The following is a 55,382-nucleotide window of genomic DNA, read 5'->3' on the forward strand; positions in this document are numbered from 1 at the left end:
CCATTCCGCCGCTCATTTCGGCGACTTTTTAATAATAACACCATTGACGGTGGACGTCAATATTTTTTTTAATCACCCTGTCGAAAAAGTGCTTTTCTCAAAGGCGCATTTAATAATTTATCATCAAACAATAAAACAGTCAAGGTTTTTTTGTAATTGTTTTCTCGAAGACATTACTGTTATCGCGGGCCTTTTTTTCATATTAGTTGGTAAAGGTGAATGTCTACTAAGTAAGGAAGTGCCCCTCTTATTGATGCTTTAGCATATTTCTGAATGAACCAGCTTCATCAGGAGCTGCTATTCGTCGGTAAAGGCCAAATACAATTCTATATTTTTCTTTTATTACTTTTCTGACTGTTTCTTCCTCTTTTTCTTCTTCCAAGTCGACTAGCATTTCCTCTAGTTCTTTCTTTAATGCATATTTAAGTTCTTGTGCTTCTTTTTCACTGATAAGTAAGCCAATCATGATAAAGATGCCTTCTTTCTATACTAGAGTTAACACTCATATCTTGTACTTGTCCGCATAAGTATATACTAAGGGATTCGGGGAGGAGGACGGATTGTGCCAAGAAAAGTATGGATCATACGCAGGAAAAGCAATATGTTTTATTTGTTTCTTATTCTCATAATTATTCTTACAGCAGGGGGAATTTCACTCAGTCAATCCTTAAAGCCTGTCTTTTCTACGAAAGAGGGGCCTGCAGCTTTTTACCGGGCGGACATTGATGAAAAGAAAATAGCGGTTACGTTTAATATAAGTTGGGGAGAGGAACGAGCTTTGCCGATACTGGAGACATTACGAGAAAAACAAATAAAGGCAGCCTTTTTTATTTCTGGGGCCTGGGCTGAGCGTCATCCGGATATTGTGGAAGAGATTATGAAAGATGGACATACGATTGGTAATCACGGTTTCCGTTACGAGCATTACCCGCGTTTGGAAGAAAAAGAAATTATTAGGGATTTGAATTTAAGTCATAAAAAAATTAAAGATGTTACACAAGAAGACGTCAAATATTTCCGTCCCCCTCATGGTGATTTTAATAAAGATGTCTTAGAATTAATTAGCCGTTTTGGTTATTCGGTCATCCATTGGAGTGCAGGGGGAAGTGATTTACAAAATCCCGGCGTGGATAACATTGTAAAAAATGTTACGAAAGAGGTAAAGCCTGGAGACGTTCTTCTCCTTCATGCCTCTGATTCGGCTAAACAGACCGGAGAAGCATTACCTGTCATTATTGATAAGCTTCAGGAAGACGGCTATGAATTTGTGGAATTAGAAGAGTTAATTTCACAAGCAGAAGGAAACGTAGAGGACATAGAATAGTTTCTTTAATGGAGACAGCAGCCAGTCCTTAGTGCTTGGCTGCTGTTTCTTTATTTTGCGGCGTGCCAGTCAAGCGGTGAAGCAGGAGCAGCTGCCATGTATTTGCTGCTAAAAGCGGAGCAAGATAAATCCAAAGCCATTTCGTTTCATTTACAGTCTCCACCGTCAACGCGGGGACCCACTCAATAACGGTAACGACAAACATGAAAAACAGCGCAGGAATAAAAGTTTGCCGATTCGTCTCTTTCCGTTTCCAATACGCAATGGCAAGCGAGTATATCAACAGCAAAACCGGCGTGATCATGTACCCCCATAACGTTTCCTCATCAGAAGCGAAAGCGATATATCGCAAGTAAATCAAATCAAATAATACAAACAGCACTAACACCACTTGAACCCCGTTCCACAACCGCACGGAGCGAAATAAACCGAGGGCCAACCGGTGTACAGTCAGATAGGCAAAATAACCCATTTGTGCAATTAAACTTATCGCTGCACAGATACCAAACATCCAGATAGTTCCAAACAGGAAATTGAGAAATCCACGGCTAAAATACGTCTCTGTGTCTAGTGATACGGCGATGATGGTGCCGCATACTGAACCTACTAACAATGTCGAGAAAAATAAATACACAAGCTTTCTAGCATTCAAAGCAAATCGCGCTCCTCACCAAACGTCATAAACCCTACCGTACCGATTTTACCAATCTACACTACAAAAAGCTACACATGCTCATCGTTGTGCATAATTTTTCACGATACCTGCACAATATAATTAAGTAGAAGACGAGACTGGAAAGGAGCTCATTTCCAATTATGCGTTATGTAAAGGTACTTTTCGCCGTTTTATTAAGTATGAGCTTTTTGTTCGGATGCGCTGCCCAAGCGGAGAAGGAAGGGGCATCTAAAGGGGATTACGAAGATACCAAGAAATTGCTGATAGATCTGCTGAAATCCGATGACGGTAAGCAGGCAATTCGGGACATTTTAAGTGATGAGTCAATGAAAGAAAAAATCATCATGGACCAAGCCGTCATAAAAAAAACAATCACCAATACCCTAACATCCGAGAAAGGAAAAAAATTTTGGCAGGAAGTAATGCAAGACCCCGAGTTTACAAAAGCATTTGCAGAGAGCATGCAGAAAGAAAATGAAAAAATGCTTAAGGGACTAATGAAAGATCCAGAATATCAAGCAATGCTCATGGATGTGATGAAAGATCCAGAAATGGAAAAAGCGACATTGGAGTTATTAAAAAGCAAAGAATACCGTCAGCAAGTCATAACCATTATGACAGAGGCTTTTGAGAGTCCACATTTCACAGCCAAAATAAGCAAAGTTTTAGAACAAGTGGCAGAAAAACAAATGAAAAAAGAGGACGACAAACAAAAGCAAGAAGAAGAGTCAAAATCTTAAAAAGGCACGGCAGTTGAACTGCCGTGCCTTATCTGCTTATTTCCCTGTCTTCTTAACAATATGTTCCGTAATACCTGCATATATTTCACCGATCGAATGGTCAGCAGCATATACAGATGGTGCAAAGTCTTCCTTATCGATCTCCGGTTGGCCAAGAGGAACTTGTCCGAGCAAATCTGTCTTCAATTCTTCCGCTAATCGTTCTCCGCCGCCTTCACCAAAAACATATTCTTTCTCACCGGTAATTTTGCTTTCAAAATACGACATATTTTCAACAACGCCTAATATCTCATGGTTTGTTTTAATTGCCATAGCTCCAGCCCGGGCTGCTACAAATGCTGCTGTGGCGTGTGGGGTTGTTACGATTACTTCTTTACATTCAGGGAGCGTGCTATGGATATCCAGCGCTACATCACCCGTCCCAGGAGGCAAGTCCAACAACAAATAGTCAAGTTCTCCCCACTCTACTTCCGAGAAGAAGTTGTTCAGCATTTTGCCGAGCATCGGTCCCCGCCATACAACAGGGGCATTATCTTCAACAAAAAAGCCCATCGAGATTACTTTCACACCAAATCGCTCAACAGGATAAATTTTTTCATCTTTGACGGTTGGGCGCGTTTCGATACCCATCATGTCCGGGATGCTGAATCCATAAATGTCTGCATCGATAATTCCGACTTTTTTACCCATTCTGGCAAGTGAAACAGCAACGTTCACTGTTACCGTTGATTTTCCGACCCCGCCTTTACCGCTTGCTATTGCTATAAATTCTGTATCATTTTCTTCGGAGAGAAGGGATGGCTGCTGTTTCGTTTTCGTGCCTCCGGCTTTTTCAATTTCTTCACTAGTTAATGTATCAAAACGGAGTCCGACAGACTCTGCCCCTGCTTCTTTCACTTCTTTAACTACTTGCTGTTGCAACTGCATTTGTTCCGCAGTACCAGTGCGGGCAAGCGCAATTTTAATGCTGACATTATCTCCGTCTATCTTGAGCTCACGAATACCGCCAGTTTCTACGATATTCTTTTGAAGATCTGGATCTTTTATTTTCTTTAATGTTTCAATCAATTTTTCTTCCGTTACCAATGTGTACACCGTCCTCACGCTACATAATTAATCTTAGTATAGCATACCTTGAAATGGTGTCTTTTTTCAAACGTGAGACCTTCTATTCTGTTTTTTCGTCTGCATAATAACGAAGCAGCCCACGGTATATCGAGAAGGAAATTTTATTTTGGTAATCGTCAGTCTCTAGTTGTGCAGCCTCGTTTGGGTTAGATAAGAACCCTATTTCAACAAGCACCCCGGGAATATCAGCTTGCTCTAAGATAAAAACATCCTTGATTGACTTCGCTTCACGCGTTGTATTTTCAAGGTTGTTACGTAACTCCTCTTGAATTAACTTTGCTGTGATTTCATTTACTGGAACGCGTGGATGGTAAAAAGTTTGTGCCCCGCTCCACTGGGTGGCAGCAATTGCATTAAGATGCAGGCTCACAAACATATCTCCGCCGCTTTCATTAATGATCTCTGCTCTTTTATGCAAATCTTTTGTTTTACGCCTGCTGTATCCTTTTACGTCATCATCCGACAAGTCATAATCCCCTTCTCTTGTCATAAAAACAAGTGCCCCTGCTTCTTGTAAATAATCTCGAAGCTGCAAGCTCACTTTAAGGGCTATATCTTTTTCTAAAATACCACTTTTACTTGTGGCTCCACCATCGACCCCGCCGTGACCTGGGTCCAAAATGATTACTTTTCCTGACAGCGGAACATCCCAGTTCCCCATGGAACCTTCCGTAACATACTTATATTGAATAATGAAGGCGATTACTGCTAATACTGTGAGAAGAATGGCAATTCCAAGCCATTTTTTCATACAGGTCCGCTCCTTTGCTCCCATGCTTGTTCTTCTATTTATATGAAGGAGCGGGCCGAATATTCTCTTATTGTAAGCCGAGTCGTTTTCGTCGGTACCCGGCCTCTAAGCCTTTTTTCCACCAAAAGGTTATATACTCTTCGACAGCACCTTTAATTTCTTCATCGCCTGCTTGTGGTCCTTCTACCCATCCGCTGATGAAGGTGTATAGTTCACTCGCAATACCGCCGATAATAACGACTGCGCGCAGCTTATACCGAAACGGCAAGGAGTTGTTTTCCACGAACTTACTGAACTTTCCTCCCGATAAAAATGCCTCTAAGGCAAGATCCATACAAGCTTCTTCTAAGAAGGAGTACGAAAAATGAAAAGTAGTAAAAACAGGTGTAAATATCTCCTTCGCTGTTAGCTGGATGTCATTTACACTAATCTCGCCGAGCAGTTTTTTTTCTTCTTCCCATTCCCTTTTAATGCGGTGTGGTTCTAAGGCAACAACAACCCCCATCTCTTTTCCCTCCTTCAGTTGTAGTATGTGTGTCTCGTTTCCTGCCATACAGTTGTTGTTTACCAAGTGCGTACAATTGCTTGTGTCATCGAAACTGGGAAAAATTTGAAAGATTCGTTTCTTTCATTTACGGGAAGGATGTAAAACAGAATCAAGATGAAAAGGAGTCGCTGATGAATGGATTGGAATTCTTCTATCCCCCAAGACAAATCATTGGATAACACGTTAAACGTATTACGGGAAGGGTATTATTTCATTCCCCACAGGTGTCGTCATTTACAGTCAGACATTTTTCAAACAAGACTGCTCGGCCAGAAGGTTTTTTGTATGAGTGGGAAGGATGCTGCCGCGTTTTTTTATGACAAAGCTTGGTTCACAAGGAAAAAAGCTGCTCCAAAACGAGTCCAAAAAACCTTATTCGGTGTTAACGGTATTCAAACGATGGATGGATCGGCTCATGAACATCGCAAGCTTCTTTTTATGTCCCTCATGACAGAGGATCGCCTTACGATGCTTGACAATCTTGTTTACGCTCATTGGCAAGCACGTGTTGGTGAGTGGAAGAACAAAAAGGATGTCATTCTTTTTAATGAAGCAGAGCAAGTTTTCTGTCAAGCTGCTTGCGATTGGGCGGGCGTTCCGATTCGAGAAGAAGAACTTCCAGAGCGGGCACGTGATTTCTCCAACATGATTGATGCATTTGGCGCTGTCGGCCCGCGCCACTGGCAAGGACGAATCGCGCGCCAGCGAGCAGAAGCTTGGATTAGAAATGTGATCAACGATATTCGCGACGGGCGATTAGGAACGACCGAAGACTCCGCTCTTTACAAAATGGCTTTTTATCGCGATACAGATGGACATTTCCTTTCTACCCAACAAGCAGCGGTTGAATTAATTAATGTATTAAGACCAATTACCGCGATTGCGACCTTTCTAACATTCAGTGCCTTAGCCCTACATGATCACCCTGAGAGCCGTGAGATGCTTAAAACTGATGACAATGAGGCGTATTACAGGTTTGCTCAAGAAGTGCGCCGCTTTTATCCATTCGGGCCTTTCTTGGGCGCACGCGTACGCAGCGGCTTTATTTGGAATAACCGCACTTTTAAAAAAGGAACATTAGTGCTTCTTGACCTGTACGGAACAAACCACGACCCGCGCCTGTGGGAGCGCCCTAATGAATTTCAGCCAGATCGGTTTAAGGATTGGAACGGCGGCTTATTTGATCTGATTCCACAAGGAGGCGGAGATTACTATACGAATCACCGCTGTCCCGGAGAATGGGCTACCGTAGAAGCAATGAAAGCGAGCCTGCGCTTTTTGGTAAACGACATCCGCTATGACGTTCCTGTTCAGGACCTCCGTTACAGCATGAGCCGAATGCCAACACTTCCGAAAAGCAAGTTTATCATGACGAATGTTCAACCGAAAACGGAATAACAAACCGCCAATTCCTTTCCTCTTGAAGAGCTTTAAAAGTTTTTTAAGTAACAAAAAAGGCTCCTCTTCGATAATCGAAAAGGAGCTTTTTTCACGCCTATTAACGTTTTGAGAACTGTGGTGCACGACGTGCAGATTTGAGTCCATATTTCTTCCGTTCCTTCATCCGTGAATCACGAGTGAGGAAACCAGCTTCTTTAAGCGGCTTACGGAAATCAGGATCCGCTTCTAACAGAGCACGTGCTACACCGTGACGAATGGCGCCTGCCTGTCCGGTAAATCCTCCGCCTTTTACTGTCACTTTCAAATCGTACTGGCTTTCTGTGCCAGTTTCATTTAAAGGTTGCTTGACAACAAGCTTTAATGTTTCCAAGTTAAAGTATTCATCGATATCACGATCGTTAATAGTAATTTTACCGTCGCCAGGTACAACGAAAACACGGGCGACAGAGTTTTTACGACGGCCGGTGCCGTAATATTGAACTTGTTCCAACTTAATTCCCTCCTTCTAAATTAGCCGCGAAGTTCGTACTTCTCAGGCTGTTGTGCTTGATGCTTATGCTCCGGTCCTGCGTATACGTGTAATTTCTTAGCTTGCTGGCGTCCAAGCGGGCCTTTAGGAAGCATCCCTTTAACAGCAAGTTCAATAACTTGCTCTGGCTTTTTCGCAAGCATTTCAGAAGCACGTGTTTCTTTCATACCGCCTGCATAACCGCTGTGACGATAATACATTTTGTCTTGAAGCTTGTTTCCAGTCAGTTTAATTTTCTCAGCATTTACGATAATAACGTTATCACCTGTGTCCAAGTGAGGTGTATATTGAGGCTTATGTTTGCCACGCAGAATAGCAGCTACTTCACTCGATAGACGGCCTAGTGTCTGACCCTCTGCATCGATTTCTAACCATTTACGCTCTATCTCGCTTGGCTTAGCCATGTAGGTTGTACGCATGAGTGTCCCTCCTAATTCATGTATCTTTCCATTGTATCTATCTTTTTCATTACATTCACAATTTACGTTCATCATTTCCGTTCCCGGGGCTAGTGGGACGTGAAATGCCAAGTAATATCATATAACAGCACGGGAAGGATGTCAATAAAAAGTACACTTCCGTATGTATCAAGTTTTTCTCTCAATGGTTATGAGGACAATACTTTCAACACTTTGCTTTTACACATCTACACGACTTCCAATCGCTCTGGGCGGACGCTGACAGTGCCCTCTGTCATTCATTATAGACAACTTCCCATAAGTAAAGTCCGTGTCCGGGTGCAGTTTTCCCGGCAGCTGCTCTTTTTCGTGCTCCGATAATTTCCGGGATCGCCTCTGCGCTTTTTACACCTTTCCCTACCTCCAGTAAAGTTCCTACCATAATCCGAACCATATTATATAAAAAGCCATCCCCGCGAAAGATAAAATGTATTTCATCCTCTATTTCAAGAATCTCCGCCTTGTAGACGGTCCGCACCATATCTTTCACATCTGTCCCCGCAGCGCAAAAGGAAGAAAAGTCATGCGTTCCGACAATAAAACGGACTGCTTTTTTCATCTCTTCTATCTGGAGAGGATAGGGGTAAAAAAAAGTATGCCTGCGGCGGAAGATATCCTTCTGCTTAGCATGCAGCACTCGGTAACGGTACTCTTTTTCAACCGCATCAAAACGGGCGTGAAAGTCTTCATCGACATAAGCGGCTGCAGTAATCTGTACATCTTCCGGTAAATGGCTGTTCAGTGCTTTTGGCCACTTTTCCTCAGGAATGGTTAACCCCGTATCAAAGTGGAAGACTTGAGCCAGAGCATGAACAGAGGAATCCGTTCGTCCCGATGCTGTTACAGACGAAGGGCCTCCTTTATGAACTTTTGTTAGCGCCTTCTCCACTTCATCCTGTACTGTCCGTTTACCAGGCTGCTTCTGCCATCCTGAAAAATCAGTACCGTCATAACTGACGATCGCTTTGACTCGATGCACTCTTACTCCCCCTATCCTTGAAAGATAACCATCGCGATCCCAAATATTACGATTACGATACACGCGGCGCTGTCCTTAGCCTGCCACGTTAATTGCCTGAATTTTGTGCGTCCCCTGCCCCCGTCATAACCCCGCGCCTCCATTGCAATAGCAAGATCCTCAGCTCGCTTAAAGGCTCGTACAAACAATGGAACCAATAAAGAAACGAAGGCCTGAGCCCTGGCTGTTAATGACCCTTTTCCAAAATCGGCACCACGTGCGGTTTGGGCCTTGATAATTTTCTCGGTCTCCTGAAGAAGCGTTGGAATAAAACGAATGGCAATCGACATCATCAGCGCGATTTCATGAGCGGGAACACCCAGCCGTTTTAAAGGAGTCAGGATTCGTTCCAACGCATCCGTCAAATCGACCGGGCTCGTTGTTAAAGTTAAAAGCGATGTCACAAACACTAGTAAGAGCAGCCTCAGTGAAATAAATACCCCTTTTTCAAGCCCGCCAGTGTAAATAGTTAAAACACCAACTGAGACAAGAATATCTCCTTCTTGAGTGAAAAACGCGTGCAGAAGAAAACTGAAGACAACAAATATCAAGATCGGATACATCCCTTTTCGGATGTAACGAAAAGGAACTCCTGCCAGGAAAAAAAGCCCGCATGCTCCTATGACTGCAAGCCCGTATCCTTTCCACGTATGAACTAGGAAAAGAACAATGATTAAGAGAAAAACAGCAGCAAGCTTGGCTCTGGCATCCATTCGGTGTAAAAACGACTGGCCTGGGAGATACTGGCCGATAATAATATGCTTAAACATCATGGCAGCCCTCTCTGCTTTGGCGTCGCTTCCAATTCATCGGCTGCTCTCTCTGCCGGCAAGAAACAATTCGTAAAGGTCACGGAAACAGCTGTGCTTAGGAATTTTAGTATCTTCACTCTGTCCGGCACATCCAGATTCAGCGCCGAAAGCTCCTTATCTCGTGTGAAAATGTCCTCGGTAATTCCTTCTAACACAATCTCCCCCGCTTCCATAACCCGTATATCATCCGCAAGTTCAGCAGCTTCTTCCATATTGTGCGTAATCAATATCATCGTTCTTTTTGTCTGCTGCTGCCAAACTTTTAATAATGTTACGATCTCTTTCTTACCCTGAGGATCAAGTCCTGCCGTTGGTTCATCCAAGATTAACACTTCCGGATCCATCGCAAGAATACCTGCAAGCGCCACTCTTCGCATTTGTCCACCGCTTAATTCAAACGGAGAACGGGAGAGAAACGTATCGTTAAGTCCCACGCGCTTGAGCAATTCGGGTAATTTTCTTTTTGTTTCTGCCTCCGGAAAACCAGCATTTCTTGGTCCAAATAATAAATCCTTTTCTACCGTTTCTTCAAATAGTTGATGTTCCGGGTATTGGAAGACCATCCCAACCTGTTGGCGAAGCTCTTTTAATGTTTTGCTTTTCGTTTTAGGAGTTATTTCGCGATTGCCTATTATTATCTTCCCCGCCGCAGGGCGGAGAAGACCATTAATGTGTTGGACAAGTGTGGATTTACCGGATCCTGTCTGTCCAATAACCGCGGTAACTTTACCCCCTTCAAAAACAGTGGATACCTTTTTTAAAGCCTGTTTCTCAAAAGGAGTTTTAGTCATATAGGAGTGACTGACACGCTCAAAAACTACTTTCATAGTGCGAGGCCCTTCCGTATGTATTTTTCCACAACAGTTGCATGCTTACTGTCTCTCGAACGAAGTATCTCGAGTAAGGCAAATTCATAAGGAAGTGGGACATCCTTTTCTTCCAGCCACGAAAGCTGGTGTAATAATTGATCTGCCGGAATATCTTGGATAAGCTTGCCTTTTTCCAGATACAAAATGCGGTCCGCTAAGAACGCTTCACGGAGATCATGAGTAATGGACACAATGGTAATTCCCTCTTCTCTGTTAAGCCCTTGAACAGTGGCGAGCACTTCTTTCCGTCCATTCGGATCCAGCATCGAGGTAGCTTCATCTAATAGGAGAAGCTTGGGTTGTAAAACGAGCGCCCCAGCAATAGCAGCGCGCTGCTTTTGTCCCCCTGACAGACGGTGAGGCTCCGCATCTAAAAAAGATTCTACTCCTGTTTGCCATGCCACCTGGTTGATTCGAGCGATCATTGTTTCCCGGTCTATCCCTGCATTTTCCATACCAAATGCGAGATCGTCTCTTACTGTAGGCGCTACAAATTGATGATCCGGATTTTGAAAAACCATCCCGGCACTTCTGCGGATAATCTGCCGCCCTTCCTCACTGCTAGTAATATTCCCGTCCACCCAGACAGTCCCTTTTTCCGGAAGAAGCAGACCATTTAACAAACGTGCTAATGTAGATTTCCCTGAACCATTTGGTCCGAGGACCGAAACCCATTCCGCCTGTTGAATAGCAACGTTTATTTCTTGGAGTATCCATTGGTCCATCTCATTATAACGAAAAGAGACATCCTCAAGTGAAACAATCCTCATTTTCTCACCTGCCTTCAGCAAAGCACGTTAAACGTTAACAACCCTATTATAGTGAGTTTACAAAAACAACACAACAAGAAAAAAAGGGCTCAGACGTCTGCCCTGTATCGGGTATAGTCCTGCCCTTTGGTGAGAATATAAGGTAAAGCCTCAACGTGCAACATAAAATAGAAGCACTGCAGGCTTACACGAATTCGATAATAGCCATTTCTGAAGCATCCCCGCGGCGCGGCCCCAACTTCAGAACTCGTGTGTAACCGCCTTGACGATCTTCATAGCGAGGTGCAATATCATCAAACAACTTTTGAACCGCGTCTTGACCGTTTTCTTCATCCGCTGTTTCTTTGCGGATAAACTGAGCAGCCTGGCGTCGGGCATGCAAATCACCGCGTTTTCCTAACGTGACCATTTTCTCCACGACGGAGCGCAGCTCTTTAGCTTTTGCTTCAGTCGTTTCGATGCGTTCATTGATGATAAGGTCTGTGGCAAGGTCACGAAACAACGCTTTACGTGCGGAGCTATCGCGTCCTAGCTTTGCATATGCAGACATGTATACTCCCCTCCTTCTTCACAAAACTACTAAAAGTTTATTCTTCTTTGCGGAGACCAAGATCAAGCTCAGCCAGTTTCTCTTGTACTTCTTCGAGCGACTTACGGCCCAAGTTCCGCACTTTCATCATATCTTCTTCTGATTTTTGAGTGAGCTCTTGCACCGTATTAATACCAGCACGTTTCAAGCAATTATACGAGCGCACGGAGAGATCCAGTTCTTCAATGGTCATCTCTAGAACTTTCTCTTTCTGGTCCTCTTCTTTTTCAACCATGATCTCTGCTTTTTGTGCCTGGTCAGTAAGCCCAACAAAAATATTCAGATGTTCGTTCATAATCTTAGCACCTAGTGACACAGCTTCCTCCGGCCGAATACTCCCATCTGTCCATACATCCAGTGTCAACCTGTCATAGTTGGTAATTTGGCCGACACGTGTGTTTTCGACTTGAAAGTTCACACGCGATACAGGTGTATAAATAGAATCAACAGGAAGCACTCCAATCGGCAGGTCATCACTGTTATTGCCCTCAGCAGGCACATAACCACGTCCACGCTTTGCTGTTAAGCGCATGTGGAGGTTAGCCCCTTTATTCAGAGTGGCAATGTGCAGATCCGGATTAAGGATATCCACGTCACTATCGTGCGTAATATCTTTAGCGGTAACTACACCTTCACCTTGTGCATCAATCTCAAGAACTTTCTCTTCATCGGAGTAAATCTTAAGGGCTAATTTTTTCAAGCTCAAAACGATGGTTGTCACATCTTCTACTACACCTTCAATAGTTGAGAATTCATGGAGTACACCATCGATTTGAACAGTCGTCACAGCTGCTCCTGGAAGGGAGGATAAAAGGATACGACGCAAGGAGTTGCCTAAAGTGGTTCCATATCCGCGTTCGAGCGGTTCTACGACAAACTTGCCGTACTTCACGTCCTCGCTTAACTCAACCGTTTCGATATTGGGCTTTTCGATTTCGATCATTCTACAGTATACCCTCCTTGAAAACGTCCAAATCCCGTGAGCGGAACTCTTTCCGCATAGCAGGAAATTTGCATTGGCAGTTCCCGACACATTACCAATCCTTACTCGTCAACAATGCGTAAGGGGGTTCCGTCCACATGCATAGCCTTACCCATTATTGACATTTCAGGAAAAACTATACACCTGCGGGTTAAACTCTGCGACGTTTTGGCGGACGGCAGCCGTTATGAGGCACCGGGGTCACATCGCGGATAACGCTGACTTCAAGTCCAGCAGCCTGCAAGGAACGTATAGCTGCTTCACGGCCGGCTCCTGGTCCTTTAACAGCAACTTCGACTGTTTTCAAACCATGCTCCATACCCGCTTTAGCGGCTGTTTCTGCTGCCATTTGTGCTGCAAAAGGTGTCGATTTACGGGAACCTTTAAAGCCCAGTCCACCTGCACTTGCCCAAGATAGAGCATTTCCTTGTGTGTCTGTAATGGTTACAATTGTGTTATTAAATGTGGAACGAATGTGTGCCACACCTGACTCTATATTCTTACGCTGACGGCGTTTACGAGTAGTTGTTTTGCCTTTAGTTTTAGCCATGGATCACTAACCTCCTTTACGATTATTTTTTCTTGTTCGCCACTGTCCGGCGCGGACCTTTTCGGGTACGAGAATTATTTTTCGTGTTTTGACCTCTTACTGGCAGACCACGACGGTGACGGATGCCACGGTAACTGCCGATCTCAATCAAACGCTTAATGTTTAAAGACTTTTCACGGCGAAGATCGCCTTCTACTGTATAATTGCCTACTACAGTACGGATTCTTCCAAGTTCCTCTTCAGTCAAATCACGAACACGAGTATTTTCATTGACATCTGCCTCCTGAAGAATCTCAAGAGCGCGAGATTTACCGATCCCGAAAATATAAGTTAGGGAAATCGCAATGCGCTTGTCACGAGGGACGTCCACTCCTGCTATACGTGCCATTTATCGAGCACCTCCTTCTATTTTATCCTTGTCTTTGCTTGTGTTTAGGGTTAGAACAAATAACCATTACCGCACCTTTGCGGCGAATGACCTTACATTTTTCACACATTGGTTTGACAGATGGTCTTACCTTCATGTCCATTTACCTCCTTAACTGCACGGAGTACATGCGAGAGTACGTAATACGGACTAATGACAAAATCTTAGACTCCAGTTTATTTATAGCGGTACGTAATACGCCCGCGTGATAAGTCATAAGGCGAAATTTCAACCGTCACTTTATCTCCTGGAAGGATTCGAATAAAGTGCATGCGAATCTTCCCAGAGACGTGAGCTAAAATCTTATGCCCATTTTCGAGTTCAACACGAAACATCGCATTGGGAAGTGGCTCAAGAACGGTGCCTTCCATTTCAATAACATCATCTTTGGCCATGGATTTACTCTCCTTCCATCAGTAATTCTGGCTGCTCTCGCGAAAAAGAGAGCAGAGCATGCCTGATTTTCGCATTGGTAACACGTCCGGTTTCTTCAATACTGCGCTTAACCTCATCTGAAACGCAAGAAAAAAGCACTGTATGGCTGACGTTCTTTTTTTTAGCGTTATCAAACTTGCGCCTTTCTCCATCGGCAAGCAGCACAAAACGCTGATCAATGATTCCAATGATCACCGCAAGATTACCGGCTTCCCGTCCGCGCTTCACAAGGACAATCTGGCCGATTTCCGGCGCCGATTCAGGATCAATCATCTTGTATCCCCTTTATTCAGACCACCGTTAATATTTCATAGCCTGTATTGGTTATTGCAATGGTATGCTCAAAGTGAGCGCAATTTTTACCGTCAGTCGTTACAACCGTCCATTTATCTGAGAGGGTATGAACGAAGCGCTCCCCATAGTTAACCATTGGCTCTATCGCCAATACCATCCCCGGCTTCAAGCGCGGACCTTTTCCTGGAGGACCGAAATGAGGGATTTGCGGGTCTTCATGTAATTCTTGACCGACACCGTGTCCTACATACTCACGAACAATAGAAAACCCGTGCGGTTCGACATACGTCTGAATAGCATGCGAAATATCGGATAAACGTCCTTTTGGCTTAGCCTCTTTCAATCCTTTGTACAAAGATTCTTCCGTGACATCCAACAGGCGTTGATCTTCCTTCGCAATGTTTCCGACAGGGTATGTCCATGCCGAATCACCGTGATACCCGTTGTAATAAGCACCGATATCTATGGAAATGATATCGCCCTCTTTTAACACACGGTCCCCCGGAATTCCATGTACCAATTCCTCATTTACTGACGCACAGACACTGCCAGTAAATCCATTATAGCCTTTAAATGATGGAGTTGCCCCGAATTGGCGAATCGTTTTATCTGCGATATCATTTAACATCATTGTTGTAACCCCTGGTTGGATATGAGGTTGCAGCGCTTGATGTGTTTTTGCCACAATTCTTCCTGCTTCCCGCATTATCTCGAGTTCGCGATCCGTTTTACAAATAATCATGCATGAAGTCCTTTCAGCAGTTCATCAATATCCTGGAACACAACATTTATGTCCTGATCCCCATTAATATTACGAAGATAACCTTTTTCTTCATAAAAATCAATAAGGGGTTGCTGTTGCGCAATATTTACGTCTAAGCGTTTTTTAACTGTCTCTGGCTTGTCGTCGTCTCGTTGAATGAGCTTGCTTCCGTCAACATCACAGATTCCTTCTTGTTTAGGAGGATTGTAAATGACATGGTAGGTTCTTCCTGTTACCGGGGAAACACGCCGGCCGGTAAGACGCTCCTCAAGTTTTTTTCGCGGAACATCAATATTGAGTACATAATCAAGCGTCTTGCCCAAAGTGGAAAGAATATTCTCCAATGCTTGAGCTTGCGCAACTGTTCGTGGAAACCCATCAAGAAGAAAACCTTGTTTACAATCATCCTTGGCTAGCCGTTCCTTTACGATACCTATCGTCACTTCATCGGGTACTAGTTCTCCTGCATCCATAAACGACTTTGCTTGTTTGCCAAGCTCTGTTTGCTCTTTGATGGCTGCACGGAACATGTCCCCGGTAGAAATGTGCGGAACATTGTATTTTTTTACAATCTCTGCAGCTTGTGTGCCTTTTCCGGCACCAGGAAGCCCCATTAATATCAAATTCATGATATCTCCTCCATCGCTCCGATTTCAGCTAAGAAGGGTAATGCTTTTGCCTGTCTTATGCAATACCTCATTTTATAAACCCTTTATAGCTTCGTTTAATTAACTGGCTTTCAATCTGCTTCATCGTATCCAGAGCAACGCCGACAACAATCAAGAGACCAGTTCCGCCAATCTGAATCGTCTGAGGCAGCCCCATCTGAGTGGTAAAGAACACTGGAATGATCGAAATAACAGTAAGAAACAATGCCCCAACAAACGTTAAACGATACAATATTCTCCGAATGTACGTCTCGGTATTTTTCCCTGGACGAATCCCCGGAATATAACCGCCTTGTTTCTTGAGATTATCTGCCATCTGTTCGGGGTTAACTTGGACGAACGTATAAAAATAAGTGAACCCAATGATCAAAGCAGCGTATACAATTACACCGACTGGCTGTGTGTAATCAAAGTTTTGGATAATCCAGCGCGCAACAGGCTGATCTTCTCCAATGAACCCGGCGACCGTTGGCGGGAATATAAACAATGATAAAGCGAAGATAACCGGGATAACCCCTGCAGAGTTAACTTTCAAAGGTAAGTGTGTTGATTGCCCTCCTACAGGACTTCGGCCTACAAGACGCTTTGCATACTGAATCGGAACTTTCCGAAGTGCTTGCTGGACAAAGATTACCCCTATAATAATAGCAAGTACTGCGACTGCAAGTAAAAGGATAGTCACAATCCCCATGAAAAGCTGATCCGCATCTTCAATTTGAGTAGCATATATTTGGTTAATACCGTTTGGAATTCCTGCTGCGATCCCGGCAAATATAAGAATCGAGATTCCGTTACCGACACCGTTGACTGTAATCTGTTCCCCAAGCCACATGAGAAAAGAAGTACCGGCTGTCAGTACGAGGGCGATAAATATATATTTTGGAATACTAGGATCAGGAATTAATCCTGGAAATAAATTATTAAAACCAATGGACATCCCTAATCCTTGAACAAAAGCAAGAATGACGGTGAAATAACGTGTGAACTGTGCCAGTTTACGACGCCCCGCCTCTCCTTGCTTAGCCCATTCTGTAAATTTAGGAACGACATCCATTCGCAGCAATTGTACAACGATCGAAGCTGTGATGTAAGGCATGACCCCCATCGCAAAAATGGAGTAGTTTGAAAGCGCTCCTCCTCCGAACGTGTTCAAAAATCCAAACGCGTTAGCCTGGTCCTGAAAATTCAGGACGTCCCGGTTAGAGCCGGGAATCGGAATAAAGCTTCCGATCCGAAACACAACTAACATCATGAGAGTGAAAAAGATCTTGTTTCTTAAGTCACTCACGCGAAAAATGTTGAGGATAGAGCGGAACATTAGATCACCTCTGTTTTTCCTCCAGCCGCTTCAATCGCTTGTACTGCGGAACGAGAGAACTTGTTCGCTTTCACGGTGAGTTCTTTATCAAGATTCCCATTGCCTAAAACTTTCACGCCGTCTTTACGTTTGCTGATGACGCCTTCTTTTAAAAGAAGTTCTGGAGTTACTTCCACGCCTGCGTCAAAACGATTCAACGTTTCCACGTTTACAATCGCAAACTCTTTGCGGTTAATATTAGTGAAGCCCCGTTTTGGCAATCTCTTGTATATAGGGTTTTGACCACCTTCAAAACCTGGTCGAACACCGCCGCCAGAACGAGATTTCTGCCCTTTTTGTCCACGACCGGATGTTTTACCGTTCCCAGAAGCAGGTCCGCGTCCGACACGGTTACGCTCCTTAACGGATCCTTTGGCAGGCTTTAATTCATGGAGTTTCATGGTGCCACCTCCTATCTTATAAATGTGTCATTATGCATCTAATTCTTTAACAGTTAACAAGTGTGATACTTTGTTGATCATGCCGCGAACAGCGGGTGTATCTTCTTGAACGACGCTGTGGTTTACTTTGCGAAGACCCAGTGTTCTCACAGTGACACGTTGATCTTCTGGACGGCCTATAAGACTACGTCTGAGGGTAATTTCAACTTTGTTTGCCATCTCGTATCCCTCCTTATCCTAACAATTCTTCAACGCTCTTACCGCGTAACTTAGCGACCTCTTCGGCGGTTTTCAGATCTGTAAGCCCTTGAAGAGTAGCGCGAATCATGTTAATTGGGTTGTTGGAACCGTGAGATTTAGAGAGAATATCATTAATTCCTGAAAGCTCGAGTACCGCACGAACAGGGCCGCCAGCGATAACTCCAGTACCCTCTGCAGCCGGCTTCAATAACACTCTTCCAGCTCCATAGCGACCAACAATTTCATGAGGAATTGATGTTCCGACTCTTGGTACTTCCACCATGTTTTTCTTCCCGTTCTCTACTGCTTTACGGATCGCTTCTGGAACTTCCAATGCCTTTCCAATACCGAGTCCGACATGGCCGTTATGATCCCCTACTACTACAATAGCTGCAAAGCGGAAGCGACGTCCGCCTTTTACTACTTTTGCCACACGATTGATAGCTACTACTCTTTCTTCTACATCAAGCTTGCTAGCATCGATTGGTTGCATTCTTTTCCCTCCTTACACTTAAAATTTCAGGCCGTTTTCACGTGCTGCGTCAGCTAACGCCTTTATTCTTCCGTGATACAAGAAACCTCCGCGGTCAAACACAACGGACTCATGGCCTTTTTCAGATGCACGCTTTGCCAGCAGTTCACCGACTTTTGCTGCCGCCTCTATGTTTCCGCCATGCTGAATGTCCATGTCTTTTTCCGTTGTAGAGGCAGATGCAATAGTTTCACCTTTTACGTCGTCAATTAATTGTGCGTATGTGTGCTTGTTTGAACGGAATACACACAAACGTGGACGCTCCGGCGTTCCTACTACACTTCGGCGAATACTTAAATGGCGTTTTTTACGTTTCGCATATTTAGTAGCCTTTGTGGTCATGAAACGCTCCTCCTTTCGTAACCGAACCTCTTGTTGCTTTATTTACCGGTCTTACCTACTTTGCGGCGCACATATTCATTTTCATAACGAATTCCTTTGCCTTTATACGGCTCAGGGGTGCGTACAGCGCGAATGTTGGATGCGAGTGCACCGACTAGTTCTTTGTTTATCCCTTTTACCACTACTTTGGTATTGGAAGGAACATCTATTTCAAGACCATTTTCCGGTTCAAACTCCACTGGATGAGAGTAACCGACGTTCAGTACCAATTTATTACCGGTCTTTGAAGCACGGTAACCTACACCGACTAGTTCAAGTGTCTTTTCAAAACCTTTTGTAACACCTTCCACCATGTTAAAAACAACACTTCTTGTTGTACCGTGAAGGGAACGGTGTTCTTTATGGTCAGATGGTCTTTCAAAAGTGATTTCACTTTCACCAATGTTTACCTTGATGGCTGGGTGAAGATCTCTTTGCAGCTCACCTTTAGGTCCTTTAACTGTAACAGTTGTACCGTCCATTGTTACAGTAACATCTTTTGGAATTTCAATAGGTTTTAAACCAATACGAGACATTTATTTGCACCTCCATTCTTGCACGTTTCTTACCAGATATAGGCGAGTACTTCGCCGCCAACTTGCTGTTTACGTGCTTCTTTATCTGTCATAACACCCTTTGATGTTGAGATAACAGCAATACCGAGTCCGCCTAGTACTCGTGGCAGTTCATCAGCTCGCGCGTAAACACGCAAACCTGGCTTGCTGATACGTTTCAAACCAGTAATGACACGTTCATTATCAACACCGTACTTAAGGAAAATACGGATAATGCCTTGTTTATTATCATCAATACTTTCTACGTCACGAATAAAGCCTTCTTTTTTAAGAATTTCTGCTAATTCTTTTTTAAGATTAGAAGCAGGAAGTTCTAGTTTCTCATGACGAACAGTATTTGCGTTCCGAATACGAGTCAGCATATCTGCAATTGGATCAGTCACGACCATGTTGATTTACCTCCTTCCCTAACTCAGGGTTACCAGCTGGCTTTTTTAACGCCTGGAATTTGTCCTTTATGTGCAAGTTCACGGAAACAAATCCGGCAAAGTTTAAATTTACGGATTACGGAATGAGGACGCCCGCAACGTTCACAACGAGTATACTCACGCACTTTAAATTTTTGAGGACGTTGCTGTTTGGCGATCATTGATTTTTTTGCCAAGGTCTGTATTCCCTCCTTGTAAATCTATTTGATTTATTTTTGAAACGGCATTCCCATTTGAGCAAGCATTTCACGGGCTTCTTCGTCATTATCTGCTGTAGTCACAATAACAATATCCATGCCGCGTACTTTATCAACTTTGTCATAATCGATTTCCGGAAAAATCAATTGTTCTTTTACACCCAGTGTATAATTTCCCCGGCCGTCGAAAGCTTTGTTCGATACTCCGCGAAAGTCACGGACACGCGGAAGAGAGACGTGAATTAATTTTTCCAGAAAATCGTACATGCGCTCTCCACGGAGGGTTACTTTCGCTCCGATCGGCATACCTTCTCTAAGTTTAAAGCCGGCAATCGATTTCTTCGCTTTTGTGATAAGCGGCTTCTGTCCGCTTATTGCAGCCAATTCTTCTACTGCTTTGTCCAGGGCTTTCGGGTTCTGAACGGCATCGCCCACGCCCATATTGATCACTACTTTTTCAAGCTTAGGTACCCCCATCACTGAGGAGTATCCAAATTTGCTGTGTAGATGAGGAACAATGTCGCTTTTATATTTCTCTTTCAATGCGTTCATTCTGTTTGCCTCCTTTCCTCATATGCCTTATTTATCAAGGGGTTCGCCAGACTTTTTAGCGATACGAACTTTTTTCCCGTTTTCTACTTTAAAACCTACACGAGTAGGCTCGCCGCTCTTCGGATCAAGAGGCATAACGTTAGAAACGTGAACCGGAGCCTCGATATTAAGAATACCGCCTTGTGGATTTTCTTGAGAAGGTTTGGCATGTTTCTTCACGATATTTACACCTTCCACCAACACACGTTGCTGGCTAGGATAGGCTCGCAAAATAACGCCTTCTTTCCCTTTATCTTTTCCGGTAATAACCTTTACTTTATCGCCCGTCTTTACATGAAGTTTAGGTTGAGACATAATGGCACCTCCTTACATTACCGTTTTGTTATTAAAGCACTTCTGGAGCAAGCGAAACGATTTTCATGTATTGGCCTTCACGCAGCTCTCTCGCTACTGGTCCGAAAATACGAGTGCCTCGTGGGCTTTTATCGTCTCGAATAATAACAGCAGCATTCTCGTCAAAACGGATGTAGGAACCGTCCGGGCGACGGGAGCCACTTTTAGAACGAACGATAACGGCTCTGACAACCTCACCCTTCTTAACAACGCCACCTGGTGTTGCCTCTTTCACAGAACAGACGATTGTATCGCCGATATTTGCAGACTTTTTGCCTGAGCCACCGAGAACTTTGATGCATTGTACTTCACGGGCACCGGAGTTATCTGCGACCTTCAGCCGGCTTTCTTGTTGGATCATAGTGATTGCGACCTCCCTTCCTCAGAAAAAGATAATTAGATGATTACCGCTTCTTCAATGATTTCTACGAGGCGGAATCGTTTATCTTTTGAAAGCGGGCGAGTTTCCATAATTTTTACGATATCGCCTTTTTTTGCTTTATTTTCTTCGTCATGTGCTTTAAATTTCTTGGAATATTTGACGCGTTTTCCGTAAAGAGTGTCTTTTTTATACGTTTCAACAACAACAGTGATCGTTTTATCCATCTTATCGGATACGACACGGCCATTGTAAACTTTGCGCTGGTTACGTTCAGCCATGGTTTATTAAACCTCCTCCCATTTTTATGCTTTATTAATGCCTAGTTCGCGTTCTCTGAGAACGGTTTTGGCACGGGCAATATCCTTACGGACGTTGCGAATGCGGGCAGGGTTTTCTAGTTGACCAGTTGCCAGTTGAAAGCGCAAGTTAAAGAGCTCTTCTTTAAGCGTTTTTGCTTGTTCTTCCACTTCTGCTGTGGTCAAGTTTCTGAATTCATTAGCTTTCATTTGCCTCACCACCCACTTCTTCACGTTTTACAAACTTCGTCTTGATAGGAAGCTTGTGAGACGCAAGTCTAAGTGCTTCCCGAGCTACCTCTTCGGAAACACCTGCTACTTCAAACAAGATTTTCCCAGGCTTCACTACAGCTACCCAGCCTTCAGGCGCACCTTTACCGGAACCCATACGAACTTCCAGAGGTTTTGCTGTATATGGTTTATTTGGAAAGATTTTAATCCATACTTTACCGCCACGTTTCATATAACGAGTCATCGCAATACGAGCGGCTTCAATTTGCCGGTTCGTAATCCAAGATGGTTCAAGAGCCTGTAGTCCGTACTCACCAAATGAAACTTCTGTACCGCCTTTTGCACGGCCTGTCATTCTACCGCGATGTTCACGGCGATACTTAACACGTTTTGGCATCAACATAATTACTTTCCTCCTTCCTCGTTATTCGATCCTTTCACAGGAAGGACTTCTCCACGATACACCCAAACTTTCACACCTAATTTTCCGTACGTTGTGTCAGCTTCTGCTGTGCCGTAATCAATGTCGGCACGCAAGGTATGAAGTGGAACAGTACCTTCGTTGTAACCTTCACTGCGAGCAATATCCGCACCACCAAGACGTCCGGACACTTCCGTTCTAATTCCTTTTGCACCAGAGCGCATTGTACGCTGAATAGATTGCTTCATTGCACGACGAAAAGAAACCCGGTTTTCGAGTTGGCGCGCAATATTTTCTGCAACTAGACGCGCATCAAGATCAGCTTGCTTTACTTCAGAAATGTTGATGTGTACTCTCTTGCCAGTTAGACCATTCAATGCTTTTCGCAGTGCTTCTACTTCCGAACCGCCTTTTCCAATAACCATTCCTGGCTTCGCCGTATGGATGGTAATGTTCACGCGTTTTGCTGCTCGTTCAATTTCGATTCTGGAAACAGAGGCATCTTTAAGTCTATTTTCAATGTATTCACGGATTTTCACATCTTCGTGAAGCAAATCTGCATAGTCCTTTTCAGCATACCACTTGGAATCCCAGTCACGAATCACACCTATTCTAAGTCCTAATGGATTAACTTTTTGACCCACGCATTATCCCTCCTTTTTTTCTGATACCACTACTGTGATGTGGCTTGTTCTTTTATTAATACGTGTTGCACGACCCATTGCACGCGGACGGAAACGTTTTAGCGTAATGCCTTCATCAACGAATGCTTCACTGATAAAAAGGTTTTGTGCTTCCATTTCATAGTTGTGCTCCGCATTTGCGACGGCAGAATGAATGACTTTCTCAATAATCGGTGAAGCTGCCTTTGGTGTGTTTTTCAAAATGGCGATAGCTTCTCCGATGTCTTTGCCCCGAACGAGGTCAATGACTAACCGTGCTTTGCGAGGGGCAATACGAATTTGTTTAGCTACTGCTTTAGCTTGCATGTAGAGAACCTCCCCTCTGTTTAGCGTTTCGTTTTCTTATCGTCACTTTTATGGCCTCTAAAAGATCTAGTAGGCGCAAATTCACCAAGCTTATGCCCTACCATATCCTCAGAAACGTATACTGGTACATGTTTTCTACCATCATAGACAGCGATAGTGTGTCCTACAAAGTCAGGAAAAATTGTCGAACGGCGTGACCATGTTTTGATTACTTTTTTATCGTTGTTCTCATTTAAGTTTTCTACTTTCTTCATCAAGTGATCATCCGCAAAAGGTCCTTTTTTCAAACTGCGGCCCATTAGAAAACCTCCTTTCAAATGCCATGCGGCTCATCCGAACCGACATGTGAACTTTTACTTCTTACGACGACGACGACGGACAATGTACTTGTCAGTATCTTTATTTTTCTTACGAGTTTTGTAACCGATAGTAGGCATACCCCAAGGAGATACTGGTGAAACGCGTCCGATAGGAGCACGTCCTTCCCCGCCCCCGTGTGGGTGATCGCTCGGGTTCATGGCAGAACCACGGACGACAGGGCGCTTACCAAGCCAGCGAGAACGTCCTGCTTTACCAACGTTAATCAGTTCATGTTCAACGTTTCCGACCTGCCCTACAGTAGCACGACATGTCGCCAGAATTAAACGAGTTTCCCCTGAACGGAGACGGACTAATACGTATTTGCCCTCTTTACCAAGCACTTGTGCTTCGGCTCCAGCTGAACGTACCAATTGAGCTCCGCGTCCTGGTTTCAACTCTACGTTGTGAATAATTGTACCAACCGGAATGTTAGTCAGCGGCAGTGCGTTTCCTGGCTTAATATCTGCGTCCGGACCGGAAACGACCGTCTGTCCTACCTTCATTCCTTTTGTAGCAAGAATATAACGTTTCTCCCCATCCGTATAATGAATGAGCGCAATGTTTGCGGAACGGTTCGGATCATACTCAATGGTAGCTACTTTACCCGGCACGTTATCTTTATCTCGCTTGAAATCTATTACACGATATTGCCGTTTGTGGCCTCCGCCTTGATGACGAACGGTAATTCTGCCCTGATTATTACGTCCTGAACGTTTGTTAAGAGGTCGCAATAATGACTTTTCAGGCTGGTCCGTTGTAATTTCTTCAAAATTAACACTTGACATATGGCGGCGGCCATTCGATGTCGGTTTATGCTTCTTAATAGACATCAATCTTTCCCTCCTTCACTCTTTGTTTATACGCCTTCAAAGAAATCGAATTCTTTACTGTCTTCAGTCAGCGTAACAACAGCCTTCTTGCGGTTAGGCTTGTATCCGTGGTAACGACCGAAACGACGAAACTTTCCTTTTTGATTAAGCGTATTGATCTTTGCTACCTTTACTTCAAAAATTTCTTCGATAGCTTGTTTTATTTGTGTTTTATTTGCCTTAACGTCCACTTCAAAAGTGTATTTCTTAATATCCATTAGATCAGCGGAACGTTCAGTGATTACGGGGCGCTTAATTACATCACGTGCAGTCATTATGCGAGCACCTCCTCTACCTTCTCCACTGCCTCTTTAGTGATGACAAGCTTATCATGCTTGATGATATCCAATACTGTCGTATTGTCAGCAGTAGTATAGGTTACTCCAGGAATATTACGAGCAGATAATGCTACTTCCTCATTGTAGTCTGCAGTAACAATCAAAACAGTGTTTTCAGCAGAAAGACTAGTGAGAATTGCAGTCATTTCCTTTGTTTTCGGCTTGTCAAGCTGTAATTGATCTAACGCAATAACGCTCTCTTCTTTCACTTTCAAAGAATAGGCGGATTTGATAGCGAGACGCCGTACTTTTTTCGGCATTTTGTAGCCGTACTGACGAGGAGTTGGACCAAAGACAATTCCGCCTCCTACCCATTGTGGAGAACGAATAGACCCTTGGCGTGCCCGCCCTGTTCCTTTTTGGCGCCATGGTTTACGTCCACCGCCGCTTCTTGCCGAACGGTTCTTCACTTGATGCGTCCCTTGTCGTAGTGACGCTTGCTGCATCACAACCGCACTGTGCAACACGTGTTCATTTGGTTCAATGCCGAAGATAGCATCTTCTAAATCGATGTCGCCTACCTTCGTTCCGGTCTGGTTCAATAACTCAATCTTAGGCATATTGGAGCCTCCTTTCTCTTAGCTTACTTCGTTGCTGTTTTAACAGCACTCTGAATCGAAAGTATACTTTTATTCGGACCAGGAACATTCCCTTTAACGATGATCAAATTCCGATCAGCGTCTACTTTTACAATCTCAATATTTTGGACTGTGACTGTTTTACCGCCCATTCGTCCAGGAAGCTTCTTCCCTTTAAAAACGTGACTTGGATCAACAGGTCCCATTGCACCAGGTCCGCGATGGTAGCGGGAACCGTGCGTCATTGGTCCACGTGACTGATTGTGGCGCTTTATTGAGCCTTGAAAACCTTTCCCCTTAGATGTTCCGGTAATGTCCACCACATCTCCAGCAGCAAACGTATCAACTTTGACTTCCTGACCAACTTCATACTCTCCGGTTTCTACATCACGGATTTCACATGCGTAGCGCTTGGGAGCAGTGTTAGCTTTAGAAGCATGCCCTTTTTCTGGTTTAGTAGCACGGGATTCTTTTTTATCAAGAAAGCCGATCTGAATGGCGTCATACCCGTCAGAGTCTACATTTTTAGTTTGAAGCACTACGTTAGGTTCCGCTTCAATGACGGTAACCGGTAGAAGTTCTCCATTCTCATTAAATAGCTGGGTCATGCCTACCTTTTTACCCAAGATTCCTTTGGTCATTCGTCACACCTCCTGATTAATGTATAGTTATTTTATATTTTGCAGACGATATTTTAACATTGTTTTCTTTACAGCTTAATTTCAATATCTACACCAGATGGCAGATCTAAACGCATAAGCGCGTCTACCGTTTGCGGCGTAGGGCTGAGAATATCAATCAAACGTTTATGTGTACGCATTTCAAACTGCTCGCGAGAATCTTTATACTTATGCGTCGCACGCAGCACCGTGTAAACAGACTTTTCTGTTGGTAGCGGGATCGGTCCTGAAACGTTAGCACCTGAACGTTTTGCAGTCCCTACAATCTTTTCCGCAGATTGATCAAGAACCCGGTGGTCATACGCCTTTAAACGAATGCGAATCTTTTCTTTTGCCATATGAAGCCCTCCTTTTTCGTCCGATTTTACAGACATGCTCCGTGAAAATTTCCCGACCGTCATCCATGGCAAAGGGGCCTGGCGTATCGGCAACCTTCCACATCATCGCTGCCATCATCCCCCACCAACGAATGATACTTCAATGGTGGGTCGTGATCACACCTTTACTATTATAAGGATTCAACACCTTAAATGCAAGGAATCTTTTAAAAAAATTAAAGAGAGGGTGTTGATTCTCCTTAATTCGTTTCATTTCTAGAACGAGAACCCAAAAAGAAGAAACCCCGTCAGTTTGACGGGGTTATTTCTTTTATTACTTTTCGATCGTTGATACAACGCCGGCGCCAACTGTACGGCCGCCTTCACGAATAGAGAACTTAGTTCCGTCTTCGATTGCAATTGGAGAAATGAGTTCTACCGTCATTTCTACGTTATCTCCAGGCATTACCATTTCTACTCCTTCTGGAAGTTGAATAACCCCAGTAACATCAGTTGTACGGAAGTAGAACTGAGGACGATAGTTAGAGAAGAAAGGAGTATGACGTCCACCTTCTTCTTTAGAAAGAACGTAAACCTCAGCCTTAAAATTAGTGTGTGGAGTAATAGATCCCGGCTTAGCAAGAACCTGACCACGCTTAATGTCTTCACGGTCAACACCGCGGAGAAGCGCACCAATGTTATCCCCAGCTTCTGCGTAGTCAAGAAGCTTACGGAACATTTCTACCCCTGTAACAGTTGTTTTCTTAGCATCTTCATCGATACCAATGATTTCAATTTCATCACCGACGTTAAGTACGCCACGCTCAACACGTCCAGTCGCAACTGTACCGCGTCCAGTAATGGAGAATACGTCCTCAACTGGCATCATGAAAGGCTTATCTTTGTCACGCTCCGGTGTTGGGATGTATTCATCAACTGCTTCCATCAACTCAATGATTTTTTGCTCGTACGCTTCGTCGCCTTCCAACGCTTTCAAGGCAGAACCAGCAATGACAGGAATGTCGTCGCCAGGGAAGTCGTATTCAGAAAGCAGGTCGCGCACTTCCATTTCAACGAGTTCTAAGAGTTCTTCGTCGTCTACCATATCCACTTTGTTTAAGAAAACAACGATGGAAGGTACACCAACTTGACGTGAAAGCAGGATATGTTCACGAGTCTGTGGCATTGGGCCGTCAGCAGCAGATACAACAAGAATAGCACCATCCATCTGAGCAGCACCTGTGATCATGTTCTTAACATAGTCTGCGTGTCCCGGGCAGTCTACGTGAGCATAGTGACGGTTGTCTGTTTCATACTCAACGTGAGAGGTAGAGATAGTGATTCCACGCTCACGCTCTTCCGGAGCACCGTCGATTGTGTCGTAAGCTCTCGCTTCACCTGAACCATATTTTTTATGAAGAACTGTGGTGATAGCAGCAGTCAACGTAGTTTTACCATGGTCAACGTGGCCAATAGTACCAATGTTGGCATGTGTTTTGGAACGATCGAACTTTTCTTTAGCCATTGTTAAATTCCTCCCTTAATACAGGTAAATGATTTAAAAGCCGGAAAGGTTCACCATATACAAGGGTCACCTTTCTTAGCTTACAATAAAACAAAATGTCAGACAATCTTTTCAGCGAAATTATTCACCGCTGTTTTTCTTAATGATTTCCTCAGAAACGCTCTTTGGCACTTCTTCGTAATGATCGAAAAACATGGTATAGTTTCCTCGTCCTTGTGTGTTGGAGCGAAGGTTTGTTGCGTAACCAAACATTTCCGCCAGTGGAACAAAAGCTTTGATCGCTTGTGTATTTGCACGGGCTTCCATGCCTTCTACACGTCCGCGGCGTGATGTAATGTCACCCATGACGTCACCCATGTATTCCTCTGGCACGACGACTTCTACCTTCATTACCGGCTCGAGCAGGACAGGATTACAAAGGTCTTTCGCTTTTCTAAGGGCCATAGATGCAGCAACTTTAAATGCCATTTCATTTGAGTCAACATCATGGTAAGAACCATCGAAAAGCTTAGCCTTCACATCAATCAACGGGTACCCCGCTAGCAGACCATTCTGCAGCGCTTCCGCGACACCTTGTTGAACAGAAGGGATATATTCACGCGGAACTACCCCGCCGACAATCTTATTTTCAAATTCGAAGCCCGCACCTTCATCATTTGGAGAGAACTCAATCCATACGTGTCCGTATTGACCACGGCCACCGGACTGGCGCACGAATTTACCCTCACAATTTGCTGCCTTACGAATTGTTTCACGATAGGAAACTTGCGGTGCCCCTACAGTAGCTTCTACTTTAAATTCCCGTTTTAAACGGTCGACGATAATGTCAAGGTGAAGTTCACCCATTCCTTTAATAATCGTCTGTCCGGTCTCCGTATCTGTTTCCGTTTGGAAAGTAGGATCTTCTTCGGCAAGCTTGCCGAGAGCAATACCCATTTTATCTTGATCTGCCTTTGACTTCGGTTCAACAGATAGAGAAATTACTGGATCAGGGAACTCCATAGATTCAAGAATCACTCGGTTTTTATCGTCACAGAGTGTGTCACCCGTACCAGTGTCTTTTAAGCCGACACCAGCTGCGATATCACCGGAATAAACAGTAGAAATTTCTTCACGTGAGTTGGCGTGCATCTGTAGAATCCGGCCAACACGCTCGCGTTTTTCCTTCGTGGAGTTGCGAACATAAGATCCGGAATCCAATTTCCCGGAATAAACGCGGAAGAATGTCAGCTTACCGACGTACGGATCTGTCGCCACTTTAAATGCAAGTGCTGCAAACGGTCCGTTGTCGTCCGCTTTTCTTTCTACTTCCTCATCACTGTCTGGAAGTGTACCTTTGATCGGAGGAACGTCAAGTGGTGAAGGCAGATAATCAAGCACTGCATCGATCATCACTTGAACCCCTTTATTTTTAAAGGCTGATCCACATAAGACAGGATAGAAATCAACGCTCAAAGTACCTTTACGGATAGCAGCTTTCAGTTCTTCTACACTGATTTCTTCGCCTTCCAGATACTTCATCATCAGGTCCTCATCAAACTCAGCGACAGCTTCAACCAACTTATCATGATATTCTTCAGCTTGAGCTTTATACTCTTCTGGAATCTCCCGTGCTTCCGTACGGGTACCGAGATCGTCGAGATAGTAATAGGCTTCCATCTTCACTAAATCAATAATCCCTTCAAAGTGGTCTTCTGCACCGATTGGCAACTGTATTGGCTGCGCATTTGCACCGAGACGCTCTTTGAGTGTTCCACAAGCATATAGAAAGTCTGCTCCAATTTTATCCATCTTATTAATAAAGACAATTCTCGGAACATGATAAGTCGTCGCTTGACGCCAAACTGTTTCTGTCTGCGGCTCTACCCCGGATTGGGCATCAAGGACTGTTACCGCACCATCGAGGACACGTAAAGAACGCTCTACCTCCACAGTGAAGTCGACGTGTCCAGGCGTGTCAATAATGTTAATCCGATGGTCTTTCCATCGAGCTGTTGTGGCAGCTGATGTAATCGTAATGCCGCGTTCCTGTTCTTGTGCCATCCAGTCCATTTGCGAAGCCCCTTCGTGAGTCTCGCCAATTTTGTGGATACGGCCAGTGTAATACAGAATACGCTCCGTAGTAGTAGTTTTACCAGCATCAATGTGAGCCATGATACCGATATTACGAGTCTTTTCTAAGGAGAATTCTCGTGTCATGTACTTTTTTCTCCTTTCTTTCATACTAAGAGTTGGAATGTATAAACATCAGCTGTCTTACCAGCGGTAATGTGCAAACGCTTTGTTAGCTTCCGCCATGCGGTGTGTGTCCTCACGTTTCTTCACAGCGGATCCAGTGTTGTTCGCTGCGTCAAGGATCTCATTAGCAAGACGTTCTTCCATTGTCTTTTCTCCGCGAAGACGTGCATAGCTTACCAGCCAACGCAAGGCTAAAGTAGTTCGGCGGTCCGGCTTCACTTCGATCGGCACCTGATAGTTAGCACCACCAACACGGCGTGCTTTAACCTCAAGTACTGGCATAATGTTTTTCATTGCTTGATCAAAAACATCCATTGGCTCTTCGCCTGAGCGTTCACGAATAAGTTCAAATGCTTTATACAGGATGTTCTGCGCTTTCCCCTTTTTCCCATTTTGCATAATACGGTTAATCAAACGAGTAACCAGCTTTGAATGGTAAAGTGGATCAGGCAAAACATCCCTGCGTGGTACAGGTCCTTTACGGGGCATGTGTCACCCTCCTTTCAAAAAATTGATAACAATTCAACGTTGTGTTTTTATTTTTTAGCACGCTTCGTGCCATATTTGGAACGGCTTGTTTTCCGATCTTGCACACCAGCAGTGTCAAGAGCACCGCGCACAATGTGGTAACGTACACCCGGAAGGTCTTTTACACGTCCTCCCCGAATAAGCACTACGCTGTGTTCTTGAAGATTGTGGCCGATACCCGGAATGTATGCTGTCACTTCAATTTGGTTCGTCAAACGAACACGTGCATATTTACGAAGGGCAGAGTTTGGCTTCTTCGGTGTCATGGTACCGACACGCGTACAAACGCCACGCTTCTGCGGAGAGTTCTGATCAGTTGGGATTTTTCTATAACTGTTGTATCCCCTGTTCAATGCAGGAGAGTCAGAACCTTTGACTTTATCCTTCCGTCCTTTACGTACTAATTGGTTAATAGTAGGCATCCTGTTTCCTCCTTTCTTATGCGTTTTTTCAAGACCACCGTTCCAGGTGGTTCATCGCGAAGCAAAAGTAAAGTTTTTGCCGACAGGAAGACCTCCCTGCCAGCAAAAACATCATCGCTTTTTTAATGCAACCGCAGCTGCTCCAACATCGATTCCACAAGCTTTACCAAGCTTTTTCATGGAATCTACTTTGTGAATCAATACCCCTTTTGCTTCAGCTACGATAAGAACTTTCTCAACTACTTTACTATCAGCATCATCAGCAACGATAATTGCATCGACAGAGTTCGATTCCAAAGCTTTTAACGTTTGCTTCGTCCCTATTAGAACCTCAGCCGCCTGTGATACTTTTTCATAAGACATTCTATATCCTCCAAAGCACAGGGTGTTAGGCGCACCTAAAAATCATATCACCGTGTTAGAAAGATGTCAATACTATTTAATCCTGCTGAATGATTTTCTCTTCCAGGTTTGATTCCTCAGCAGAGTCCTCTGTAAACTTTTGGGACTCTAGTGTGCGGTATCGCTGCATTCCTGTTCCAGCCGGGACTAATTTACCGATAATGACATTTTCCTTCAAACCGAGCAGTTCATCACGCTTCCCTTTAATTGCTGCATCAGTCAAAACACGCGTTGTTTCTTGGAAAGAAGCAGCTGAGAGGAATGAATCTGTCTCGAGCGATGCTTTTGTAATCCCAAGAATAACCGGGTGTCCAACAGCAGGCTTGCCTTTATTCTGAAGTACTCCCTCGTTTGCCTTATCAAAGTTGTGGACTTCTACCAAACTTCCCGGCAGAACTTCTGTATCGCCGGAATCAACTACACGGATTTTGCGAAGCATTTGGCGAACCATTACTTCGACGTGCTTATCGCCAATCTCAACCCCTTGCATACTATAAACCTTTTGGACCTCTTTTAGCAAGTATTCCTGAACAGTCTGAAGCCCAGTAACTTTCAGAAGTTCCTTAGGATCGATTGAACCCTCGGTAAGCGGGGCACCCGCGTTCACATTATCTCCAACTGATACTTTCATGCGCGCACCGTACGGCGTCGTGTATGTTTTCGCTTCCAGCTTGCCCTGTACGGTTATTTCTTTTTTGTCTTGCAGTTCCTTCACATCAGTGACTTCCCCGGCCAATTCAGAAATAACAGCCTGACCTTTAGGGTTACGAGCCTCAAACAGTTCTTGAATACGCGGAAGACCTTGCGTGATATCATCTCCAGCTACACCGCCTGTATGGAACGTACGCATCGTGAGCTGTGTGCCTGGCTCCCCGATCGACTGTGCAGCGATAATACCAACCGCTTCTCCGACTTCCACGTCTGAACCGGTTGCAAGGTTACGGCCATAACATTTTTTACATACCCCGTGGCGGGTATCACACGTGAAGACAGAACGGATCGTTACTTTTTCTACTCCCGATTCCTCAATCATTTTAGCTTTATCGGCATGGATTAGCTCGCCTTTTTTCGCAAGCACTTCATTCGTTTCTGGATGGCGGACTGTTTTAAAGACCACGCGTCCAGTGAGACGATCTTGAAGGTTTTCAATAAGTTCGTTTCCTTCCCGAAGCGCATAAACCTCCAGACCCTGATCTGTATTACAGTCATCTTCACGTACAATGACATCTTGCGCCACGTCCACTAAACGGCGGGTTAAATAACCAGAGTCAGCTGTCTTAAGCGCAGTGTCAGCAAGCCCTTTACGAGCACCGTGCGTGGAAATAAAGTACTCGAGTACCGTCAGTCCTTCCCGGAAACTAGACTTAATCGGCAACTCGATAATCCGGCCGGACGGATTCGCCATCAGTCCGCGCATTCCCGCAAGCTGCGTAAAGTTCGAGGCGTTACCACGCGCTCCTGAATCACTCATCATAAAGATAGGGTTCGTTTTTTCAAGCGTTCCCATAAGTTTCTCTTGTATCGTGTCCTTCGCCTCACTCCAAATGGAGATAACCTTGCTGTAACGTTCTTCCTCCGTAATCAAACCGCGGCGGAATTGTTTCATAACTTTTGATACTTTTTCTTCCGCTTCATCTAGTATATCTTGTTTGTCCTTGAGGACGACGATGTCTGAGATACCTACTGTAATGCCCGCTTTTGTAGAATAGTAAAACCCTAAGTCTTTCATGCGATCCAGCATTTTAGATGTTTCGATAATTTGAAAGTCCTTGAACACCTCTGCAATAATGTCGCCCAAGAATCCTTTCTTAAACGGCAGCACAGGGTCACGTTTTGCAATTTCCTCTTTAATGTCTACAGTCGTCGACACCATAAACTTGTCAGGAAGAGCCCTCTCCAGATTCACAGCGGTAGGCTCATTAATGTAAGGGAACGACTCGGGAAGTATTTCATTAAATATCAGTTTCCCGACTGTTGTAATGAGCAATTTTTGATTCTGCTCTCCTGTAAAGTTCGTCTTATCAAGCGAAGAAACAGGAAGTGCAATTCTCGTATGCAAGTGGACATAACCATTTTGGTATGCCGTCAGTGCTTCATCCGTATCTTTAAAAACTGAACCTTCACCCACTGCACCGGCTCTTTCTAATGTTAGGTAATAGTTGCCAAGTACCATATCTTGAGAAGGTGTGACGACAGGCTTTCCGTCTTTTGGATTCAAGATATTTTGGGCAGCCAGCATCAAAATACGCGCTTCCGCCTGTGCTTCTGCGGACAGCGGTACGTGTACCGCCATTTGATCACCGTCAAAGTCAGCATTGTAAGCTGTACAAACGAGTGGATGCAACTTAATAGCACGGCCTTCCACTAAGATCGGCTCAAATGCTTGAATGCCAAGTCTATGAAGCGTCGGCGCCCGGTTTAATAAGACAGGGTGCTCTTTAATTACCTCTTCCAGTACGTCCCACACTTCAGGATGCACGCGTTCAACTTTTCTTTTCGCACTTTTAATGTTATGAGCAAGCCCTCTGCTAACAAGCTCCTTCATAACGAATGGCTTAAAGAGCTCAAGTGCCATTTCTTTTGGCAAGCCACACTGATACATTTTCAGCGAAGGACCGACAACAATAACAGAACGACCGGAATAGTCAACCCGCTTCCCCAGTAGATTTTGACGGAAACGGCCTTGTTTCCCTTTGAGCATATGAGAAAGAGATTTAAGCGGTCTATTACCCGGACCTGTAACGGGACGGCCACGGCGCCCATTATCGATTAGCGCATCGACAGCCTCCTGCAACATCCGTTTTTCATTTTGAACGATAATACTTGGTGCGCCAAGGTCCAATAGACGTTTTAAGCGATTGTTTCGATTGATCACACGACGATACAAATCGTTAAGGTCAGAAGTGGCAAACCTTCCCCCGTCCAGCTGAACCATAGGACGTAGCTCAGGAGGGATGATAGGAAGCACATCTAGAATCATCCAAGAAGGATGGTTGCCGGAATGACGGAAAGACTCGACAACCTCCAACCGTTTAATAGCACGTGTTCTTCGTTGACCTTGGGCAGTTTCCAGCTCCTCTTTTAACATTTTCGCCTCTTTTTCAAGAGAAATATCTTGGAGCAGCTTACGAATTGCCTCTGCACCCATTTGTGCCGTAAAGCCGCGGCCGTATTTATCATAATAGGCACGATACTCTTTTTCTGAGAGCAGCTGCTTGTAGTCAAGCGGCGTTTCACCGGGATCCGTGACAACGTAAGAAGCAAAATAGATAACCTCTTCAAGTGAACGAGGGGACATATCAAGGACAAGCCCCATCCGGCTTGGAATCCCTTTAAAATACCAAATGTGTGAGACCGGGGCAGCCAGCTCGATATGCCCCATCCGTTCACGCCTAACTTTTGCCCTTGTGACCTCTACTCCGCATCGATCGCATACTACACCTTTATAGCGGACTCTTTTATATTTCCCGCAATGACATTCCCAATCTTTAGTAGGTCCAAAGATTCTTTCGCAAAAAAGTCCATCTTTTTCCGGTTTTAATGTGCGGTAGTTAATCGTTTCCGGCTTCTTCACTTCACCACGCGACCAGGATCTTATTTTATCCGGCGATGCGAGACCGATCTTCATGTATTCAAAATTATTTACGTCAATCAAAGGGTCAACCTCCCTCTAAACTTCACTGGACTCCATTTTAAGATTCAACTTACTCCCAGATTGTTCGTCTTCGTCATCCAGCTCTTTCATCTCTATTTCTTCTTCCGTGCTAGAAAGCATCTTCACATCCATGCCCAGGCTCTGAAGTTCTTTAATCAAGACTTTGAAAGATTCAGGTACACCTGGCTCTGGTACATTCTCGCCTTTGACAATCGCTTCATACGTTTTCACGCGGCCGACAACATCATCTGATTTAACGGTGAGTATTTCCTGCAAGGTGTACGCTGCACCGTAAGCTTCAAGTGCCCAAACTTCCATCTCACCAAAACGCTGACCGCCAAATTGTGCTTTACCACCAAGAGGCTGCTGGGTAACGAGCGAGTATGGACCGGTTGAGCGCGCATGCAGCTTGTCATCAACCATATGCGCAAGCTTGATCATATACATAACGCCTACTGATACACGACTGTCAAAAGGTTCACCCGTACGACCGTCATAAAGGATTGTTTTACCGTCTCTTGCCATGCCGGCTTCCTCCAGTGTACTCCAGACGTCTTCTTCATTAGCTCCGTCAAAAACAGGAGTAGCCATGTGGAGGTTTAGGGAGCGAGCCGCCATACCTAAATGCAATTCAAGCACCTGTCCGATATTCATCCGCGAAGGAACGCCAAGCGGGTTTAACATAATATCAATTGGTGTGCCGTCTGGTAAGTAAGGCATATCTTCTTCCGGAAGGATCCGGGAAATAACACCTTTGTTCCCGTGACGACCAGCCATTTTGTCTCCCTCGTGAATTTTCCTTTTCTGGACCAGATAGACACGGACAAGCTGATTGACACCTGGTGGAAGTTCATCGCCATCTTCCCGATTAAAGATTTTCACATCCAAAACAATGCCATCTGCTCCGTGCGGCACTCGGAGAGACGTATCACGCACTTCACGCGCTTTTTCACCAAATATAGCGTGGAGAAGACGTTCTTCCGCCGTCAACTCTGTCATCCCCTTCGGTGTCACTTTTCCGACAAGGATGTCACCGTCGTTTACTTCAGCACCGACGCGGATAATGCCACGGTCATCCAAGTCTTTCAAAGCTTCCTCACTGACATTCGGGATATCGCGTGTTATTTCTTCCGGTCCTAATTTCGTGTCGCGTGCTTCCGATTCATACTCTTCAATATGAACAGATGTGTAGACATCATCCTTCACTAACCGTTCACTTAAAATGATAGCATCCTCATAATTGTAACCATCCCATGTCATAAAGCCGACCAAGACATTACGTCCGAGTGCCATCTCACCTTTATCCATTGACGGGCCATCCCCGAGCACTTCACCTTTTTCAACTCGGTCTCCTTCACTAACGATCGGCCGCTGATTGTAGCTGGTTCCTTGATTCGAACGCACAAATTTAGAAAGCTTATACTTATCTACGTCTGTTTCTACTTCTTGTCCGTCTACCTTCTCAATACGGCGTACCCAGACTTCGCGGGCTGTCACCCGTTCGACAATCCCAGCCGTTCTTGCGACTATAGCAGCCCCGGAGTCACGGGCTGACACATACTCCATGCCAGTTCCGACAAGAGGAGCTTCCGGCTCAAGCAAAGGAACAGCCTGACGTTGCATGTTCGCACCCATTAATGCCCGGTTGGAGTCATCGTTTTCCAAGAAAGGCACACAAGCGGTAGCCGCTGAGACAACCTGTTTAGGGGATACGTCCATATAGTCAATTTTTTCCTTAGGTACGATGGTGTTCTCCCCGCGGAAACGAGCAATGATATTATCATCCACAAAAGCACCATTTTCATCGAGCTTGGCGTTCGCCTGTGCTACCACGTAATTGTCCTCTTCGTCAGCAGTAAGGTAATCGCACTCTGTCGTCACTATACCCCGCTCATGATCTACACGGCGGTAGGCTGTCTCTATAAAACCAAAACGGTTAACACGAGCATACGTTGACAAAGAGTTAATTAAGCCGATGTTAGGCCCCTCCGGCGTTTCAATCGGACACATTCTACCGTAGTGCGAGTAATGGACGTCCCGTACTTCGAAGCCGGCACGTTCTCTCGTAAGTCCGCCGGGCCCAAGTGCAGAGAGACGGCGTTTATGAGTCAGTTCCGCAAGCGGATTAGTCTGGTCCATAAACTGGGACAGCTGCGAGCTGCCGAAGAACTCTTTAATAGAGGCAATAACTGGGCGAATATTGATCAGGGCCTGAGGAGTAATAGCGCTGGGGTCTTGAATGGACATACGCTCCCGCACTACTCTCTCCATACGGGACAAGCCGATACGGAATTGGTTCTGCAGCAACTCTCCTACGGAACGAAGGCGCCGATTCCCGAGGTGGTCGATGTCATCTGTTAGGCCAACCCCATGCAACAAGTTAAAAAAGTAATTAATTGAGGCAATAATATCTTCAGGCGTAATGTTTTTCACTTCACGGTCCACAACTCCGTTACTGATCACGTGAATAGGAGTGGCGTCTTCCTGTTCGTTAGGCGGATAAATCTTAATGGATTGAACATTAAGTACAGTGTCTTCTACCACTCCGCCTGCAACCGTATATCTTTTGAATCCGACGTTTTCTTCGAGATAGGGAATTAAGCGGTCAAGAGTTCTCCGGTCTAAAATAGCACCCTCCTCAGCCAAAATCTCCCCTGTCTCTGGATCTGCGAGCGTCTCGGCTAAACGCTGGTTTAGAAGGCGGTTCTTAATATGAAGCTTTTTGTTTACTTTATAACGGCCGACATTCGCAAAATCATAGCGCTTTGGATCAAAAAACCTAGTAAACAAAAGGTTTTTTGCACTATCAACAGTTGGAGGTTCACCAGGGCGCAACCGCTCATAAATTTCAATGAGAGCTTTTTCCGAACCATCTGTGTTGTCTTTTTCTAACGTATTACGTAAGTATTCATCATCTCCAAGTAAGTCAATGATTTCTTGATCAGACCCGAATCCAAGTGCACGCAAAAGAACTGTAATAGGGATTTTTCTAGTACGGTCAATACGTACGTAAACAATGTCTTTCGCATCCGTTTCTAACTCAAGCCATGCTCCTCGGTTCGGGATCACCGTAGCGGTATAGCCTTTTTTCCCGTTCTTGTCCATCTTTTCATTGTAATAGACACTCGGTGATCGAACGAGCTGGGATACAATAACCCGCTCCGCACCATTTATAATAAAGGTGCCTGTATCGGTCATAAGCGGGAAATCCCCCATGAACACTTCCTGCTCCTTCACTTCACCTGTTTCTTTGTTCATGAGACGGACTTTTACTCGTAACGGGGCCGAATATGTTACGTCCCGTTCCTTGGATTCGTCAATGGAATACTTTGGTTCACCAAGGCTGTAATCAATAAACTCTAAAACCAAATTACCCGTAAAATCTTCAATAGGAGAAATGTCGCGGAACATTTCACGAATACCCTCATCAAGAAACCACTGATATGATGCTGTCTGAATCTCGATTAAGTTAGGAAGCTCTAATACTTCATTGATTCTCGCGTAACTTCTTCTTTGGCGGTGGCGTCCAAACTGAATAAGTTGACCTGTCAACTGAGTCACCCTTTCAAAATCGTATAATGTCCCGCCTGTCTTCTAACAGGCAATACACATAAGGCGGCTGCCAAATAAGTAAAGCGCAAGCACTATTGACAACAGGTTACTCTCCTCTACGTGTAAAGAAAAACAACCTGAGCCGCTTAACATGGAGCTAGACAATGCCCCATAGATAATAAGAAGCTCTAAACTTTATTAGTCAACTTCCGTTGCTAAAAAACCTTGCACCACAGGGGACAAGTATAACGGAAACTGCCTTAGCATAATAGGGAAGTGCTTGCTTTATAGAAATGCATTTCCGTGCAAAGAAAAAAATGGCCTCTTAAAAAAGAACCACTATTTTCCATCTTTAAATCTGATTGTATTATTATTCCCTCGCGTCCAACATTTTATACCTAAATAACTGTACAGCCATCACGAAGAGCCGTACAACTAGACAGCTTTAAATGGATACATATATGCAGTATTAGACTATAACACAAATGAATAATAGGGTCAAACTTTTTTCGCCCGAAAAATATAGTAACCTTTCTCTCTAGCAACTGTACTTACTTCCTGAAACAATAATTCCAACTTAGCTAGTGCCGAGGGTGCTCCTTGTTTTTTCTGAATGACAACCCACAGTTCACCGCCTTGCTTCAAGTGATCATACACCTCTTCAAACAAACGATGAACCACACTTTTGCCGGCACGTATGGGCGGGTTGGTCAGCACAGCAGCAAAATCTTGTTTCGATATAGCCGCAAAAAGACTACTTTCTGTCACCGTTACATTTTTCGTTCTATGAAAATCTGCGTTTTTCTGAGCCAAAGCTAATGCCCGCTGATTAACGTCCGCAAGCCATACCATTCGCTCCGTTTCTTTTGCAAGCGTTATCCCAATTGGTCCGTACCCGCAACCCATATCCAAAATGCTACCGCTTTCCTCTGGCCACTCGAATGTATTAACGAGGAGACGAGTCCCGAAATCTACTTCATTTTTTGAAAAAACACCATGGTCCGTAGTGAAGCTTAGCATATTGCCGCGCAGCTTACTTTGGACTATTCTTTCATGGCTGTCTATTTCCGGGTGCTGATCGAAATAATGACTACCCATACTCTCTTTCCACACCCTTTCTATGTCATAAAAAGAGCTTCCCCCATAAGAGAAAGCTCTTCCTTTTCAATTACTTAAGTTCTACTTTAGCGCCAGCTTCTTCAAGCTTGCCTTTGATTTCTTCTGCGTCTTCTTTCGATGCGCCTTCTTTAATCGTTTCAGGAGCGCCGTCTACAAGTGCTTTTGCTTCTTTCAAGCCGAGGCCAGTGATTTCGCGAACCACTTTAATAACGTTAATCTTAGAACCGCCTGCTTCTGTCAATACTACGTCAAAATCAGTCTTTTCCTCAGCTTCTTCAGCTGGTGCGCCGCCGCCTACAGCTACTGGAGCTGCTGCCGTTACACCAAATTCCTCTTCAATTGCTTTTACTAGATCGTTCAACTCAAGAACGGACATTTCTTTAATTGCATCAATGATTTGTTCGTTACTCATTGTTCATCCTCCTTAATATAAATACCTTCTTTTTTTATCGTACCTGGACTACCCAACACAGGAAGGTCGGTTTATGCGCCTTCTTCTTCCTTTTTGTCAGCAACCGCTTTAGAAGCGAGTGCAAAGTTGCGGATAGGTGCTTGAAGAACACTGAGAAGCATGGAAACCATACCATCGTAGGAAGGCAAAGTAGCCAGCTCTTTAATTTCTTCAAGAGAAGCAACACGCCCTTCAATAACTCCCGTTTTGATTTGCAGCGCTTCATGCTTCTTCGCAAAACCATCCAAAACCTTTGCCGGTGCTACCACATCTTCTGTACTCGTCGCGACCGCCGTAGGCCCAACAAGAAATTCGTCGAGTTCCGTCAAGTTTGTTTTTTCAGTGGCGCGGCGGACCATCGTGTTTTTGTATACTTTAAAATCAACACCAGCTTCACGCAACTGTTTGCGCAATTCGGTCGCTTCGGCCACATTCAACCCGCGATAATCGACAACTACCGTGGAGACGCTGTTTTGTAACTTGTCCGTTATTTCTTGTACTACTTGCTCTTTTTGTTCAATTACTTTGCTCATTATTACACCTCCTGCACTCATTTTCTCTGCCGCAAACAGACGGTTTTCTCATCTGCTAAAAAAACCTTCGCATCCACAGACACGAAGGTTTTGTTCTCGTCAAGGATTACTCCCGGATTCTAAAGACCAGGGATTTCCGAAAACTACCTCGGCAGGAAATTAAGCGTAAACGCACCTGCTGTCTGCGGTAAATCATTTAATTGTAAAAGCGTGTATCTTGCCGCCATTTAGTATAGCGGTTTCTACTGCTTTCGTCAATCTATTTATTTAAGATTAAGTGTGGACGTACTTACTTTTACCCCAGGGCCCATTGTCGAGGAAACTGCTACATTCTTCATGTAAGTTCCTTTCGCTGCCGCTGGCTTTGCTTTCATCAATGTGTCGATGATTGTATTGAAGTTCTCTACTAGTTTAGCTGTATCGAAGGATACTTTACCGATCGGAGCATGGATATTACCTGCTTTATCGACACGATATTCTACTTTACCAGCTTTGATTTCTTCAATTGCTTTCGTTACATCCATCGTTACTGTACCTGTTTTAGGGTTCGGCATCAAACCTTTTGGTCCGAGCGTCTTACCCAGCTTACCAACCTGCGCCATCATGTCCGGAGTGGCAACAACAACATCAAAGTCGAACCATCCTTGCTGGATTTTCCCGACAAGATCTTCCTCTCCGACATAGTCTGCACCTGCTGCTTCAGCTTCTTTAGCCTTGTCACCTTTCGCAAAAACGAGCACGCGCTGTGTCTTACCTGTTCCGTGTGGAAGTACAACAGCCCCGCGAATCTGCTGGTCGTTTTTACGAGGATCAACTCCGAGACGGACAGCCGTTTCCACTGTCTCATCAAACTTTGCTACAGACGTCTTTTTAACAAGCTCGATCGCTTCCTCGGCACTATATTGCTGCTCGTGATCGATAAGCTTCACAGCATCTTGGTACTTCTTACCTCTTTTAGCCAATTTCTTTTCCTCCTCGGTTGTGGTTTTAGCGGTTAGACCTCCCACTATTAAAGGTTGCGAATATATTCTCCGACAGGGCGGAGCGGAAGTCGCAACCTCAGGCAAAGCTATTCATATACTGCTTAATAGGCAATGAGGTTTCAACCGTCACTGCCCATTTCGTCTAAAAATAAAACAACCCGTATATCGTTTCATTTATTAGTCTTCTACAGTAATACCCATGCTTCGTGCAGTACCTTCTACCATACGCATCGCAGCTTCCACATCAGCCGCATTAAGATCCGGCATTTTTGTTTCCGCGATTTCACGTACTTTATCTCGTTTCACCGTTGCGACTTTATTACGATTTGGTTCTCCTGAACCACTGTCAATTCCAGCTGCTTGTTTCAGCAGAACAGCAGCAGGCGGAGTTTTGGTAACAAAGTCAAAGGAACGGTCTTCGTATACTGTAATCTCTACAGGAATAATAGTTCCTGCTTGATCGGATGTACGAGCATTAAATTCTTTACAGAATCCCATGATGTTAACACCTGCTTGTCCAAGGGCTGGACCAACCGGCGGTGCTGGATTCGCTTTACCAGCAGGGATTTGAAGCTTTACGATTTTATCGACTTTTTTAGCCACGCGACACACCTCCTTAGTCCGTGATGTGGTTCTTCGGACGATAGTCCTCCCACTCGAAAAGGAGTCGAACCTCAAAAGGAGACTCCTTCTATGTTTTATAAGTACCAAACATTAAGATCTTAACATTTTGAGACATGTTCTGCAAGCCTTGTTTTCATCTAGTGTGCGTCCATTATTCCTCGCCATGGCTACTCGTGCAGTATCACTCTCTTTTTGCACCTCTGTACCCGAATTCCAATCGCTATGACCATGAATGAAATAGTAATTAAAGTTTCTCTACTTGATCAAATTCAAGTTCGACTGGCGTTTCGCGGCCAAACATATTTACATGGACTTTTACTTTTTGCTTCTCCGCGTTAATATCTTCTATCGTACCGGTGAAGTCTGTAAATGGACCTTCTTTTACTTTCACCGATTCTTTCAAGTCAAAATTAACGTGCGGCTTAGGTTCGCCTTCACCCATTTGCCGGAGTATGTTATCCACTTCATCCGGAAGTAAAGGAGTCGGCTTTGATCCAGCGCCTGCTGAACCTACAAATCCAGTGACCCCCGGAGTATTGCGGACGACATACCAAGAGTCGTCGGTCATAATCATTTCCACAATGACGTAACCTGGGAACACTTTCCGTGTCACAGCTTTTGTTTTCCCATTCTTCACTTCATTTTCTTCTTCAACGGGAACAAGAACGCGGAAGATCTTATCGGTCATTTCCATAGACTCCACACGTTTCTCCAGGTTCGTCTTCACTTTGTTTTCGTAGCCGGAATACGTGTGAACTACAAACCAGCTTTTTTCCATTATCGTCCGGACTGTGACGTCCTTCCCTCCTCCTGTTCAGCGTTCTCTTAATCTAGGAATATTCTTACGAGTTCAGACAACCCAAGATCCACTAGACCAAAAAAGATGACGAAAAAAATAATCGTCACAATTACCACTATTGTATATTTGGTAAGTTCTTTACGGTTGGGCCATGTGACGCGCTTCATCTCTTTGCTTACGTCACGGAGAAATCTAGCCGGATTTTTTGTGCTGCTAGCCATAACAACAGCCACCTCCCAAATCACACGCTTCACCCTTTTGCAGCAAAGGGAAAACGACTATCTATGTGACCGATCGAACAATTTGTCATGTTACATTCGTCAGCCCATGCTATGTTGAAGATACTGTACTTTACCTAAAAAGCATCACAGTATGGGGAAAAATCCTAATAAAAAAGAACCGCTTTTATTTGGTCTCACGATGAAGAGTATGAGCGCTGCACTGTTTGCAAAACTTCTTCATCTCAATGCGGTCTGTAAGAGTATGTGTATTCTTTTCAGTTGTGTAGTTTCTTGACATACAAGCGGAACATGCTAGTATCACTTTTCTTCGCATGTCTTCCCTCCTGTTTATGCAACCTTGCCGCATATGCTTCATAACCTTATCACATCGAAAAAACCGTGTCAATTCTCGCTATGTACAGACCTGCAGATCGGAAAAGGCATCCTCTCATGGCCGGGATGCCTTCTCTTTTTTGTTTATGTTCAGGAAACGATGCTTTTTACTTCTATATGTCTTTCAAGCTTCCTTTTTACGCGCTGCAACGCATTGTCGATCGACTTGACATGACGGTTCAGCTCTCCCGAAATCTCTTGATAAGACCTCCCGTCCAAATACAACATCAGCACTTTCTGCTCAAGATCACTTAACACTTCTCTGATTTTTAATTCAATATCGTCAACCTGTTCTTGATTAATGAATAATTCTTCCGGATCTGTAACTCGCGAACCACACAGGACGTCAAGCAGTGTCCTTTCTGATTCTTCATCATAAAGCGGCTTGTCCAAAGAAACATAAGAGTTAAGCGGCATGTGTTTCTGCCTGGTCGCTGTTTTGATTGCTGTGATGATCTGTCTTGTGATACAAAGCTCGGCAAAGGCTCTAAAAGACGACAGCTTGTCTCCTCGAAAATCGCGAATTGCCTTATAAAGGCCTATCATTCCTTCTTGGACAATGTCTTCGTGGTCCCCACCGATCAGAAAATATGACTTCGCTTTTGCCCGGACAAAGTTTTTGTATTTGTTAATGAGCAGTTCTAACGAAATAGTATCTCCTAAACGAACTTTTTCAACGAGAATTTCATCTTCGGTTTTCTCTAAGTACTGATGCCCTTTTTCTTTGAGGTCCAGACTCAATACAATCCCTCCGCCCTAGACTGATTGTACGAACAAAGTTACGTTGTAATGTGTTGGTAAACACATTATATAGCACCCCTCGCAAGGGCGTCAACCGCTTAACGGTGCCCTCGACGCCATTTGTCAAAAATTTCAGCAATTTCCTCTGAAAGCGGAAAATTTGACACTTTTTCATGGGAATTTTGTGCGATGACTTCTTTTGCTATATTTTTTTCGACAATTTTCATCTCGATTCGAAGTTCCCGTGCAGATTTACGAAGAGCACCACTGCCAAATGTAACGGACTGTTCGGCATAATCCGAAGTAGCAACATAAATACACGTTTCGATATTTTTTAACTCACCTACCAGTTTTTCGATCCTTTCATCAGCGGTTTCATTCTCACGAGTATAAATGATGTCAATAAGGTGGTTATTATAGTTCTTGCCAAGCCCCGGAACCATGTGTGCATCAAAAACCACTTTCACTTCCCAGCCTTTATATGCTTGGTACTCAGCCATTCTTTCAATTAAGAAATCTCGAGCCTCTGCTAAGTTGTGCTCTCGCAATTTTTTAAGCTCCGGCCAGTCACCGATCATGTTATAGCCGTCAACAAGCAGTATATTTTTCATCTCATCCACTACTTCCTAACGGTAATCGCTTCCGGTACACTTCGTACATGAGAAGACTGGCTGCAACCGAAGCATTTAAGGAGGTGATATGACCCTGCATGGGAATTCTCAACAGAAGGTCACATTTTTCTTTTACCAGGCGGCTCATCCCTTTACCTTCATTGCCAATGACGACCCCAATAGGCATGTCGGCTCCCCATGACCAAATGTCCTCTTCACCGGCAGCATCTGTACCTGCGAGCCACAGTCCCCGCTTCTTTAATTCATCCATCGTTCTTGCCATATTTGTTACGCGGACAACTGGTACATGCTCAATGGCGCCTGCTGAAGATTTGGCAACCGTTTGCGTCAAGCCGACAGCTCTTCGTTTGGGAATAATCACGCCGTGCACCCCTGCAGCATCTGCCGTGCGTAATATCGAGCCAAGGTTATGTGGGTCCGCTATTTCATCTAAAAGCAAAAAGAAAGGGTCTTCTTCACGTGCAGCTGCTTTCTGAAACAAATCTTCCATTTCTGCGTATTCGTAAGCCGCGACAGAAGCTGCTATGCCTTGATGGTGAGAGGAAGAAGTCAGCTCATCTAGTTTTTTTCGAGGGACATGCTGTACCGTAATCCCTCGCTCTTTCGCTAGTTGGTATACCTTGTTTATCTGTCCCTTGGATGCTCCCTCTGCTGCCCAAATTTTATTAATCGGTCTACCTGCCCGCAAAGCCTCTAGAACAGGGTTCTTTCCAATAAGCCATTCTTCATTCATTATTATCACTCCTCTCAATCGTATTTATCGCAAATGAGATCACTTCCTCAAGACGTTCTGTACGTCCCAAAAGATACAAATATCCGAGCAACGCCTCATAGGCCGTACTGTGCCGGTACGTATTTAAGTCCGTGTTTTTCGGGACCGTTCCCGGCTTGGCATTACGGCCGCGACGTGCCACCGCCTGCTCTTCTTCTGTAAGCATATTTTCCTCTAAAAGCTTAAAAAGGACCTTGGCTTGCGCAAACGCTGAGACAAACGAAACAGAACTACGATGAAGCAGGTGGGGGCGCACCCTGCCAGACAGAATCAGGTGCTCGCGAACATACAGGTCGTAAATAGAATCACCGACATATGCAAGCGCAAGCGCATTCAGTTGTTTGATATCTACTTTACCCTCGTGTCTTTTTTTCATGTTATTGTTCCCGCTTCCACCGCGTTCCTTGTGGCGTGTCTTCGAGTATAATACCCTGCGCTTTGAGTGAATCTCTAATTTCATCAGCGCGAGCAAAATCCCTGTTTTTCCGCGCCTCAATCCGCTCTTGAATTAAATTTTCAACCTCCGTGTCCATTACCTCCTCCACGGTTTCCACTGCGATATCTAACACACTGCCAATCTCACGGATGGTGTCTATAAAAAATTGCAGCACGGTTCTGGCCGACTGTTTCTCCTGCAGATAACGGTTCGCTTCTTTCACCAAGTCAAATAAAACGCTAATCCCATTTGCACTGTTGAAGTCATCATCCATTTCGGCAATAAATTTCTTTTTGTACGATCTGATTTTTTCTATCCAGTCACCTTCACTGCCGTGGTCTGCGCTGTTTTCCCATCGATACTTTACATTATCAGTAGTAGATTGAATTCTTTCCAGACTATTTTTGGCACTCTCCAGCAATTCCTCGTCAAAATTCAGGGGGCTGCGATAATGAGCTTGCAGCATAAAAAAGCGGACAACTTCAGGCCGGTGTTTGTTGATAAGATCACGCACTAAAACAAAGTTCCCTAATGACTTAGACATTTTTTCATTGTTAATCTGAATGTAGCCATTATGCATCCAATACTTCGCCATCGGTTGATCGTTCAGTGCTTCTGACTGAGCAATTTCATTTTCGTGGTGTGGAAATGTCAGATCCTGGCCGCCCGCATGAATATCAATCGTATCACCCAAGTATTTCTTAACCATTGCCGAACATTCAATATGCCAGCCTGGCCGCCCCTTGCCCCAAGGACTATCCCAGGAAATTTCCCCATTTTTCGCTTCTTTCCAGAGAGCAAAATCCAATGGATCCTTCTTCTTATCTCCAACTTCCACTCGCGCTCCGGCTTGCAATTCATGAATGGACTGTGATGACAGCTTTCCGTACTCTTTGAAGGATTTTGTTTTAAAATAAACGTCCCCTGCCGCTTCATAGGCATACCCTTTTTCGACAAGCAACCTTATAAACTCAATAATCTCTGGCATCGTTTCTGTTACACGAGGATGCAGATCAGCTTTCTTTACTCCGAGGGCTTCTGTATCTTGAAAATAAGCCTCAATGAACCGCTCCGCCACTTTTGGAACCTCTTCCTCCAGTTCTCGTGCTGCTTTAATAATTTTGTCATCCACGTCGGTGAAGTTGGAGACAAAAAACACTTCATAGCCACGAAAGACGAGATAGCGTCTGACCATGTCGAAAACGATAGCAGGTCGTGCATTTCCGATATGGATATTATTGTATACAGTCGGGCCGCATACATACATTTTAATTTTCCCTTCCTGAAGCGGCACCAGCTTTTCTTTTTTGCGAGTCAATGAGTTATAAAGAGTAATACTCATACGTCATCGCTCCTTTCTTCTTGGTTGCTATTACTTTTGTATGTTGCAAGTTCCTGTTTAAGTGCAGCCAATTCCTCTTCTAATTCAATAAATTTGTCGGCCACGGGGTCGGGCAAAAGGTGATGCGCCAGAGAATCATGGTTAATTTTCACGCCGTCCTGAACAACGACTTTACCCGGTATGCCAACCACGGTGGAATTAGGCGGTACTTCTTTTAAGACGACAGAACCAGCTCCAATACGGGAATGCTCTCCGATCGTCATGGATCCGAGTATTTTCGCACCACTTGCAATAAGCACATTGTCTTCTATCGTCGGATGCCGCTTCCCTTTTTCTTTCCCTGTCCCCCCAAGCGTAACCCCTTGATAAATCGTCACGTCGTTCCCAATGTTACATGTTTCACCAATAACCACTCCCATGCCGTGGTCAATAAACAAACGTTGCCCGATGACAGCCCCAGGATGGATTTCAATACCAGTAAAAAAACGGCTGATTTGTGATAACAATCTAGCAAAAAAACATAACTTCTTTTTCCACAACCAATGCGCGATTCGATGCGCCCAAATTGCGTGCACCCCGGAGTAGGTCATAATGACTTCAAACTTACTGCGCGCAGCGGGGTCACGGTCAAACACGACTTCTATATCATTTTTAAATGTTCTCCACATCTTCCTGTCACTCCTCTCCTCCAAAACAACATTCGTTTTTTTTCTATAAAAATAAGCGCCCTATGCACTGTTTGTGCACAGAGACGCTTAAGTGAGCGCGGTTCCACTCTGTTTAAAAGAGTCGTCCTAAAAGCAGACTCTTTTCCCTCCAACAGATAACGGCTGCTGTCCGCTTCTGCCTACTTCATTCAACAGAAGACTCCGGGATGCATGTTCAGAATATGCCTCCAGAAACCACTTTCAGCACTCATGGTTCTCTCTGTGCAGGGGCTGTATTCTTACTTTTTCCCTTCCAAGCTTTCTCGTATAATCCATTCAAATTTATAGTTGAACTGCCCGCTCGAGGCGGGTCTGTACAATTTTCTTCCCTAGCAACGAAATCGCATGCGGCAGCTCTGGGCCGTGCGTTTGTCCGGTAACAGCGACACGGATTGGCATGAACAGCTTTTTCCCTTTCTCGCCAGTCGCTTTTTGTGTTGCCTTGATTGCTTTCTTTATCTCTGCCGGTTCAAAACTAGGCAGATTCTCAAGTTCTTCGGAAAATTGTCTTAACACTTCCGGAACCTGTTCTTCATTTAATACTGCTGTTGACTCTTCATTATACGCTATTTCCGTCTTAAAGAACAACGATGTTAATCCAACGACCTCAGCTGCAAAGTGCATTTGCTCTTGATACAGGCCGACTAGTTTTTTTGTCCATTCATACTGTTCAGCACTTAGGTCTTCCGGAAGCTTTTCCGCTTTTTGCAAATGTGGGATGGCAAGTTCTGTTAAACGATCAAGATCCGCTTCCTTTACGTACTGATTGTTTACCCAGGCAAGCTTGTCTGTATCAAATACGGCCGGAGCTTTTGACACTCGGTCAAGAGTGAAAAGCTGCTCCAGTTGAGCTAATGAAAAAATTTCTTCTTCACCACCTGGAGACCACCCTAATAGTGCTAGAAAATTAACAAGCGCTTCTGGTAAGTATCCCAGTTCTTTGTATTGCTCTACGAATTGCATAATAGATTCGTCCCGTTTACTCATTTTCTGACGATCCGGGTTTAAAATGAGAGAGGCGTGGGCAAACATCGGTTTTTCCCAGCCAAACGCATCGAAAACGAGGGCTTGGCGCGGAGCATTAGAAAGATGCTCTTCCCCGCGAATGACATGTGAGATCTTCATTAAGTGATCGTCAACGACAACAGCGAAATTATACGTCGGAATTCCGTCTTTACGGGCAATTACAAAGTCACCAATGCCATCGGTTTCAAAAGTAACCTGGCCGCGTACGGCATCATCAATGACAACACTTTCACCCTCCGGCACACGGAACCGGACTACCGGTTTTATTCCCTTTGCTTCATATGCCTTTCGCTCTTGCTCTGTTAAATCCCGATCACGACCGCTGTATTTTGGCGCCTCGCCGCGAGCCAGCTGCGCTTCACGTTCTGCCTCTAATTCTTCCTCCGTCATGTAATCATAGTAGGCTTTGCCGTTATCAAGAAGTTCTTGTAGATACTTTGTATATATACCAAGCCGGTCCATACAACGGTAAGGTGCGTGCGGACCTCCGATATCAATACTCTCATCCCAGTCTATTCCAAGCCATTTTAGACTATCTAACAACTTCTCCGTCGCGTCTTCTATGTTTCTCGCTTGATCCGTGTCTTCAATACGGATAATAAATTTTCCGCCTTGACTTCGTGCAAATAAATAATTAAAAAGGGCTGATCGTGCTCCTCCAATATGAAGATGTCCTGTAGGACTAGGGGCAAACCTTACTCTTACGTCTTTGTTCATTATTCTTACACCTTCCAATTTTTCTTAGTCACCCTGAGGCAGCAACAGTACTACTGCGTGGGCTGCTATCCCTTGTTCCTTTCCAACGAACCCAAGCTGCTCCGTCGTGGTTGCTTTCACGTTAATTTGAGAGCAATCCGCTTCCAGTATACCTGCAATTCTCCCTTGAATTCTTTCCATATAAGGGGCCATTTTCGGTTTCTCCACCAATATGGTGCAGTCTACATTTCCGAGCGTATAGCCTTTGTCTTTTACGATATCATACACGTGCTTTAATAGCACAGCCGAGTCCGCGTCTTTAAAAGCGGGATCGGTATCCGGAAAATGCTTGCCTATATCGCGCTCGCCTACCGCTCCTAAAAGAGCATCGGAAACGGCATGCAGAAGAACGTCTGCATCAGAATGACCTATTAGCCCTTTTTCATGGCTTATTTCCACCCCGCCTATAATCAGCGGACGGTTCTCAGCTAATTGATGCACGTCAAAACCATGTCCGATTCGCATGTCTACTTTTCTCCATTTCTTTTTCTTAGTATCGCTTCTGCTGACACAATATCCTCCGGGGTTGTCAACTTAATATTATCATAACTGCCTTCTACAATATGTACCTTTCTCCCGATCCGCTCAACCAAGCTCGCATCATCTGTGCCATTGAACGAGACGGCAGTTGCTTGTTTATATGCCTCCATGAGGATGGGATATCCAAAGGCTTGCGGTGTCTGGACAGCCCATAGTTCGGAGCGATCAAGTGTCTCTTGAATAATCCCGTCACTTGCTCTTTTTATCGTATCCTTCACCCGCACTCCAAGCACAGCTGCCTTCTCAGTAACCGCTGTCTCTAGCAGAAGCCTAATCTCTTTTCGTGTCACAAATGGGCGCGCCCCGTCATGAACCAGCACGAGGTTCGTTTCTTTTCTCAATTGTTTTAAACCTGCATACACACTGCTCTGGCGATTGTCGCCTCCTGTAGTAATGCTAACTTTACCGCTTTTAACCCACTCTTTCAGCAACACCGTCATGTCTGATATCTCGGCTTGGTTTGCCGCAACGACAATTTGATCACATAATGGATCATTTGCAAACAAAGAGACCGTTCTAACAATTAACGGCTTCTGGCCGATCATGAGGAACTGCTTATTACGTCCGGCTTTCATTCGCGAGCCTTGCCCGGCTGCTGGAATAATGACCGTATAATTCAACATCTGACTTCCCGGTCCTTCCCTGTATAGTATAAGCCCTTATATCATACACGGGAATGATACGATCAAGCAACGGCAGTATTCAAGCAAAAGAAACAAACCCCTGCTTCGTGACACTCACTTTTCCCGCAGGGGTTTTCAGCACTCTTTCCTAAAGGGCTTTTTCCATTAATTTGGGTTTGGCAAAAATCATCCGGCCGGCGCTCGTTTGCAAAACACTGGTGACAACTACTTCGATCGTTTTACCGATGTGGCTACGACCGCCTTCTACAACAATCATTGTGCCGTCATCAAGATAGGCAACACCTTGATTTTGTTCTTTTCCGTCCTTGATAACTTGCACATTCATCTCTTCTCCAGGAAGCACAACCGGTTTCACCGCATTGGCAAGGTCATTAATGTTTAATACCTCGACCCCTTGCAGATCACATACTTTATTTAAATTAAAATCGTTCGTTACGACTATTCCACCACGGATTTTAGCGAGCTTAACCAGTTTACTGTCCACTTCATGAATGTCTTCAAAGTCACCTTCATAAATCTCAACGGCAACAGGAAGTTCCTTTTGAATTTTATTTAAAATATCAAGCCCCCGGCGTCCGCGGTTACGTTTTAACACATCAGAAGAATCAGCAATATGCTGAAGTTCCTCTAACACAAATTCAGGAATAACGATCGTGCCTTCTAAAAAGCCAGTTTGGCAAATATCAGCAATACGTCCGTCTATAATCACACTTGTATCCAAGATCTTAATTTTCTGTTCTGTAACTGCTTGTGTACTTTCATTCTCGTCTTTCTTTTTTGCCGATGATCGGCCAGCAGGAAACAGGCTCATTAACTCATCTCGTTTTTTAAACCCCACTTGAAAGCCAAAATAACCAAGAAAAAAAGTAACGAAAATCGGGACAACTGAACTAATGACAGGAAATGATACAGAGTTTAACGGAATCCCAATCAAAAAAGCGACAACTAGACCAATGACTAATCCAATCGTTCCAGATATAACATCTGTTACAGGAGCTTTAACAATCATCTCTTCCAGTACTTTCATGACATTTACGATGTAGTCTGCAAGCCAAAAAGTCACCAAATACAGAAGCACAGCACCAATCAATGCACCAATATACGGACTTCCCATCCATTCTGGCACAGCATTAAAATTAATAAGCATTATAAATTCCGGTATAAATATAAAACCAAGTGTCGCCCCAGCGACGATAAAAAATAATTGTACAATCCATCTTAACACGCTTTAGCACCTCCTTTTTTCATTATAGACACTTCTTTGTATTTAAAACCTTCCAATTCAAAACCTGCAAAAGTTTCTGCCTCCCTTTAACAACGGTAGCAAAATAATAAGGTGTTGTCATAACTTTAGATAACTTTTCATCATATCGTGAACGTTTTGTAATATCAAGGATGATTTACCAGGTTGGACTTCTGCCTTCAAGGACTAAATCAAGCGCTTCTTCAAGAGAGGCAGCTCCCATAACCTCAATATTGGCACGCGGAGTCCATCCTTCTATGTTTTTAGAGGGTACAATTGCCCGTGTAAAACCTAGTTTGGCCGCTTCTTGTATGCGTTCCTCAATCCTTGACACCCGCCGAATTTCCCCTGTTAATCCAACTTCACCTATGACCACGTCACCCGGGTTGGTCGTTTGATTTCGGAAACTCGAAGCAATACAAACCGCAAGGCCAAGATCAATAGCCGGTTCATCAAGTTTTACGCCTCCCGCAACATTTAAGTAAGCGTCTTGATTTTGAAGCAACATCCCTAATCTTTTTTCTAAGACAGCCATTAAGAGGGCAATTCGATTATGATCAATTCCTGTTGCAGTCCTCCTTGGATTTGCATAACTCGAAGGGGCAATTAAAGCCTGGACTTCCACCAATACAGGACGTGTCCCTTCAAGAGAAGCGACAACGATGGATCCAGAACTTCCTTCTGTTCGGTCTTCCAGAAATATTTCTGACGGATTTTTCACTTCTTTTAAACCAGTCTCTTTCATTTCAAAAATGCCAATTTCATTAGTAGAGCCAAATCGATTTTTCACCGCTCGTAATATTCGATAAGTATGATGCCGTTCCCCTTCAAAATAAAGAACGGAATCGACCATATGCTCTAGCATTTTTGGTCCGGCAATGGATCCTTGTTTCGTGACATGGCCGACAATAAATATAGCAATACCACGACTCTTCGCGATCGTCATAAAAAGGGATGTGGATTCTCTCACCTGCGCTACACTCCCCGGTGCAGATGTCACATCAGCATGATGAACTGTTTGAATAGAATCGATAATAACTAAAGCCGGCTTCGTTTGGTCAATCGCGTTTTCAATCAGAGCCACATTCGTTTCGGCAAGGACATAGAGGTTGTCTGAGTCCACACCGAGACGTTCAGCCCGGAGCTTAGTCTGTTTCACCGATTCCTCCCCCGAAACATAAAGCACTTTTCTCCCTTTTTCGGCCAAAATCGAAGATACCTGCAGCAGCAGAGTTGATTTTCCGATACCAGGATCGCCGCCAAACAAGACAAGTGAACCTGGAACAATACCACCGCCAAGTACGCGATTCAGTTCCGGAAGCGAGGTGTCCCATCTTGGTTCTTCACCACCTGTAATTTTTGTGATTGGCTGCGGCTGCATTGTACCTCTTTCGCCTATGGAACGAAATCCAGCTCCCTGGCTATTTCGTTTGGCGGAAGGCACCTCCAACTCCTCCACCATTGTGTTCCATTCTTGGCAGCCCGGACAGCGGCCCATCCACTTACTGGACTCATATCCGCAGTCTTGACAGACAAACTTCGTTTTTTGTTTTGCCATAATGTACCTCTCTTTATTTACGCTTTGCTCGCTTCCTTAGTAAGTAAAAAAGGCTGACCGGCAGTACGTATCGTATCCGGACAGCCCTTTTGCTAACTATAGGGAGTCATTAGGCCTTGGCCCCTGATTTAGTCCTGACAATGTATTCACCGTCTTTTACATCAATAACAGCAGTATCTCCCTTTTGGATATTCCCTCGTAGGAGCTCTTCTGACAACCTATCCTCCACCTGTCTCTGAAGTGCCCGGCGAAGTGGACGGGCACCGTATTCCGGGTCAAACCCTTCATCGGTAATTTTATCCTTTGCTTCACTCGTCAATTCAAAATCAATACCTTGTTCGGAAAGACGTTTTCTTAATTCTTCTGCCATTAGCGAAACGATTTCTTTAATATGCTCTTTTTCCAAGCTGTGGAAAACAATTATTTCATCAACCCGGTTTAGGAACTCTGGGCGGAAAGTGTTTTTTAGTTCACCCATCACCTTGTCGCGCATATCCTGGAAATTTTCTTCTTTATTCTGAGTCGCAAATCCGACGGACTTACTCCTTCTTAATAAGCTTGCTCCAACATTGGATGTCATTATGATTGCTGTATTCCTAAAGTCTACGCGACGGCCTTTTGAATCTGTAAGAAACCCGTCTTCTAACACTTGAAGCAAAATATTGAAGACCTCTGGATGCGCTTTTTCCACTTCATCCAGCAAAACGACGGAGTAAGGATTACGGCGTACTTTTTCGGTGAGCTGTCCGCCTTCCTCATAACCTACATACCCTGGAGGAGAACCTACAAGGCGGCTTGTAGCGTGTTTTTCCATGTATTCCGACATATCAATACGGATCACGGAATCTTCATCGCCAAACAGCGTTTCAGATACTGCCCGCGCCAATTCCGTTTTCCCGACACCAGTTGGGCCGAGGAAAATAAAGGAACCAATTGGGCGCTTTGGATCTTTTAAGCCTGCCCGTGCCCGGCGGACTGCTTTAGAGATCGCTTTAACTGCTTCTTCTTGGCCGATAACACGACTGTGCAATATATCTTCCATTTTCAGCAGCCGGTCTGTTTCTGCTTCCGCAAGTTTAGACACAGGAACACCCGTCCAACTCGCCACAACTTGGGCAATGTCTTCCGGCGTCACTTCTGTATTTTCTTGTCCTTGCTTTTCTTTCCACTCGTTTTTCATTTTTTCAAGCTGTTCCCGCAGACGCTGTTCGCTGTCACGGAGGGAAGCTGCTTTTTCAAATTCTTGACTTTGGACTGCTGCATCTTTCTCTTTTCGAGTTGCCTCTAGTTTC

At 44.5% G+C, this 55,382-nt stretch carries 72 protein-coding genes and 2 other annotated features (1 of these 74 running past the window's edge); of the genes, 3 read left to right on the plus strand and 69 right to left on the minus strand.

What is annotated here, in order from left to right; all coding sequences use genetic code 11:
• Window positions 1-247: 247 nt before the first annotated feature.
• A complete protein-coding gene (locus LOR49_RS15120) occupies window positions 248-466 on the minus strand; it encodes a hypothetical protein (protein WP_240377741.1) in 219 nt (72 codons plus the stop codon).
• Window positions 467-562: 96 nt separating this feature from the next.
• On the opposite strand from LOR49_RS15120, the gene pdaB reads away from it, so the two are divergent.
• Window positions 563-1,324: a polysaccharide deacetylase family sporulation protein PdaB gene (pdaB, locus tag LOR49_RS15125; protein ID WP_240377744.1), complete on the plus strand. Its 762-nt coding sequence runs from the start codon at window positions 563-565 to the stop codon at window positions 1,322-1,324.
• Between the two features lie 28 nt (window positions 1,325-1,352).
• Here pdaB and LOR49_RS15130 read toward each other — a convergent pair whose 3' ends face one another.
• Complete coding sequence (locus LOR49_RS15130) at window positions 1,353-1,976, minus strand: KinB-signaling pathway activation protein (protein WP_240377746.1); 624 nt, start codon at window positions 1,974-1,976, stop codon at window positions 1,353-1,355.
• 164 nt (window positions 1,977-2,140) lie between these two features.
• Between LOR49_RS15130 and gerD the strand changes: the two genes are divergently transcribed.
• Window positions 2,141-2,740: a spore germination lipoprotein GerD gene (gene gerD, locus LOR49_RS15135; protein ID WP_240377747.1), complete on the plus strand. Its 600-nt coding sequence runs from the start codon at window positions 2,141-2,143 to the stop codon at window positions 2,738-2,740.
• A gap of 36 nt (window positions 2,741-2,776) precedes the next feature.
• On the opposite strand, the gene LOR49_RS15140 is transcribed toward gerD, so the two are convergent.
• The 3 genes from LOR49_RS15140 to LOR49_RS15150 all read right to left on the minus strand — a co-directional run bounded on the left by LOR49_RS15140 (window position 2,777) and on the right by LOR49_RS15150 (window position 5,124).
• Window positions 2,777-3,826, minus strand: coding sequence for an Mrp/NBP35 family ATP-binding protein (locus LOR49_RS15140; RefSeq protein ID WP_240377749.1), 1,050 nt, complete (start codon window positions 3,824-3,826; stop codon window positions 2,777-2,779).
• 82 nt (window positions 3,827-3,908) lie between these two features.
• On the minus strand, window positions 3,909-4,619 hold the full coding sequence (cwlD, locus tag LOR49_RS15145; protein WP_240377750.1) for an N-acetylmuramoyl-L-alanine amidase CwlD: 711 nt from the start codon (window positions 4,617-4,619) through the stop codon (window positions 3,909-3,911).
• 67 nt (window positions 4,620-4,686) lie between these two features.
• Entirely contained in the window at window positions 4,687-5,124 is a 438-nt protein-coding gene (locus tag LOR49_RS15150; protein ID WP_240377753.1) for a DUF2521 family protein, read from the minus strand.
• Between the two features lie 177 nt (window positions 5,125-5,301).
• Between LOR49_RS15150 and LOR49_RS15155 the strand changes: the two genes are divergently transcribed.
• A complete protein-coding gene (locus tag LOR49_RS15155) occupies window positions 5,302-6,564 on the plus strand; it encodes a CYP152 family fatty-acid peroxygenase CypC (RefSeq protein WP_240377755.1) in 1,263 nt (420 codons plus the stop codon).
• A gap of 100 nt (window positions 6,565-6,664) precedes the next feature.
• Here the strand turns inward: LOR49_RS15155 and rpsI are convergent, their stop codons facing one another.
• From rpsI to clpC, 64 genes are all read right to left on the minus strand, one after another.
• Window positions 6,665-7,057 (minus strand): 30S ribosomal protein S9, encoded by a 393-nt coding sequence (gene rpsI / locus LOR49_RS15160; protein ID WP_240377757.1) that lies wholly within the window; start codon window positions 7,055-7,057, stop codon window positions 6,665-6,667.
• A 20-nt stretch (window positions 7,058-7,077) separates the two neighbouring features.
• Window positions 7,078-7,515 (minus strand): 50S ribosomal protein L13, encoded by a 438-nt coding sequence (rplM, locus tag LOR49_RS15165; protein ID WP_240377759.1) that lies wholly within the window; start codon window positions 7,513-7,515, stop codon window positions 7,078-7,080.
• A 274-nt stretch (window positions 7,516-7,789) separates the two neighbouring features.
• The gene (truA, locus tag LOR49_RS15170; RefSeq protein ID WP_240377761.1) at window positions 7,790-8,533 is read right to left on the minus strand and encodes a tRNA pseudouridine(38-40) synthase TruA; all 744 of its coding nucleotides are present in this window, start codon (window positions 8,531-8,533) and stop codon (window positions 7,790-7,792) included.
• Between the two features lie 11 nt (window positions 8,534-8,544).
• The gene (locus LOR49_RS15175) at window positions 8,545-9,342 is read right to left on the minus strand and encodes an energy-coupling factor transporter transmembrane component T family protein (RefSeq protein ID WP_240377857.1); all 798 of its coding nucleotides are present in this window, start codon (window positions 9,340-9,342) and stop codon (window positions 8,545-8,547) included.
• Window positions 9,342-10,211: an energy-coupling factor transporter ATPase gene (locus LOR49_RS15180; protein ID WP_240377762.1), complete on the minus strand. Its 870-nt coding sequence runs from the start codon at window positions 10,209-10,211 to the stop codon at window positions 9,342-9,344. The genes LOR49_RS15175 and LOR49_RS15180 overlap by 1 nt, the downstream gene beginning before the upstream one ends.
• Window positions 10,208-11,023: an energy-coupling factor transporter ATPase gene (locus LOR49_RS15185; RefSeq protein ID WP_240377764.1), complete on the minus strand. Its 816-nt coding sequence runs from the start codon at window positions 11,021-11,023 to the stop codon at window positions 10,208-10,210. The genes LOR49_RS15180 and LOR49_RS15185 overlap by 4 nt, the downstream gene beginning before the upstream one ends.
• A gap of 184 nt (window positions 11,024-11,207) precedes the next feature.
• Window positions 11,208-11,573, minus strand: coding sequence for a 50S ribosomal protein L17 (rplQ, locus tag LOR49_RS15190; RefSeq protein WP_240377766.1), 366 nt, complete (start codon window positions 11,571-11,573; stop codon window positions 11,208-11,210).
• Between the two features lie 37 nt (window positions 11,574-11,610).
• Window positions 11,611-12,555, minus strand: coding sequence for a DNA-directed RNA polymerase subunit alpha (locus LOR49_RS15195; RefSeq protein ID WP_240377768.1), 945 nt, complete (start codon window positions 12,553-12,555; stop codon window positions 11,611-11,613).
• A gap of 190 nt (window positions 12,556-12,745) precedes the next feature.
• Window positions 12,746-13,144: a 30S ribosomal protein S11 gene (gene rpsK, locus LOR49_RS15200; RefSeq protein ID WP_240377770.1), complete on the minus strand. Its 399-nt coding sequence runs from the start codon at window positions 13,142-13,144 to the stop codon at window positions 12,746-12,748.
• Window positions 13,145-13,166: 22 nt separating this feature from the next.
• A complete protein-coding gene (gene rpsM, locus LOR49_RS15205; protein ID WP_240377772.1) occupies window positions 13,167-13,532 on the minus strand; it encodes a 30S ribosomal protein S13 in 366 nt (121 codons plus the stop codon).
• A gap of 22 nt (window positions 13,533-13,554) precedes the next feature.
• Window positions 13,555-13,668 (minus strand): 50S ribosomal protein L36, encoded by a 114-nt coding sequence (rpmJ, locus tag LOR49_RS15210; protein WP_240377774.1) that lies wholly within the window; start codon window positions 13,666-13,668, stop codon window positions 13,555-13,557.
• A 79-nt stretch (window positions 13,669-13,747) separates the two neighbouring features.
• Window positions 13,748-13,966: a translation initiation factor IF-1 gene (gene infA, locus LOR49_RS15215; RefSeq protein ID WP_091663629.1), complete on the minus strand. Its 219-nt coding sequence runs from the start codon at window positions 13,964-13,966 to the stop codon at window positions 13,748-13,750.
• 4 nt (window positions 13,967-13,970) lie between these two features.
• A complete protein-coding gene (locus LOR49_RS15220) occupies window positions 13,971-14,279 on the minus strand; it encodes a KOW domain-containing RNA-binding protein (RefSeq protein ID WP_240377776.1) in 309 nt (102 codons plus the stop codon).
• A gap of 16 nt (window positions 14,280-14,295) precedes the next feature.
• Window positions 14,296-15,042 carry a type I methionyl aminopeptidase gene (gene map, locus LOR49_RS15225; protein ID WP_240377778.1) on the minus strand — a complete coding sequence of 249 codons (747 nt, stop codon included), beginning with the start codon at window positions 15,040-15,042 and terminating at the stop codon, window positions 14,296-14,298.
• Window positions 15,039-15,692, minus strand: a complete 654-nt coding sequence (locus LOR49_RS15230; protein WP_240377780.1) for an adenylate kinase — start codon at window positions 15,690-15,692, stop codon at window positions 15,039-15,041. Before LOR49_RS15230 ends, map begins: the two co-directional genes overlap by 4 nt.
• A 67-nt stretch (window positions 15,693-15,759) precedes the next feature.
• The gene (gene secY / locus LOR49_RS15235) at window positions 15,760-17,049 is read right to left on the minus strand and encodes a preprotein translocase subunit SecY (protein ID WP_240377782.1); all 1,290 of its coding nucleotides are present in this window, start codon (window positions 17,047-17,049) and stop codon (window positions 15,760-15,762) included.
• A complete protein-coding gene (gene rplO, locus LOR49_RS15240; protein WP_240377784.1) occupies window positions 17,049-17,489 on the minus strand; it encodes a 50S ribosomal protein L15 in 441 nt (146 codons plus the stop codon). The genes secY and rplO overlap by 1 nt, the downstream gene beginning before the upstream one ends.
• Before the next feature lie 30 nt (window positions 17,490-17,519).
• Complete coding sequence (gene rpmD / locus LOR49_RS15245) at window positions 17,520-17,708, minus strand: 50S ribosomal protein L30 (protein ID WP_240377786.1); 189 nt, start codon at window positions 17,706-17,708, stop codon at window positions 17,520-17,522.
• A gap of 13 nt (window positions 17,709-17,721) precedes the next feature.
• Window positions 17,722-18,222: a 30S ribosomal protein S5 gene (rpsE, locus tag LOR49_RS15250; protein ID WP_240377789.1), complete on the minus strand. Its 501-nt coding sequence runs from the start codon at window positions 18,220-18,222 to the stop codon at window positions 17,722-17,724.
• A gap of 18 nt (window positions 18,223-18,240) precedes the next feature.
• Window positions 18,241-18,603, minus strand: a complete 363-nt coding sequence (gene rplR, locus LOR49_RS15255; RefSeq protein ID WP_240377791.1) for a 50S ribosomal protein L18 — start codon at window positions 18,601-18,603, stop codon at window positions 18,241-18,243.
• Between the two features lie 38 nt (window positions 18,604-18,641).
• On the minus strand, window positions 18,642-19,178 hold the full coding sequence (gene rplF / locus LOR49_RS15260) for a 50S ribosomal protein L6 (protein ID WP_240377793.1): 537 nt from the start codon (window positions 19,176-19,178) through the stop codon (window positions 18,642-18,644).
• Between the two features lie 29 nt (window positions 19,179-19,207).
• Window positions 19,208-19,606 carry a 30S ribosomal protein S8 gene (rpsH, locus tag LOR49_RS15265; protein WP_240377795.1) on the minus strand — a complete coding sequence of 133 codons (399 nt, stop codon included), beginning with the start codon at window positions 19,604-19,606 and terminating at the stop codon, window positions 19,208-19,210.
• A 29-nt stretch (window positions 19,607-19,635) separates the two neighbouring features.
• The gene (locus LOR49_RS15270) at window positions 19,636-19,821 is read right to left on the minus strand and encodes a type Z 30S ribosomal protein S14 (protein WP_240377797.1); all 186 of its coding nucleotides are present in this window, start codon (window positions 19,819-19,821) and stop codon (window positions 19,636-19,638) included.
• Between the two features lie 33 nt (window positions 19,822-19,854).
• Window positions 19,855-20,394: a 50S ribosomal protein L5 gene (gene rplE / locus LOR49_RS15275; RefSeq protein WP_240377799.1), complete on the minus strand. Its 540-nt coding sequence runs from the start codon at window positions 20,392-20,394 to the stop codon at window positions 19,855-19,857.
• A 27-nt stretch (window positions 20,395-20,421) separates the two neighbouring features.
• Window positions 20,422-20,748 (minus strand): 50S ribosomal protein L24, encoded by a 327-nt coding sequence (gene rplX, locus LOR49_RS15280; RefSeq protein ID WP_240377801.1) that lies wholly within the window; start codon window positions 20,746-20,748, stop codon window positions 20,422-20,424.
• Window positions 20,749-20,779: 31 nt separating this feature from the next.
• Window positions 20,780-21,148: a 50S ribosomal protein L14 gene (gene rplN, locus LOR49_RS15285; RefSeq protein ID WP_240377803.1), complete on the minus strand. Its 369-nt coding sequence runs from the start codon at window positions 21,146-21,148 to the stop codon at window positions 20,780-20,782.
• Between the two features lie 35 nt (window positions 21,149-21,183).
• Entirely contained in the window at window positions 21,184-21,447 is a 264-nt protein-coding gene (gene rpsQ, locus LOR49_RS15290) for a 30S ribosomal protein S17 (protein ID WP_240377805.1), read from the minus strand.
• Window positions 21,448-21,471: 24 nt separating this feature from the next.
• Window positions 21,472-21,675 carry a 50S ribosomal protein L29 gene (gene rpmC / locus LOR49_RS15295; protein ID WP_240377807.1) on the minus strand — a complete coding sequence of 68 codons (204 nt, stop codon included), beginning with the start codon at window positions 21,673-21,675 and terminating at the stop codon, window positions 21,472-21,474.
• Window positions 21,665-22,099: a 50S ribosomal protein L16 gene (gene rplP, locus LOR49_RS15300; protein ID WP_240377809.1), complete on the minus strand. Its 435-nt coding sequence runs from the start codon at window positions 22,097-22,099 to the stop codon at window positions 21,665-21,667. Before rplP ends, rpmC begins: the two co-directional genes overlap by 11 nt.
• A 2-nt stretch (window positions 22,100-22,101) precedes the next feature.
• The gene (rpsC, locus tag LOR49_RS15305) at window positions 22,102-22,761 is read right to left on the minus strand and encodes a 30S ribosomal protein S3 (RefSeq protein ID WP_240377811.1); all 660 of its coding nucleotides are present in this window, start codon (window positions 22,759-22,761) and stop codon (window positions 22,102-22,104) included.
• 3 nt (window positions 22,762-22,764) lie between these two features.
• Entirely contained in the window at window positions 22,765-23,106 is a 342-nt protein-coding gene (gene rplV, locus LOR49_RS15310; RefSeq protein WP_240377813.1) for a 50S ribosomal protein L22, read from the minus strand.
• A gap of 20 nt (window positions 23,107-23,126) precedes the next feature.
• The gene (gene rpsS / locus LOR49_RS15315; RefSeq protein ID WP_240377815.1) at window positions 23,127-23,405 is read right to left on the minus strand and encodes a 30S ribosomal protein S19; all 279 of its coding nucleotides are present in this window, start codon (window positions 23,403-23,405) and stop codon (window positions 23,127-23,129) included.
• A 54-nt stretch (window positions 23,406-23,459) separates the two neighbouring features.
• Window positions 23,460-24,296 (minus strand): 50S ribosomal protein L2, encoded by an 837-nt coding sequence (rplB, locus tag LOR49_RS15320; protein ID WP_240377817.1) that lies wholly within the window; start codon window positions 24,294-24,296, stop codon window positions 23,460-23,462.
• A gap of 26 nt (window positions 24,297-24,322) precedes the next feature.
• On the minus strand, window positions 24,323-24,613 hold the full coding sequence (gene rplW, locus LOR49_RS15325) for a 50S ribosomal protein L23 (protein ID WP_240377858.1): 291 nt from the start codon (window positions 24,611-24,613) through the stop codon (window positions 24,323-24,325).
• Window positions 24,610-25,233 (minus strand): 50S ribosomal protein L4, encoded by a 624-nt coding sequence (gene rplD, locus LOR49_RS15330; protein ID WP_240377819.1) that lies wholly within the window; start codon window positions 25,231-25,233, stop codon window positions 24,610-24,612. Before rplD ends, rplW begins: the two co-directional genes overlap by 4 nt.
• 23 nt (window positions 25,234-25,256) lie before the next feature.
• Entirely contained in the window at window positions 25,257-25,892 is a 636-nt protein-coding gene (rplC, locus tag LOR49_RS15335) for a 50S ribosomal protein L3 (RefSeq protein ID WP_240377820.1), read from the minus strand.
• A 68-nt stretch (window positions 25,893-25,960) separates the two neighbouring features.
• Window positions 25,961-26,269: a 30S ribosomal protein S10 gene (gene rpsJ, locus LOR49_RS15340; RefSeq protein ID WP_240377822.1), complete on the minus strand. Its 309-nt coding sequence runs from the start codon at window positions 26,267-26,269 to the stop codon at window positions 25,961-25,963.
• Between the two features lie 313 nt (window positions 26,270-26,582).
• Window positions 26,583-27,773 (minus strand): elongation factor Tu, encoded by a 1,191-nt coding sequence (tuf, locus tag LOR49_RS15345; protein ID WP_240377824.1) that lies wholly within the window; start codon window positions 27,771-27,773, stop codon window positions 26,583-26,585.
• A gap of 120 nt (window positions 27,774-27,893) precedes the next feature.
• On the minus strand, window positions 27,894-29,972 hold the full coding sequence (gene fusA / locus LOR49_RS15350) for an elongation factor G (RefSeq protein ID WP_240377826.1): 2,079 nt from the start codon (window positions 29,970-29,972) through the stop codon (window positions 27,894-27,896).
• A 57-nt stretch (window positions 29,973-30,029) separates the two neighbouring features.
• Window positions 30,030-30,500 (minus strand): 30S ribosomal protein S7, encoded by a 471-nt coding sequence (gene rpsG / locus LOR49_RS15355; RefSeq protein WP_240377828.1) that lies wholly within the window; start codon window positions 30,498-30,500, stop codon window positions 30,030-30,032.
• A 47-nt stretch (window positions 30,501-30,547) separates the two neighbouring features.
• Window positions 30,548-30,961, minus strand: a complete 414-nt coding sequence (gene rpsL / locus LOR49_RS15360) for a 30S ribosomal protein S12 (RefSeq protein ID WP_240377830.1) — start codon at window positions 30,959-30,961, stop codon at window positions 30,548-30,550.
• A gap of 111 nt (window positions 30,962-31,072) precedes the next feature.
• On the minus strand, window positions 31,073-31,324 hold the full coding sequence (locus LOR49_RS15365; RefSeq protein ID WP_240377831.1) for a 50S ribosomal protein L7ae-like protein: 252 nt from the start codon (window positions 31,322-31,324) through the stop codon (window positions 31,073-31,075).
• A 76-nt stretch (window positions 31,325-31,400) separates the two neighbouring features.
• Complete coding sequence (gene rpoC / locus LOR49_RS15370; RefSeq protein WP_240377832.1) at window positions 31,401-35,018, minus strand: DNA-directed RNA polymerase subunit beta'; 3,618 nt, start codon at window positions 35,016-35,018, stop codon at window positions 31,401-31,403.
• Window positions 35,019-35,033: 15 nt separating this feature from the next.
• Window positions 35,034-38,570, minus strand: a complete 3,537-nt coding sequence (rpoB, locus tag LOR49_RS15375; RefSeq protein ID WP_240377833.1) for a DNA-directed RNA polymerase subunit beta — start codon at window positions 38,568-38,570, stop codon at window positions 35,034-35,036.
• Between the two features lie 498 nt (window positions 38,571-39,068).
• On the minus strand, window positions 39,069-39,668 hold the full coding sequence (locus tag LOR49_RS15380; RefSeq protein ID WP_240377834.1) for a class I SAM-dependent methyltransferase: 600 nt from the start codon (window positions 39,666-39,668) through the stop codon (window positions 39,069-39,071).
• A gap of 70 nt (window positions 39,669-39,738) precedes the next feature.
• On the minus strand, window positions 39,739-40,101 hold the full coding sequence (gene rplL / locus LOR49_RS15385; RefSeq protein ID WP_240377835.1) for a 50S ribosomal protein L7/L12: 363 nt from the start codon (window positions 40,099-40,101) through the stop codon (window positions 39,739-39,741).
• Window positions 40,102-40,172: 71 nt separating this feature from the next.
• Window positions 40,173-40,673 (minus strand): 50S ribosomal protein L10, encoded by a 501-nt coding sequence (gene rplJ / locus LOR49_RS15390; RefSeq protein WP_240377836.1) that lies wholly within the window; start codon window positions 40,671-40,673, stop codon window positions 40,173-40,175.
• 49 nt (window positions 40,674-40,722) lie between these two features.
• Window positions 40,723-40,879: a sequence feature (ribosomal protein L10 leader region), on the minus strand.
• 57 nt (window positions 40,880-40,936) lie between these two features.
• Window positions 40,937-41,635, minus strand: a complete 699-nt coding sequence (gene rplA, locus LOR49_RS15395) for a 50S ribosomal protein L1 (RefSeq protein ID WP_240377837.1) — start codon at window positions 41,633-41,635, stop codon at window positions 40,937-40,939.
• A 198-nt stretch (window positions 41,636-41,833) separates the two neighbouring features.
• Window positions 41,834-42,259 carry a 50S ribosomal protein L11 gene (gene rplK / locus LOR49_RS15400; RefSeq protein ID WP_240377838.1) on the minus strand — a complete coding sequence of 142 codons (426 nt, stop codon included), beginning with the start codon at window positions 42,257-42,259 and terminating at the stop codon, window positions 41,834-41,836.
• A 265-nt stretch (window positions 42,260-42,524) separates the two neighbouring features.
• Window positions 42,525-43,058 carry a transcription termination/antitermination protein NusG gene (nusG, locus tag LOR49_RS15405; RefSeq protein WP_240377839.1) on the minus strand — a complete coding sequence of 178 codons (534 nt, stop codon included), beginning with the start codon at window positions 43,056-43,058 and terminating at the stop codon, window positions 42,525-42,527.
• Window positions 43,059-43,105: 47 nt separating this feature from the next.
• Entirely contained in the window at window positions 43,106-43,300 is a 195-nt protein-coding gene (gene secE / locus LOR49_RS15410) for a preprotein translocase subunit SecE (RefSeq protein WP_240377840.1), read from the minus strand.
• Between the two features lie 184 nt (window positions 43,301-43,484).
• The gene (gene rpmG / locus LOR49_RS15415; protein WP_240377841.1) at window positions 43,485-43,634 is read right to left on the minus strand and encodes a 50S ribosomal protein L33; all 150 of its coding nucleotides are present in this window, start codon (window positions 43,632-43,634) and stop codon (window positions 43,485-43,487) included.
• A 149-nt stretch (window positions 43,635-43,783) separates the two neighbouring features.
• On the minus strand, window positions 43,784-44,434 hold the full coding sequence (gene sigH, locus LOR49_RS15420; RefSeq protein WP_240377842.1) for an RNA polymerase sporulation sigma factor SigH: 651 nt from the start codon (window positions 44,432-44,434) through the stop codon (window positions 43,784-43,786).
• Window positions 44,435-44,532: 98 nt separating this feature from the next.
• Window positions 44,533-45,045, minus strand: coding sequence for an NYN domain-containing protein (locus LOR49_RS15425; protein ID WP_240377843.1), 513 nt, complete (start codon window positions 45,043-45,045; stop codon window positions 44,533-44,535).
• A 1-nt stretch (window position 45,046) separates the two neighbouring features.
• On the minus strand, window positions 45,047-45,799 hold the full coding sequence (gene rlmB, locus LOR49_RS15430; RefSeq protein WP_240377844.1) for a 23S rRNA (guanosine(2251)-2'-O)-methyltransferase RlmB: 753 nt from the start codon (window positions 45,797-45,799) through the stop codon (window positions 45,047-45,049).
• Entirely contained in the window at window positions 45,792-46,214 is a 423-nt protein-coding gene (locus LOR49_RS15435; RefSeq protein ID WP_240377845.1) for a Mini-ribonuclease 3, read from the minus strand. Before LOR49_RS15435 ends, rlmB begins: the two co-directional genes overlap by 8 nt.
• A gap of 1 nt (window position 46,215) precedes the next feature.
• On the minus strand, window positions 46,216-47,616 hold the full coding sequence (cysS, locus tag LOR49_RS15440; protein WP_240377846.1) for a cysteine--tRNA ligase: 1,401 nt from the start codon (window positions 47,614-47,616) through the stop codon (window positions 46,216-46,218).
• Complete coding sequence (gene cysE / locus LOR49_RS15445) at window positions 47,613-48,284, minus strand: serine O-acetyltransferase (RefSeq protein WP_240377847.1); 672 nt, start codon at window positions 48,282-48,284, stop codon at window positions 47,613-47,615. The genes cysS and cysE overlap by 4 nt, the downstream gene beginning before the upstream one ends.
• 76 nt (window positions 48,285-48,360) lie before the next feature.
• Window positions 48,361-48,588, minus strand: a binding site (T-box leader).
• A 17-nt stretch (window positions 48,589-48,605) separates the two neighbouring features.
• Window positions 48,606-50,066 (minus strand): glutamate--tRNA ligase, encoded by a 1,461-nt coding sequence (gene gltX / locus LOR49_RS15450; RefSeq protein ID WP_240377848.1) that lies wholly within the window; start codon window positions 50,064-50,066, stop codon window positions 48,606-48,608.
• A 24-nt stretch (window positions 50,067-50,090) separates the two neighbouring features.
• The gene (gene ispF, locus LOR49_RS15455) at window positions 50,091-50,570 is read right to left on the minus strand and encodes a 2-C-methyl-D-erythritol 2,4-cyclodiphosphate synthase (RefSeq protein WP_240377849.1); all 480 of its coding nucleotides are present in this window, start codon (window positions 50,568-50,570) and stop codon (window positions 50,091-50,093) included.
• 2 nt (window positions 50,571-50,572) lie between these two features.
• Entirely contained in the window at window positions 50,573-51,265 is a 693-nt protein-coding gene (ispD, locus tag LOR49_RS15460) for a 2-C-methyl-D-erythritol 4-phosphate cytidylyltransferase (RefSeq protein ID WP_240377859.1), read from the minus strand.
• 151 nt (window positions 51,266-51,416) lie between these two features.
• On the minus strand, window positions 51,417-52,514 hold the full coding sequence (locus LOR49_RS15465; RefSeq protein WP_240377850.1) for a PIN/TRAM domain-containing protein: 1,098 nt from the start codon (window positions 52,512-52,514) through the stop codon (window positions 51,417-51,419).
• 175 nt (window positions 52,515-52,689) lie between these two features.
• Window positions 52,690-54,090 (minus strand): DNA repair protein RadA, encoded by a 1,401-nt coding sequence (gene radA, locus LOR49_RS15470; protein ID WP_240377851.1) that lies wholly within the window; start codon window positions 54,088-54,090, stop codon window positions 52,690-52,692.
• 109 nt (window positions 54,091-54,199) lie between these two features.
• On the minus strand, window positions 54,200-55,382 hold the final stretch of the coding sequence (clpC, locus tag LOR49_RS15475; RefSeq protein WP_240377852.1) for an ATP-dependent protease ATP-binding subunit ClpC. It continues 1,268 nt past the right edge of the window; the window shows 1,183 of its 2,451 coding nt (coding positions 1,269-2,451); its start codon lies beyond the right edge, outside the window; its stop codon occupies window positions 54,200-54,202.

The sequence above is a fragment of the Bacillus piscicola genome, assembly GCF_022458745.1.
Classification (GTDB): Bacteria; Bacillota; Bacilli; order Bacillales; family Marinococcaceae; genus Alteribacillus_A; species Alteribacillus_A piscicola.

Excerpts from the sequence above, each read along its gene's own strand:
- LOR49_RS15120 (WP_240377741.1), bottom strand. The coding sequence starts at position 466 with ATGATTGGCTTACTTATCAGTGAAAAAGAAGCACAAGAACTTAAATAT.
- gerD (WP_240377747.1), top strand. The coding sequence starts at position 2,141 with ATGCGTTATGTAAAGGTACTTTTCGCCGTTTTATTAAGTATGAGCTTT.
- cwlD (WP_240377750.1), bottom strand. The coding sequence starts at position 4,619 with ATGAAAAAATGGCTTGGAATTGCCATTCTTCTCACAGTATTAGCAGTA.
- LOR49_RS15150 (WP_240377753.1), bottom strand. The coding sequence starts at position 5,124 with ATGGGGGTTGTTGTTGCCTTAGAACCACACCGCATTAAAAGGGAATGG.
- LOR49_RS15155 (WP_240377755.1), top strand. The coding sequence starts at position 5,302 with ATGGATTGGAATTCTTCTATCCCCCAAGACAAATCATTGGATAACACG.
- rplM (WP_240377759.1), bottom strand. The coding sequence starts at position 7,515 with ATGCGTACAACCTACATGGCTAAGCCAAGCGAGATAGAGCGTAAATGG.
- LOR49_RS15175 (WP_240377857.1), bottom strand. The coding sequence starts at position 9,342 with ATGTTTAAGCATATTATTATCGGCCAGTATCTCCCAGGCCAGTCGTTT.
- LOR49_RS15180 (WP_240377762.1), bottom strand. The coding sequence starts at position 10,211 with ATGAAAGTAGTTTTTGAGCGTGTCAGTCACTCCTATATGACTAAAACT.
- LOR49_RS15185 (WP_240377764.1), bottom strand. The coding sequence starts at position 11,023 with ATGAGGATTGTTTCACTTGAGGATGTCTCTTTTCGTTATAATGAGATG.
- rplQ (WP_240377766.1), bottom strand. The coding sequence starts at position 11,573 with ATGTCTGCATATGCAAAGCTAGGACGCGATAGCTCCGCACGTAAAGCG.
- LOR49_RS15195 (WP_240377768.1), bottom strand. The coding sequence starts at position 12,555 with ATGATCGAAATCGAAAAGCCCAATATCGAAACGGTTGAGTTAAGCGAG.
- rpsK (WP_240377770.1), bottom strand. The coding sequence starts at position 13,144 with ATGGCTAAAACTAAAGGCAAAACAACTACTCGTAAACGCCGTCAGCGT.
- rpsM (WP_240377772.1), bottom strand. The coding sequence starts at position 13,532 with ATGGCACGTATAGCAGGAGTGGACGTCCCTCGTGACAAGCGCATTGCG.
- rpmJ (WP_240377774.1), bottom strand. The coding sequence starts at position 13,668 with ATGAAGGTAAGACCATCTGTCAAACCAATGTGTGAAAAATGTAAGGTC.
- infA (WP_091663629.1), bottom strand. The coding sequence starts at position 13,966 with ATGGCCAAAGATGATGTTATTGAAATGGAAGGCACCGTTCTTGAGCCA.
- LOR49_RS15220 (WP_240377776.1), bottom strand. The coding sequence starts at position 14,279 with ATGATTGATCCTGAATCGGCGCCGGAAATCGGCCAGATTGTCCTTGTG.
- map (WP_240377778.1), bottom strand. The coding sequence starts at position 15,042 with ATGATTATTTGTAAAACGGATCGCGAACTCGAGATAATGCGGGAAGCA.
- LOR49_RS15230 (WP_240377780.1), bottom strand. The coding sequence starts at position 15,692 with ATGAATTTGATATTAATGGGGCTTCCTGGTGCCGGAAAAGGCACACAA.
- secY (WP_240377782.1), bottom strand. The coding sequence starts at position 17,049 with ATGTTCCGCTCTATCCTCAACATTTTTCGCGTGAGTGACTTAAGAAAC.
- rplO (WP_240377784.1), bottom strand. The coding sequence starts at position 17,489 with ATGAAACTCCATGAATTAAAGCCTGCCAAAGGATCCGTTAAGGAGCGT.
- rpmD (WP_240377786.1), bottom strand. The coding sequence starts at position 17,708 with ATGGCAAACAAAGTTGAAATTACCCTCAGACGTAGTCTTATAGGCCGT.
- rpsE (WP_240377789.1), bottom strand. The coding sequence starts at position 18,222 with ATGCAACCAATCGATGCTAGCAAGCTTGATGTAGAAGAAAGAGTAGTA.
- rplR (WP_240377791.1), bottom strand. The coding sequence starts at position 18,603 with ATGACCACAAAGGCTACTAAATATGCGAAACGTAAAAAACGCCATTTA.
- rplF (WP_240377793.1), bottom strand. The coding sequence starts at position 19,178 with ATGTCTCGTATTGGTTTAAAACCTATTGAAATTCCAAAAGATGTTACT.
- rpsH (WP_240377795.1), bottom strand. The coding sequence starts at position 19,606 with ATGGTCGTGACTGATCCAATTGCAGATATGCTGACTCGTATTCGGAAC.
- rplE (WP_240377799.1), bottom strand. The coding sequence starts at position 20,394 with ATGAACGCATTGAAAGAGAAATATAAAAGCGACATTGTTCCTCATCTA.
- rplX (WP_240377801.1), bottom strand. The coding sequence starts at position 20,748 with ATGTCTCAACCTAAACTTCATGTAAAGACGGGCGATAAAGTAAAGGTT.
- rplN (WP_240377803.1), bottom strand. The coding sequence starts at position 21,148 with ATGATCCAACAAGAAAGCCGGCTGAAGGTCGCAGATAACTCCGGTGCC.
- rpsQ (WP_240377805.1), bottom strand. The coding sequence starts at position 21,447 with ATGGCTGAACGTAACCAGCGCAAAGTTTACAATGGCCGTGTCGTATCC.
- rpmC (WP_240377807.1), bottom strand. The coding sequence starts at position 21,675 with ATGAAAGCTAATGAATTCAGAAACTTGACCACAGCAGAAGTGGAAGAA.
- rplP (WP_240377809.1), bottom strand. The coding sequence starts at position 22,099 with ATGTTGATGCCAAAACGTGTTAAGTATCGCCGTGAACATCGCGGTAGA.
- rplV (WP_240377813.1), bottom strand. The coding sequence starts at position 23,106 with ATGCAAGCTAAAGCAGTAGCTAAACAAATTCGTATTGCCCCTCGCAAA.
- rpsS (WP_240377815.1), bottom strand. The coding sequence starts at position 23,405 with ATGGGCCGCAGTTTGAAAAAAGGACCTTTTGCGGATGATCACTTGATG.
- rplB (WP_240377817.1), bottom strand. The coding sequence starts at position 24,296 with ATGTCTATTAAGAAGCATAAACCGACATCGAATGGCCGCCGCCATATG.
- rplD (WP_240377819.1), bottom strand. The coding sequence starts at position 25,233 with ATGCCTAAGATTGAGTTATTGAACCAGACCGGAACGAAGGTAGGCGAC.
- rplC (WP_240377820.1), bottom strand. The coding sequence starts at position 25,892 with ATGACCAAAGGAATCTTGGGTAAAAAGGTAGGCATGACCCAGCTATTT.
- rpsJ (WP_240377822.1), bottom strand. The coding sequence starts at position 26,269 with ATGGCAAAAGAAAAGATTCGCATTCGTTTAAAGGCGTATGACCACCGG.
- tuf (WP_240377824.1), bottom strand. The coding sequence starts at position 27,773 with ATGGCTAAAGAAAAGTTCGATCGTTCCAAAACACATGCCAACATTGGT.
- fusA (WP_240377826.1), bottom strand. The coding sequence starts at position 29,972 with ATGACACGAGAATTCTCCTTAGAAAAGACTCGTAATATCGGTATCATG.
- rpsG (WP_240377828.1), bottom strand. The coding sequence starts at position 30,500 with ATGCCCCGTAAAGGACCTGTACCACGCAGGGATGTTTTGCCTGATCCA.
- rpsL (WP_240377830.1), bottom strand. The coding sequence starts at position 30,961 with ATGCCTACTATTAACCAATTAGTACGTAAAGGACGGAAGGATAAAGTC.
- LOR49_RS15365 (WP_240377831.1), bottom strand. The coding sequence starts at position 31,324 with ATGTCTTATGAAAAAGTATCACAGGCGGCTGAGGTTCTAATAGGGACG.
- LOR49_RS15380 (WP_240377834.1), bottom strand. The coding sequence starts at position 39,668 with ATGGGTAGTCATTATTTCGATCAGCACCCGGAAATAGACAGCCATGAA.
- rplL (WP_240377835.1), bottom strand. The coding sequence starts at position 40,101 with ATGAGTAACGAACAAATCATTGATGCAATTAAAGAAATGTCCGTTCTT.
- rplJ (WP_240377836.1), bottom strand. The coding sequence starts at position 40,673 with ATGAGCAAAGTAATTGAACAAAAAGAGCAAGTAGTACAAGAAATAACG.
- nusG (WP_240377839.1), bottom strand. The coding sequence starts at position 43,058 with ATGGAAAAAAGCTGGTTTGTAGTTCACACGTATTCCGGCTACGAAAAC.
- secE (WP_240377840.1), bottom strand. The coding sequence starts at position 43,300 with ATGGCTAGCAGCACAAAAAATCCGGCTAGATTTCTCCGTGACGTAAGC.
- rpmG (WP_240377841.1), bottom strand. The coding sequence starts at position 43,634 with ATGCGAAGAAAAGTGATACTAGCATGTTCCGCTTGTATGTCAAGAAAC.
- LOR49_RS15425 (WP_240377843.1), bottom strand. The coding sequence starts at position 45,045 with ATGAAAAATATACTGCTTGTTGACGGCTATAACATGATCGGTGACTGG.
- rlmB (WP_240377844.1), bottom strand. The coding sequence starts at position 45,799 with ATGAATGAAGAATGGCTTATTGGAAAGAACCCTGTTCTAGAGGCTTTG.
- LOR49_RS15435 (WP_240377845.1), bottom strand. The coding sequence starts at position 46,214 with ATGAAAAAAAGACACGAGGGTAAAGTAGATATCAAACAACTGAATGCG.
- cysS (WP_240377846.1), bottom strand. The coding sequence starts at position 47,616 with ATGAGTATTACTCTTTATAACTCATTGACTCGCAAAAAAGAAAAGCTG.
- cysE (WP_240377847.1), bottom strand. The coding sequence starts at position 48,284 with ATGTGGAGAACATTTAAAAATGATATAGAAGTCGTGTTTGACCGTGAC.
- gltX (WP_240377848.1), bottom strand. The coding sequence starts at position 50,066 with ATGAACAAAGACGTAAGAGTAAGGTTTGCCCCTAGTCCTACAGGACAT.
- ispF (WP_240377849.1), bottom strand. The coding sequence starts at position 50,570 with ATGCGAATCGGACATGGTTTTGACGTGCATCAATTAGCTGAGAACCGT.
- radA (WP_240377851.1), bottom strand. The coding sequence starts at position 54,090 with ATGGCAAAACAAAAAACGAAGTTTGTCTGTCAAGACTGCGGATATGAG.